The 57,671-nt window shown below is 52.8% G+C and carries 54 protein-coding genes (1 of these 54 only partly in view); 31 read left to right on the top strand and 23 right to left on the bottom strand.

Annotation, left to right across the window (positions count from 1 at the left end):
• Positions 1-22: the beginning of a sensor histidine kinase DpiB gene (gene dpiB, locus OGY37_RS02450; protein WP_126318852.1), read on the bottom strand. The gene continues 1,640 nt to the left of window position 1, outside the view; the window shows 22 of its 1,662 coding nt (coding positions 1-22); its start codon is at positions 20-22; its stop codon lies beyond the left edge, outside the window.
• A 391-nt stretch (positions 23-413) separates the two neighbouring features.
• Between dpiB and citC the strand changes: the two genes are divergently transcribed.
• The 8 genes from citC (at position 414) to rna (ending at position 8,068) form a co-directional block, all read left to right on the top strand.
• Positions 414-1,490, top strand: a complete 1,077-nt coding sequence (gene citC, locus OGY37_RS02445) for a [citrate (pro-3S)-lyase] ligase (protein WP_003831277.1) — start codon at positions 414-416, stop codon at positions 1,488-1,490.
• A complete protein-coding gene (gene citD / locus OGY37_RS02440) occupies positions 1,487-1,783 on the top strand; it encodes a citrate lyase acyl carrier protein (protein ID WP_003831276.1) in 297 nt (98 codons plus the stop codon). The genes citC and citD overlap by 4 nt, the downstream gene beginning before the upstream one ends.
• On the top strand, positions 1,780-2,688 hold the full coding sequence (locus OGY37_RS02435) for an aldolase/citrate lyase family protein (RefSeq protein WP_003831275.1): 909 nt from the start codon (positions 1,780-1,782) through the stop codon (positions 2,686-2,688). Before citD ends, OGY37_RS02435 begins: the two co-directional genes overlap by 4 nt.
• A 9-nt stretch (positions 2,689-2,697) precedes the next feature.
• Positions 2,698-4,230: a citrate lyase subunit alpha gene (gene citF / locus OGY37_RS02430; protein ID WP_286619984.1), complete on the top strand. Its 1,533-nt coding sequence runs from the start codon at positions 2,698-2,700 to the stop codon at positions 4,228-4,230.
• Positions 4,231-4,233: 3 nt separating this feature from the next.
• The gene (gene citX, locus OGY37_RS02425) at positions 4,234-4,788 is read left to right on the top strand and encodes a citrate lyase holo-[acyl-carrier protein] synthase (RefSeq protein WP_126318858.1); all 555 of its coding nucleotides are present in this window, start codon (positions 4,234-4,236) and stop codon (positions 4,786-4,788) included.
• Positions 4,757-5,662, top strand: a complete 906-nt coding sequence (gene citG / locus OGY37_RS02420) for a triphosphoribosyl-dephospho-CoA synthase CitG (RefSeq protein WP_003831272.1) — start codon at positions 4,757-4,759, stop codon at positions 5,660-5,662. Before citX ends, citG begins: the two co-directional genes overlap by 32 nt.
• A 25-nt stretch (positions 5,663-5,687) precedes the next feature.
• Positions 5,688-7,151 (top strand): citrate/succinate antiporter CitT, encoded by a 1,464-nt coding sequence (citT, locus tag OGY37_RS02415; protein WP_003831271.1) that lies wholly within the window; start codon positions 5,688-5,690, stop codon positions 7,149-7,151.
• 110 nt (positions 7,152-7,261) lie between these two features.
• Positions 7,262-8,068: a ribonuclease I gene (gene rna / locus OGY37_RS02410; protein WP_286619982.1), complete on the top strand. Its 807-nt coding sequence runs from the start codon at positions 7,262-7,264 to the stop codon at positions 8,066-8,068.
• Positions 8,069-8,109: 41 nt separating this feature from the next.
• On the opposite strand, the gene OGY37_RS02405 is transcribed toward rna, so the two are convergent.
• Both OGY37_RS02405 and OGY37_RS02400 read right to left on the bottom strand, forming a co-directional pair.
• Entirely contained in the window at positions 8,110-8,733 is a 624-nt protein-coding gene (locus OGY37_RS02405) for a flavin reductase family protein (protein WP_063940716.1), read from the bottom strand.
• Between the two features lie 96 nt (positions 8,734-8,829).
• Complete coding sequence (locus OGY37_RS02400) at positions 8,830-9,660, bottom strand: alpha/beta fold hydrolase (protein WP_286553654.1); 831 nt, start codon at positions 9,658-9,660, stop codon at positions 8,830-8,832.
• 275 nt (positions 9,661-9,935) lie between these two features.
• On the opposite strand from OGY37_RS02400, the gene rnk reads away from it, so the two are divergent.
• Positions 9,936-10,346, top strand: a complete 411-nt coding sequence (gene rnk / locus OGY37_RS02395) for a nucleoside diphosphate kinase regulator (RefSeq protein ID WP_003831264.1) — start codon at positions 9,936-9,938, stop codon at positions 10,344-10,346.
• A gap of 183 nt (positions 10,347-10,529) precedes the next feature.
• Positions 10,530-10,958, top strand: coding sequence for a universal stress protein UspG (gene uspG / locus OGY37_RS02390; RefSeq protein ID WP_003022101.1), 429 nt, complete (start codon positions 10,530-10,532; stop codon positions 10,956-10,958).
• An 82-nt stretch (positions 10,959-11,040) separates the two neighbouring features.
• On the opposite strand, the gene ahpF is transcribed toward uspG, so the two are convergent.
• Positions 11,041-12,606 carry an alkyl hydroperoxide reductase subunit F gene (ahpF, locus tag OGY37_RS02385; RefSeq protein WP_149281878.1) on the bottom strand — a complete coding sequence of 522 codons (1,566 nt, stop codon included), beginning with the start codon at positions 12,604-12,606 and terminating at the stop codon, positions 11,041-11,043.
• Between the two features lie 154 nt (positions 12,607-12,760).
• A complete protein-coding gene (ahpC, locus tag OGY37_RS02380) occupies positions 12,761-13,324 on the bottom strand; it encodes an alkyl hydroperoxide reductase subunit C (RefSeq protein WP_002894394.1) in 564 nt (187 codons plus the stop codon).
• 374 nt (positions 13,325-13,698) lie between these two features.
• Between ahpC and dsbG the strand changes: the two genes are divergently transcribed.
• The 4 genes from dsbG (at position 13,699) to OGY37_RS02360 (ending at position 17,531) form a co-directional block, all read left to right on the top strand.
• Entirely contained in the window at positions 13,699-14,445 is a 747-nt protein-coding gene (dsbG, locus tag OGY37_RS02375; RefSeq protein WP_126318861.1) for a thiol:disulfide interchange protein DsbG, read from the top strand.
• Positions 14,446-14,649: 204 nt separating this feature from the next.
• Complete coding sequence (gene citR, locus OGY37_RS02370) at positions 14,650-15,552, top strand: DNA-binding transcriptional repressor CitR (protein ID WP_148362274.1); 903 nt, start codon at positions 14,650-14,652, stop codon at positions 15,550-15,552.
• A gap of 153 nt (positions 15,553-15,705) precedes the next feature.
• Positions 15,706-16,929 (top strand): phosphoadenosine phosphosulfate reductase, encoded by a 1,224-nt coding sequence (locus OGY37_RS02365; protein ID WP_126318865.1) that lies wholly within the window; start codon positions 15,706-15,708, stop codon positions 16,927-16,929.
• Positions 16,914-17,531, top strand: coding sequence for an IbrB-like domain-containing protein (locus tag OGY37_RS02360; RefSeq protein WP_286546676.1), 618 nt, complete (start codon positions 16,914-16,916; stop codon positions 17,529-17,531). The genes OGY37_RS02365 and OGY37_RS02360 overlap by 16 nt, the downstream gene beginning before the upstream one ends.
• Here OGY37_RS02360 and OGY37_RS02355 read toward each other — a convergent pair whose 3' ends face one another.
• Positions 17,532-18,692 carry a pyridoxal phosphate-dependent aminotransferase gene (locus OGY37_RS02355; RefSeq protein ID WP_103284865.1) on the bottom strand — a complete coding sequence of 387 codons (1,161 nt, stop codon included), beginning with the start codon at positions 18,690-18,692 and terminating at the stop codon, positions 17,532-17,534.
• A 132-nt stretch (positions 18,693-18,824) separates the two neighbouring features.
• Between OGY37_RS02355 and OGY37_RS02350 the strand changes: the two genes are divergently transcribed.
• Positions 18,825-19,913 (top strand): oxidoreductase, encoded by a 1,089-nt coding sequence (locus OGY37_RS02350; RefSeq protein ID WP_286619978.1) that lies wholly within the window; start codon positions 18,825-18,827, stop codon positions 19,911-19,913.
• A gap of 98 nt (positions 19,914-20,011) precedes the next feature.
• On the opposite strand, the gene OGY37_RS02345 is transcribed toward OGY37_RS02350, so the two are convergent.
• The 7 genes from OGY37_RS02345 to entC form a co-directional block, all read right to left on the bottom strand.
• Positions 20,012-20,209 carry a YbdD/YjiX family protein gene (locus OGY37_RS02345; RefSeq protein WP_003022064.1) on the bottom strand — a complete coding sequence of 66 codons (198 nt, stop codon included), beginning with the start codon at positions 20,207-20,209 and terminating at the stop codon, positions 20,012-20,014.
• 63 nt (positions 20,210-20,272) lie between these two features.
• Positions 20,273-22,378 (bottom strand): pyruvate/proton symporter CstA, encoded by a 2,106-nt coding sequence (gene cstA, locus OGY37_RS02340; RefSeq protein WP_166465319.1) that lies wholly within the window; start codon positions 22,376-22,378, stop codon positions 20,273-20,275.
• 184 nt (positions 22,379-22,562) lie between these two features.
• Entirely contained in the window at positions 22,563-22,976 is a 414-nt protein-coding gene (gene entH, locus OGY37_RS02335; protein ID WP_003022055.1) for a proofreading thioesterase EntH, read from the bottom strand.
• Between the two features lie 2 nt (positions 22,977-22,978).
• Positions 22,979-23,734, bottom strand: a complete 756-nt coding sequence (gene entA, locus OGY37_RS02330) for a 2,3-dihydro-2,3-dihydroxybenzoate dehydrogenase EntA (protein WP_286619976.1) — start codon at positions 23,732-23,734, stop codon at positions 22,979-22,981.
• Complete coding sequence (locus OGY37_RS02325; protein ID WP_003831197.1) at positions 23,734-24,591, bottom strand: isochorismatase; 858 nt, start codon at positions 24,589-24,591, stop codon at positions 23,734-23,736. The genes entA and OGY37_RS02325 overlap by 1 nt, the downstream gene beginning before the upstream one ends.
• 13 nt (positions 24,592-24,604) lie before the next feature.
• Positions 24,605-26,215: a (2,3-dihydroxybenzoyl)adenylate synthase EntE gene (entE, locus tag OGY37_RS02320; protein WP_286619974.1), complete on the bottom strand. Its 1,611-nt coding sequence runs from the start codon at positions 26,213-26,215 to the stop codon at positions 24,605-24,607.
• A 31-nt stretch (positions 26,216-26,246) separates the two neighbouring features.
• Complete coding sequence (entC, locus tag OGY37_RS02315) at positions 26,247-27,422, bottom strand: isochorismate synthase EntC (protein ID WP_048235908.1); 1,176 nt, start codon at positions 27,420-27,422, stop codon at positions 26,247-26,249.
• A gap of 187 nt (positions 27,423-27,609) precedes the next feature.
• Between entC and fepB the strand changes: the two genes are divergently transcribed.
• Positions 27,610-28,566: a Fe2+-enterobactin ABC transporter substrate-binding protein gene (fepB, locus tag OGY37_RS02310; RefSeq protein WP_148362279.1), complete on the top strand. Its 957-nt coding sequence runs from the start codon at positions 27,610-27,612 to the stop codon at positions 28,564-28,566.
• 60 nt (positions 28,567-28,626) lie between these two features.
• On the opposite strand, the gene entS is transcribed toward fepB, so the two are convergent.
• Positions 28,627-29,862: an enterobactin transporter EntS gene (entS, locus tag OGY37_RS02305; protein WP_003831193.1), complete on the bottom strand. Its 1,236-nt coding sequence runs from the start codon at positions 29,860-29,862 to the stop codon at positions 28,627-28,629.
• A gap of 109 nt (positions 29,863-29,971) precedes the next feature.
• Here entS and fepD point away from each other — a divergent pair, with 109 nt between their 5' ends.
• Genes fepD through fepC form a run of 3 tightly spaced genes read left to right on the top strand, consistent with a single transcriptional unit; the run spans position 29,972 to position 32,762 of the window.
• On the top strand, positions 29,972-30,979 hold the full coding sequence (gene fepD, locus OGY37_RS02300; protein ID WP_003831192.1) for a Fe(3+)-siderophore ABC transporter permease: 1,008 nt from the start codon (positions 29,972-29,974) through the stop codon (positions 30,977-30,979).
• A complete protein-coding gene (fepG, locus tag OGY37_RS02295) occupies positions 30,976-31,968 on the top strand; it encodes an iron-enterobactin ABC transporter permease (RefSeq protein WP_166465318.1) in 993 nt (330 codons plus the stop codon). The genes fepD and fepG overlap by 4 nt, the downstream gene beginning before the upstream one ends.
• The gene (gene fepC, locus OGY37_RS02290; RefSeq protein WP_003831189.1) at positions 31,965-32,762 is read left to right on the top strand and encodes an iron-enterobactin ABC transporter ATP-binding protein; all 798 of its coding nucleotides are present in this window, start codon (positions 31,965-31,967) and stop codon (positions 32,760-32,762) included. Before fepG ends, fepC begins: the two co-directional genes overlap by 4 nt.
• A gap of 46 nt (positions 32,763-32,808) precedes the next feature.
• On the opposite strand, the gene wzz(fepE) is transcribed toward fepC, so the two are convergent.
• The 4 genes from wzz(fepE) to fes all read right to left on the bottom strand — a co-directional run bounded on the left by wzz(fepE) (position 32,809) and on the right by fes (position 39,525).
• Complete coding sequence (wzz(fepE), locus tag OGY37_RS02285) at positions 32,809-33,942, bottom strand: LPS O-antigen length regulator Wzz(fepE) (RefSeq protein ID WP_286614787.1); 1,134 nt, start codon at positions 33,940-33,942, stop codon at positions 32,809-32,811.
• Positions 33,943-34,171: 229 nt separating this feature from the next.
• Positions 34,172-38,062, bottom strand: a complete 3,891-nt coding sequence (gene entF, locus OGY37_RS02280) for an enterobactin non-ribosomal peptide synthetase EntF (protein ID WP_286619972.1) — start codon at positions 38,060-38,062, stop codon at positions 34,172-34,174.
• Positions 38,059-38,277 carry an MbtH family protein gene (locus OGY37_RS02275; protein ID WP_032941816.1) on the bottom strand — a complete coding sequence of 73 codons (219 nt, stop codon included), beginning with the start codon at positions 38,275-38,277 and terminating at the stop codon, positions 38,059-38,061. The genes entF and OGY37_RS02275 overlap by 4 nt, the downstream gene beginning before the upstream one ends.
• Positions 38,278-38,307: 30 nt before the next feature.
• Positions 38,308-39,525: an enterochelin esterase gene (gene fes, locus OGY37_RS02270; protein WP_286619969.1), complete on the bottom strand. Its 1,218-nt coding sequence runs from the start codon at positions 39,523-39,525 to the stop codon at positions 38,308-38,310.
• A 253-nt stretch (positions 39,526-39,778) separates the two neighbouring features.
• Between fes and OGY37_RS02265 the strand changes: the two genes are divergently transcribed.
• Positions 39,779-42,073 carry a TonB-dependent siderophore receptor gene (locus OGY37_RS02265; protein WP_003022009.1) on the top strand — a complete coding sequence of 765 codons (2,295 nt, stop codon included), beginning with the start codon at positions 39,779-39,781 and terminating at the stop codon, positions 42,071-42,073.
• Positions 42,074-42,121: 48 nt separating this feature from the next.
• Positions 42,122-42,745 carry an enterobactin synthase subunit EntD gene (entD, locus tag OGY37_RS02260; protein WP_148362688.1) on the top strand — a complete coding sequence of 208 codons (624 nt, stop codon included), beginning with the start codon at positions 42,122-42,124 and terminating at the stop codon, positions 42,743-42,745.
• A gap of 3 nt (positions 42,746-42,748) precedes the next feature.
• On the opposite strand, the gene OGY37_RS02255 is transcribed toward entD, so the two are convergent.
• Together OGY37_RS02255 and OGY37_RS02250 are read right to left on the bottom strand one after the other, a co-directional pair.
• Positions 42,749-43,684 (bottom strand): transketolase family protein, encoded by a 936-nt coding sequence (locus OGY37_RS02255; protein WP_149281871.1) that lies wholly within the window; start codon positions 43,682-43,684, stop codon positions 42,749-42,751.
• Positions 43,677-44,507, bottom strand: coding sequence for a transketolase (locus tag OGY37_RS02250; protein ID WP_003831177.1), 831 nt, complete (start codon positions 44,505-44,507; stop codon positions 43,677-43,679). Before OGY37_RS02250 ends, OGY37_RS02255 begins: the two co-directional genes overlap by 8 nt.
• 361 nt (positions 44,508-44,868) lie before the next feature.
• Between OGY37_RS02250 and OGY37_RS02245 the strand changes: the two genes are divergently transcribed.
• The 8 genes from OGY37_RS02245 to OGY37_RS02210 all read left to right on the top strand — a co-directional run bounded on the left by OGY37_RS02245 (position 44,869) and on the right by OGY37_RS02210 (position 53,705).
• Positions 44,869-45,819, top strand: a complete 951-nt coding sequence (locus tag OGY37_RS02245) for a sugar-binding transcriptional regulator (protein ID WP_003831176.1) — start codon at positions 44,869-44,871, stop codon at positions 45,817-45,819.
• A gap of 337 nt (positions 45,820-46,156) precedes the next feature.
• A complete protein-coding gene (locus tag OGY37_RS02240) occupies positions 46,157-47,677 on the top strand; it encodes an FGGY family carbohydrate kinase (RefSeq protein WP_286619965.1) in 1,521 nt (506 codons plus the stop codon).
• 125 nt (positions 47,678-47,802) lie between these two features.
• Positions 47,803-48,738: a D-ribose ABC transporter substrate-binding protein gene (locus OGY37_RS02235; RefSeq protein WP_003831174.1), complete on the top strand. Its 936-nt coding sequence runs from the start codon at positions 47,803-47,805 to the stop codon at positions 48,736-48,738.
• A 43-nt stretch (positions 48,739-48,781) separates the two neighbouring features.
• Complete coding sequence (locus OGY37_RS02230; protein ID WP_286619963.1) at positions 48,782-49,402, top strand: DUF2291 family protein; 621 nt, start codon at positions 48,782-48,784, stop codon at positions 49,400-49,402.
• Between the two features lies 1 nt (position 49,403).
• Positions 49,404-50,948 (top strand): sugar ABC transporter ATP-binding protein, encoded by a 1,545-nt coding sequence (locus OGY37_RS02225; protein ID WP_286619961.1) that lies wholly within the window; start codon positions 49,404-49,406, stop codon positions 50,946-50,948.
• A 17-nt stretch (positions 50,949-50,965) separates the two neighbouring features.
• A complete protein-coding gene (locus OGY37_RS02220) occupies positions 50,966-52,033 on the top strand; it encodes an ABC transporter permease (RefSeq protein WP_003831171.1) in 1,068 nt (355 codons plus the stop codon).
• Positions 52,034-52,086: 53 nt separating this feature from the next.
• Positions 52,087-52,884, top strand: a complete 798-nt coding sequence (locus OGY37_RS02215; RefSeq protein ID WP_003831170.1) for an SDR family oxidoreductase — start codon at positions 52,087-52,089, stop codon at positions 52,882-52,884.
• A gap of 35 nt (positions 52,885-52,919) precedes the next feature.
• The gene (locus OGY37_RS02210; protein ID WP_003831169.1) at positions 52,920-53,705 is read left to right on the top strand and encodes an SDR family oxidoreductase; all 786 of its coding nucleotides are present in this window, start codon (positions 52,920-52,922) and stop codon (positions 53,703-53,705) included.
• Positions 53,706-53,747: 42 nt separating this feature from the next.
• Here the strand turns inward: OGY37_RS02210 and OGY37_RS02205 are convergent, their stop codons facing one another.
• Positions 53,748-54,452 (bottom strand): GNAT family N-acetyltransferase, encoded by a 705-nt coding sequence (locus OGY37_RS02205; protein ID WP_003831168.1) that lies wholly within the window; start codon positions 54,450-54,452, stop codon positions 53,748-53,750.
• 142 nt (positions 54,453-54,594) lie between these two features.
• Here OGY37_RS02205 and OGY37_RS02200 point away from each other — a divergent pair, with 142 nt between their 5' ends.
• Positions 54,595-55,713 (top strand): YbdK family carboxylate-amine ligase, encoded by a 1,119-nt coding sequence (locus OGY37_RS02200; protein ID WP_286619958.1) that lies wholly within the window; start codon positions 54,595-54,597, stop codon positions 55,711-55,713.
• Positions 55,714-55,780: 67 nt separating this feature from the next.
• Positions 55,781-56,029 (top strand): DUF1158 domain-containing protein, encoded by a 249-nt coding sequence (locus OGY37_RS02195; RefSeq protein WP_008784044.1) that lies wholly within the window; start codon positions 55,781-55,783, stop codon positions 56,027-56,029.
• A 22-nt stretch (positions 56,030-56,051) separates the two neighbouring features.
• Here OGY37_RS02195 and OGY37_RS02190 read toward each other — a convergent pair whose 3' ends face one another.
• Positions 56,052-56,393: a RamA family antibiotic efflux transcriptional regulator gene (locus tag OGY37_RS02190; RefSeq protein WP_003021996.1), complete on the bottom strand. Its 342-nt coding sequence runs from the start codon at positions 56,391-56,393 to the stop codon at positions 56,052-56,054.
• A 17-nt stretch (positions 56,394-56,410) separates the two neighbouring features.
• Positions 56,411-57,523 carry an MBL fold metallo-hydrolase gene (locus OGY37_RS02185; RefSeq protein WP_008784042.1) on the bottom strand — a complete coding sequence of 371 codons (1,113 nt, stop codon included), beginning with the start codon at positions 57,521-57,523 and terminating at the stop codon, positions 56,411-56,413.
• Between the last annotated feature and the right edge of the window lie 148 nt (positions 57,524-57,671).

Below are 57,671 nucleotides of genomic sequence, written 5' to 3'. Positions count from 1 at the left end.
TTTTATTTTTCTGTTCTGTCATCACATTTTTCCTCACCGACGTTAACTAAAACTAATTTCTCATTGTAGTTGTAATTAAAATGTTCTATTTACACGTTATGGTATAAAACATGATCGTTGCAGATTCCCCACCTTAAATCAATTAAACAAATTAAAACCACACCTTATTTTAGGGTTAAATTAATTAAAAAACTTAAAACCATAAAACACATTAAAACCTTCTAACTTATTGTGAAATAAATCAAAAATTACCTCCAAAATACCCCTTACGATGTATGCAGCAGGGAAAAAAAGAAATACTCCGTAATAAAAAACCATTCCCTTCAATTGCAAACAAAACGTTATCAGGTTGCTAAACAGAGCAACAAAAACAGAAACCCAGTAACAAATATAGCATCGGGGCTCTATTCACTATGTTCGGTAATAATATATTCACGCAAGTTAAACGCTCAGAAAATAAAAAGATGGCGGCTATCGCGCAATTTCTGAAAGAGAATGATTTGAGCGTAGATACGACCGTCGAAGTATTTATCACCGTCACCCGTGACGACCGTCTGATTGCCTGCGGTGGTATCGCTGGGAATATTATTAAGTGTGTCGCAATCTGTGAATCTGTCCGCGGCGAGGGTTTAGCGCTAACGCTGGCGACCGAGTTAATCAACCTTGCCTATGAACGCCATTGTACGCACCTCTTCATCTATACCAAAACCGAGTACGAATCGCTGTTTAAACAGTGCGGTTTTTCTACGCTCACCAGCGTTCCCGGCATTATGGTATTGATGGAAAACAGCACCACACGTCTGAAACGCTACGCCGAATCACTGGCAAAACAGCGTCATGATGGGAAAAAAATTGGCTGTATCGTCATGAACGCCAACCCCTTCACCAACGGACACCGTTTTCTGATCCAACAGGCAGCCGCGCAATGTGACTGGCTGCATCTGTTTTTGGTGAAAGAAGATACCTCACGTTTTCCGTATGAAGACCGCCTGGATCTGGTGCTTAAAGGAACAAAAGACATTCCACGTTTAACCGTGCATCGCGGTTCGGAGTACATCATTTCCCGCGCCACGTTCCCGTGTTACTTCATCAAAGAGCAGAGCGTTATTAACCACTGCTACACCGAAATAGACCTGAAAATCTTCCGCCAGTATCTGGCTCCGGCTCTCGGCGTCACGCACCGCTTCGTCGGTACTGAGCCGTATTGCACTGTCACCTCCCAGTATAACAACGATATGCGTTACTGGCTGGAGACCCCAACGCTTCCCGCCCCGCCGATTGAACTGGTGGAAATTGAGCGGCTGTGTTTCCAGGAGATGCCGATTTCCGCCTCCTGGGTGCGCAAGCTGCTGGTTAAAAAAGATCTCACGGCTATCGCATCCCTGGTCCCTGACGCCACGCTGCAGTATCTGCAAAGCATGGTTGAACGAGCCTCATCGGGTGCGGCAGTCCGCCAAAATACCCCCGCATTAGCAACAGGTGAAAAATGAAAATAAACCAGGCAGCCGTCGCAGGCACACTCGAGTCCGGTGATGTGATGATTCGCATCGCCCCACTCGATTCGCAGGATATTGACCTGCAGGTTAACAGTAGCGTCGAAAAGCAGTTCGGTGATGCCATACGGGCCACCATTCTGGACGTTCTGTCCCGCTACAACGTACGCGGCGTGCAATTGAATGTTGATGATAAAGGCGCACTGGACTGCATTTTACGTGCGCGACTGGAAGCACTACTGGCCCGCGCTGGCGGTATTCCGGCACTGCCATGGGAGGATTGCCAGTGATTTCCGAATCTTTGCAACAACGTAAAACCCGTACTCGCCGCAGCATGTTGTTCGTACCGGGCGCCAATGCCGCCATGGTCAGCAACTCGTTCATCTACCCGGCAGATGCGCTGATGTTCGACCTGGAAGACTCCGTCGCGTTGCGTGAAAAAGATACCGCTCGCCGCATGGTGTACCACGCGCTGCAGCATCCGCTGTATCACGACGTTGAAACCATCGTGCGTGTAAACGCCCTCGACTCCGAATGGGGAATCAACGACCTTGAAGCTGTGGTACGCGGCGGTGCTGACATCGTACGTTTACCGAAGACCGATACCGCGCAGGATGTCATCGACATCGAAAGCGAAATTCTACGTATCGAAAATGCCTGTGGCCGTGAGCCAGGCAGCACCGGTCTGTTGGCTGCCATCGAATCGCCGTTAGGCATTACCCGCGCGGTAGAAATTGCCCATGCTTCCGAACGTCTGATCGGTATTGCCCTGGGTGCGGAAGACTATGTACGTAACCTGCGCACTGAGCGCTCACCGGAAGGTACTGAACTGCTGTTTGCCCGCTGCTCTATTTTGCAGGCTGCACGTTCTGCCGGTATTCAGGCGTTCGACACCGTGTATTCCGATGCCAACAACGAAGCGGGTTTCCTGCACGAAGCCGCACACATCAAGCAACTGGGTTTTGACGGCAAATCGCTCATCAACCCGCGCCAGATCGAACTCCTGCATAACCTGTACGCCCCAACGCGCAAAGAGCTGGCTCACGCCCGTCTGGTTGTGGAAGCCGCTGAAGCCGCTGCTCGCGAAGGTCGTGGCGTAGTTTCCCTGAACGGCAAAATGGTCGACAGCCCGGTTATCGAGCGCGCCCTTCTGGTTATCTCCCGTGCAGAACTTTCCGGCATTCGCGAAGAATAAGGCAAAAAAATGACGCAGAAAATCGAACAGTCTCAACGCCAGGATCGCGTGGCGACCTGGAGCCGTCATGCAGAAAGTGAGCTTTCCGCTTATCAGAGCACCGCAAAAACAGAATTGCAGGCGCAAAAACCGCGCGACAAAAAGCTGTGCGCTAACCTGGAAGACGCCATTCGTCGTTCTGGTTTACAGGATGGTATGACCATCTCTTTCCATCACGCTTTTCGCGGTGGCGATCTGACGATCAACCTGGTGATGGACGCCATCGCCAGTATGGGCTTTAAAAATCTGACGCTGGCCTCCAGCTCTCTGAGCGACTGCCATGCTCCACTGGTTGAGCACATCCGTCAGGGCGTGGTTAGCCGCATTTATACCTCCGGTCTACGTGGCCCGCTGGCGGAAGAAATCTCACGTGGCCTGTTGGCCGAACCGGTACAAATTCACTCCCACGGTGGCCGCGTGCACCTGGTGCAAAGTGGCGAACTCAGCATTGATGTGGCGTTCCTCGGCGTGCCGTCCTGCGACCAGTTTGGCAACGCCAACGGTTATACCGGTAAAGCGTGCTGCGGCTCACTGGGCTATGCCCGCGTAGACGCCGAAAACGCGAAACAGGTTGTCCTGCTGACTGAACAGCTGCTGACCTATCCGCATAACCCGGCCAGCATTACGCAGGATCAGGTAGATCTGATCGTGCAGATCGATCAGGTTGGCGATGCTGACAAAATTGGTGCCGATGCGACCCGCATGACCACCAACCCACGTGAACTGTTAATCGCCCGTAGCGCGGCTGAGGTCATTGCTAATTCCGGCTACTTCAACGAAGGCTTCTCACTGCAGACAGGAACCGGCGGCGCCTCTCTGGCCGTTACGCGTTTCCTGGAAGACAAAATGCGCAGCCGCGATATCCGTGCCGACTTCGCGCTGGGCGGCATTACCGCTACCATCGTTGACCTGCACGAAAAAGGCCTGATTCGCAAACTGCTGGACGTTCAGAGCTTTGACCGTAACGCCGCGGAATCGCTGGCCCGCAATCCAAACCATATCGAAATCAGTGCCAACCAGTATGCCAACTGGAGCTCAAAAGGCGCATCCGTCGATCGTCTGGACGTCGTGGTGCTCAGCGCGCTGGAAGTTGATACCAGCTTCAACGTGAACGTACTAACCGGTTCTGACGGCGTACTGCGCGGCGCATCCGGCGGTCACTGCGATACCGCGGTTGCCGCTGCGTTGTCTATCATCGTCGCGCCGCTGGTTCGCGGACGCATCCCGACCCTGGTTGATAACGTGCTGACCTGTGTAACCCCAGGCTCCAGCGTTGACATTCTGGTCACTGACCACGGTATCGCCGTCAACCCTGCACGTCCGGAACTGGCAGAACGTCTGAAAGAAGCCGGTATGAAAGTGGTGTCCATTGAATGGCTGCGCGAACGTGCACAGCAGCTCACCGGTCAGCCACGCGCTATCGAATTCACTGACCGCGTGATTGCCGTTGTGCGTTACCGCGATGGTTCAGTGATTGACGTTGTGCATCAGGTGAAGGAATAAACCATGCACCTGCTCCCTGAATACGCCACCCGACACGCGGTTTCCATTCCCGAGCTGCTCGCCAGCCGCGATGAGAGACAGGCAAGGCAACAGGAGTGGCTGACACGCCACTCTGCGCCGCTGGTCTCGTTTACCGTCGTCGCACCGGGACCGATTAAAGACAGCGAATTAACCCGTCATATCTTTAATCACGGCGTAACCGCCTTGCTCGCGTTGGCGGAACAATCCACCTGGATTGTCAGGGAGCAAACAGCGCTGGTTTCTGCCAGCGGTCCAGAAGGTCTTTTGTCTATTGAGGCTCCGGCCCACGACCTCAAGCTCGCCACAATTGAACTTGAGCATTCACACCCGCTGGGACGGCTATGGGACATCGATGTCCTGACTCCTGAAGGGGAAATTCTGTCCCGGCGTCATTTCGCACTCCCTGCCCGCCGCTGTCTGCTGTGCGAGCAAAGTGCTGCCGACTGTGCGCGGGGTAAAACCCACGCGCTTTCCGACTTACTCACTCAGATGGAGGCACTGCTGCATGATGCCGATTCCCGCAACATCAACCAATAACGCAGTCCTCCCTCTGGATCTGCCTGATGCTTACGCAACGCTTGCGTGGCGCGCCATGTTGACTGAGGTCAACCTGTCGCCCAAACCCGGTCTGGTAGATCGTATTAACAACGGCGCGCATAAAGATATGGCGCTGGAAGATTTTCATCGCAGCGCTGAAGCGATTCAGTCATGGCTGCCACGTTTTATTGAATATGGGGCGTTTAGCGCACAGCTGTCGCCTGAGGATGTATTGAAAGGACTGCGCCCGCTGGGCATGGCCTGCGAAGCCGATATGTTCCGCGCCACCGCCGGGGTGAACACCCATAAAGGGAGCATCTTTTCACTGGGACTGCTGTGCGCCGCCATTGGCCGCCTGCACCAGCTCCAACTCACTGTTACCGCTGAAACCATTTGCTCTACGGCAGCAACATTTTGCCGTGGCCTGACCGAGCGCGAACTGCGCCAGAACAATCAACAACTCACGGCTGGCCAACGTCTTTATCAGCAACTGGGATTAACCGGCGCACGAGGCGAAGCCGAAGCGGGATATCCGCTAGTCATCCAGCATGCCCTGCCGCACTACCGCGCACTGCTGACTCAGGGCCGCGACCCTGAACTGGCGTTACTCGACACATTATTGCTGCTGATGTCTATCAACGGCGACACCAACGTGGCTTCACGTGGCGGTGCAGAAGGTCTGCGTTGGCTACAGCAGCAGGCCACCGCCCTGATGCAGCAAGGGGGGATTCGTACCCCTGCCGATCTCGAATATCTACACCAGTTCGACCAACAGTGCATTGAACGCAACCTCAGTCCCGGAGGCTGCGCCGATCTGCTGATCGTCACCTGGTTTTTAGCTCAGATTTCACAAGTTCATCATTATCACAATTAAAGATCCTTTCCGGAGAATCACACACATGTCTTTAGCAAAAGATAAAATATGGAAGTTACTGGCCCCATTGGTCGTCATGGGTGTCATGTTTCTTATCCCCGTCCCTGATGGAATGCCTCCACAGGCCTGGCACTACTTTGCCGTATTCGTGGCAATGATTGTCGGTATGATCCTTGAGCCAATCCCGGCAACAGCGATCAGCTTTATCGCCGTAACGATCTGCGTTATCGGCAGCAACTATCTGCTGTTTGATGCTTCAGAACTGGCCGACCCGGCGTTTAAAGCGGGCAAGCAAGCGCTGAAATGGGGTCTGGCTGGCTTCTCCAGCACCACCGTGTGGTTGGTGTTTGGTGCGTTTATCTTCGCACTGGGTTATGAAGTCACCGGTCTGGGCCGTCGTATCGCGCTGTTCCTGGTGAAATTCATGGGTAAACGTACCCTGACGCTTGGCTATGCGATTGTTATCATCGACATTCTGCTGGCACCGTTTACTCCATCTAACACCGCGCGTACCGGTGGCACCGTATTCCCGGTAATCAAAAACCTGCCGCCGTTGTTTAAATCATTCCCGAACGATCCTTCCGCGCGCCGTATCGGTGGATATTTGATGTGGATGATGGTCATCAGTACCAGCCTGAGCTCCTCAATGTTCGTGACCGGCGCTGCACCTAACGTACTGGGTCTGGAATTCGTCAACAAAATTGCCGGTATTCAAATCAGCTGGTTGCAGTGGTTCCTTAGCTTCCTGCCGGTCGGTATTATTTTGCTGATCGTTGCTCCGTGGCTGTCATACGTTCTGTACAAACCAGAAGTTACTCACAGTGCTGAAGTTGCCGCTTGGGCCGGTGATGAACTGAAAGGCATGGGTAAACTGACCCGTAAAGAGATAACGCTGATCGGTCTGGTATTGCTCAGTCTGGGTCTGTGGGTCTTCGGTGGTAAACTGATTGATGCAACCGCAGTGGGCCTGCTGGCTGTTTCCCTGATGCTGGCGCTGCACGTTGTACCGTGGAAAGACATTACCCGTTATAACAGCGCATGGAACACTCTGGTTAACCTCGCCACGCTGGTCGTTATGGCGAATGGTTTAACCCGTTCAGGCTTCATCGACTGGTTCGCCAACACTATGAGCACGCACCTGGAAGGCTTCTCGCCTAACGCGACCGTGATCGTTCTGGTACTGGTGTTCTACTTTGCGCACTACCTGTTTGCCAGCCTTTCTGCTCACACCGCCACCATGCTGCCGGTTATTCTGGCTGTCGGTAAAGGTATCCCGGGCGTTCCGATGGAACATCTGTGTATCCTGCTGGTACTGTCCATCGGTATCATGGGCTGCCTGACTCCATATGCAACAGGCCCTGGTGTTATCATCTACGGCTGTGGTTATGTGAAGTCCAAAGACTACTGGCGCCTGGGTGCTATCTTCGGCGTTATCTACATCGCTATGCTTCTGCTGGTCGGCTGGCCGATTCTGGCAATGTGGAGCTAATCATCCCGGTTCACGCCTGATGAAAATGATGCCAGTCAGCTAAACCTGACTGGCATTTTTTATGATTAAATAGATGATATTCAGAATTTATATAAGTATCCGAAATCATCATGACATCGACATGGCGTTATTCTTCATTACTGGCTGCACTCCTGCTGCCAGTTTCTGCGGCTCAGGCCGATCAACTTCAGGCAAAACAGTACGCTGATTTTGACAGCTACGTGCTGGCCCTCTCCTGGCAAACCGGATTTTGCCAAAGCCAACACGAGCGTAATCGTCAGGAGCCTGACGAATGTCGTTTGCAAAAAGAGAGCGCAGACAAAGCGGATTTCCTGACCGTTCACGGTTTATGGCCCAGCCTGCCTAAATCCATTGCCGCCCGTGGAGTAGACAATCGCCGTTGGATGCGTTTTGGCTGCGCGACTCGCCCCATTCCCAACCTGCCTGAAGCCCGCGCAAGCCGTAAATGCGCGGCCCCCGAAACCGGACTGTCGCTGGAAAGCGCGGCAAAACTCAGCGCTGTAATGCCCGGTGCTGGAGGGAGATCCTGTCTGGAACGTTACGAATATGCCAAACATGGCGCGTGTTTCGGTTTTGATCCCGACACATACTTCGGCACTATGGTACGGCTGAATAATGAGGTTAAGAACAGCGAGGTGGGCAAATTCCTGGCGGAAAACTACGGCAAAACCGTCAGCCGTAACGCATTTGACGCCGCCGTTGCCAAAAGCTGGGGCAAAGAGAACGTCAAAGCTGTGAAGCTAAGCTGCCACGGTAATCCAGCGTATCTCACTGAGATCCAGTTATCCCTGAAAGCCGACAACATCAACCAGACGTTATCTGCCCAGTCATTCTTACCGCAACCGCATCCGGGTAACTGCGGTAAACAGTTTATTATCGACAAAGTCGGATACTGAAACTTGCGACCGACGCTGCGAGCTGGCGTCGGTCCGTAAACTTAGCGTTTTGCACGGGCGTCCGGGCGAACTAAATCAAAACGGTGTGTTTCACTGATCGAATAATACGCCGTTGGCCCACCTGCACGCAGCACCGGCTTCGCTTTCGCCGTCTGATAGATGCCGTCTTCCAGGAGCGTTTCATCTATGTGAATGCCTACCACTTCCCCCAACACCAGCCAGGTATCAACCGGTGAGCCATCAGCAGTAGTTAGTTGCAGAGTTTGCGATAAACGACACTCAAAATTGACCGGGCTTTGCGCCACGCGCGGCACGTTGACTATCCGGCTATCTGCCTTGCTAAGCCCGGCGGCAAAAAACTCGTCCTCACCGTGCGGCAAGCTGGCTGACGTTTCGTTCATCGCAGTGGCCAGCTCAAGAGTCGTCAGGTTCCAGACAAATTCACCGGTTTCGATAATATTCTGCACGCTGTCTTTCCAGCCGCTGCTGGCGAAACCGATAATCGGCGGGTGATAGTTGAAACAGTTAAAGAAACTGTATGGTGCCAGATTGTGCCGACCGTTGCTGTCACGCGACGCAATCCAGCCAATCGGGCGCGGTCCAATGATGGCATTTAGCGGATCATGCGGTAAGCCGTGTCCCTGTGACGGTTGATAGAAATACATAGCGTTCCCTGTTGAAGTTAACGTCAGCGCAGCACAAATTATGCTTCGCTCATCCCCCTGGAAAAAGAAGATCAGCGTAGAACAATCTGCCAACGATTACGACTGAATAAAGTTGAGCAGGTCACCGTTGATCTGTTGCTTATGGGTGGTGCAAATGCCATGCGAGCCGCCGACATATACCTTCAATTGCGAGTCCGGCAGTATTTCCGCCGCGACCTTTCCGCAGGTTTCAAACGGGACAATCTGATCGTCATCACCGTGGATCACCAGCGTCGGGATGGTCATCTTTTTGAGGTCTTCACGCATATCTGTTTCCGAAAACGCGTGTATACAGTCGTACAATGCTTTGATGGAACCTTGTAAACCTTGTTCAACAAAGCTTTCGCGAACGGCTTTCGACTCTTTTGCGCCAGGACGATTGTAGCCATAGAATGCAGCGGTCAGCTCATAGAAAAAGGCGGCGCGATCGTTCACAACCCCCTCACGGATGCCATCGAATACCTCTTTCGGCACGCCATTTGGGTTAAAGTCAGTCTTGATCATGATGGGCGTCACTGCGCCAATTAACACCGCTTTTGCCACCCGCTGCGTCCCATGCCGGCCAATATAACGAGCCACTTCCCCACCGCCGGTAGAGTGTCCAACATGTACGGCATCTTTAAGATTGAGATGCGCGGTAAGTTCAGCCAGGTCATCAGCATACTGATCCATATGATGACCATCCCAGGGTTGGGCCGAACGCCCATGTCCACGCCTGTCATGGGCGATCACACGAAATCCTTTCGATCCAAGGAACAGCATCTGATCTTCAAACGCGTCTGCCGTCAGCGGCCAACCGTGACTGAACACAATAGGTTGTCCACTTCCCCAGTCTTTAAAATGCAAATAGCTGCCGTCTTTCAAGGTAAGTTTGTCGTACTGGCTCATGAGATCTCCTGTCGCGGAACACTGAGTTGTTTGACGCGCCCGCAGCGAGCGCTTAAAAAGCATAATGCAAATTGGAGAACGATCACGTTTTTCGGCTAAAATCACACCATATGCGACAATATTGATGATTTACCTGAATGTGAACTAAATCACTTCAAACATGGGGTAAGTCTCAGTATCATCATAAAAGCTAAACCCTTGCCGCCTGACGGTGAGGGTTTTCTTTTGGGATTATTTACCTGCGCACCCGCAGTATCGACGACATGGAGTAATAAATGTCCAGACCGACTATCATCATTAACGACCTCGATGCAGAACGCATTGACCGCCTGTTGGAGCAACCTGCGTTTGCTGGTTTACCGATTGCCGACGCCCTTAACGCCGAGCTGGATCGTGCCCAAATGTGTTCTCCAGAAACCATGCCGCACGACGTCGTGACCATGAACAGCCGCGTGAAATTCCGCAATCTGAGTGATGGCGAAGTCCGTGTGCGTACCCTGGTGTATCCGGCCACTATGACTGACAGCAACACACAGCTTTCGGTAATGGCACCTGTCGGCGCTGCACTTCTGGGGCTGCGCGTTGGTGATACCATTCACTGGGAACTGCCAGGCGGGACCTCAACGCACCTCGAAGTTATCGAGCTTGAGTACCAGCCTGAAGCTGCAGGCGACTACCTGCGCTAACTCTGTCTTATCAAAGCCACTCGCTTTATCTTACAGGGGATGCATCCGCATCCTCTTTCCGGTTAGATCTCCCTGCTCCTCGCTTTCTTTCCTGTTCGCAAAACATAAATCTGTGTCGTGACTGACAGAATCGTTTTTAATACTATGCTGTTATGTGTTCATGTAATGACAAGGAGAATGTTTATGTACAACACAATCATAATGCCTGTTGATGTATTCGAAATGGAACTGAGCGACAAGGCTATTCGCCATGCAGAATTTCTGGCCCAGGATAAAGGGGTTATCCATCTGCTGCATGTGCTGCCAGGCTCAGCGAGCTTAAGCCTGCACCGCTTTGCAGCCGATGTCCGTCGTTTTGAAGAACATCTGCAACACGAAGCGGAAACCCGTCTGCAAACGATGGTCGGTCACTTCAGCATCGATCCTTCCCGTATTAAACAACATGTCCGCTTTGGCAGCGTACGTGACGTGGTCAACGAGTTGGGTGAAGAGTTGAATGCGGATGTCGTTGTCATTGGGTCGCGTAACCCATCAATCAGCACCCATCTGCTCGGCTCAAACGCTTCCAGCGTTGTCCGTCACGCGACTTTGCCAGTGCTGGTTGTTCGTTAACAGCCACTGATTTGATAAAGAAAACCCCTGCCAGGTTAACGCCTGACAGGGGTTTTTATAGTGCAGGTGAGTCTTACTTTTTTTATGCTACTGTCGTGCGAATCAGATAATCAAACGAACTTAACGAAGCCTTCGCGCCTTCACCTGTCGCGATGATAATCTGCTTATACGGTACGGTTGTGCAGTCGCCGGCAGCGAAAACGCCTTTCACGCTGGTTTCGCACTTGGCATCGATGATGATTTCACCCATACGGTTACGTTCAACGGCACCTTCCAGCCAGTTGGTGTTCGGCAGCAGACCAATCTGAACAAAGATACCTGCCAGTTCCACATTGTGAACATCGCCGCTCACACGGTCACGATACTCCAGGCCAGTAACTTTGCTGCCATCGCCTTTCACTTCTGTCGTTTGCGCATTCAGAATGATGTCGACGTTTTTCAGACTGCGAAGCTTATTTTGCAGCACCTGGTCGGCCTTCATTTCAGGAGCAAATTCCAGCAGCGTCACATGTTCAACAATACCTGCCAGGTCGATAGCCGCTTCAACGCCGGAGTTACCGCCGCCAATCACCGCAACACGCTTGCCTTTAAACAGCGGACCATCACAGTGCGGGCAGTAGGTTACGCCTTTGGTGCGATACTGATCTTCGCCCGGAACGTTCATGTTGCGCCATTTCGCGCCGGTCGCGATGATAATGCTGCGCGCTTTCAACACCGCGCCGGATGCCGTTTCAATCTGATGCAAACCGCCTTCCTGCGCCGCCGGAACCAGCTTGCTGGCACTCTGGCTATCGATAACATCAACATCATAGTCATCAACATGCGCTTTCAGCGCGCCCGCCAGTTTCTGACCTTCGGTTTTCGGTACCGAAATGTAGTTTTCAATATCAACGGTATCAAGAACCTGACCGCCAAAGCGTTCACCCATCAGACCAGTACGGATACCTTTACGTGCAGAGTACACCGCTGCCGCCGCACCTGCAGGACCAGAGCCGACAATCAACACGTCATAAGCATCGCGCTTATTCAGCTCTTCAGCCGCACGTTTCTCTGCGCCGGTATCCACTTTCGCCACGATCTCAGTCAGCGTCATGCGGCCCTGACCGAATTCTTTACCGTTCATAAAGACCGCAGGAACGCCCATCACGTTGCGATCGGTGATTTCATTCTGGAAAGTACCGCCATCAATCGCCGTGTGCTTGATGCGTGGATTCAATACCGACATCAGGTTCAGCGCCTGTACCACGTCCGGACAGTTATGGCAGGAGAGCGAATAATAGGTTTCGAACTCAAAATCACCGTCGAGATCGCGGATTTGCTCCAGCAACGCCTGCGCCTCTTTCGACGGATGACCGCCGGTCCACAGCAGCGCCAGCACCAGAGAGGTAAACTCATGGCCCAGCGGAGAACCGGCAAAGCGCGGCCCCTGGTGAGAACCGGGATTGGTAATCAGGAACGATGGCTTACGCACCGCCAGAGTATTGTCTTCTTTGAAGGTGACTTTTTCTGACAGTTCAGCAATTTCAGTCAGCAGTTCCTTAATTTCTGCCGATTTAGCGCTGTCATCCAGCGTCGCAATCAGCTCAACAGGTTTGGTCAGTTTCTCAAGGTAAGCCCTGAGCTGGGTTTTCATATTTGTGTCGAGCATTCTTCTTCCCTCTCTGAAAACATCATCATGCAAGCCGATTTTGCGGGACTGCATTAATGCAACTTGCGTCATGGTGCTGGAATGAAACAGGCGCAAATTTGCGCCTGTGGAATGCCGGATGCACTACGTTTATCCGGCCTACAAACTACGCGACTTAGATTTTACCAACCAGGTCCAGAGATGGCGCTAAGGTTGCTTCACCTTCTTTCCATTTCGCCGGGCAAACTTCACCTGGGTGGGAAGCGACGTACTGTGCGGCTTTGATTTTACGCAGCAGGTCAGACGCATCACGGCCGATACCTTCAGCAGTAACTTCGATTGCCTGGATGATACCCTGCGGGTCAACAACGAAGGTTGCGCGGTCAGCCAGACCTTCATCTTCACGCATGTTGTCGAAGTTACGGGTCAGGGCGCCAGTCGGGTCGCCGATCATCGCGTATTTGATTTTTGCGATGGTTTCAGAGCTGCTGTGCCATGCTTTGTGGGTGAAGTGGGTGTCGGTAGAAACGGAATACACATCTACGCCCAGTTTCTGCAGTTCTTCGTAATGGTCTGCAACGTCACCCAGCTCGGTCGGGCATACGAAAGTAAAGTCAGCCGGGTAGAAGAAGAAGACGCTCCAGCGACCTTCGGTATCTTTCTCGGTTACTTCGATGAACTCACCGTTTTTGAACGCCTGGTTTTTGAAAGGTTTAATTTTGGTATTAATCAAAGACATCTGTACTTCCTCCGTGTTTTCGTTGAGAGATAAGTTAACGAAAATCTCTTCGCAGGGCTAATGCGTTTCCTTTATCAAATCAATAAGCGTTAACTAACAACCCACTCAAACTCATGTTGTGAACCTAAAGATAAAAGTAAAAAAGGCCCCCTTTGCAGGGAGCCTCATTACCCGAGCTACCCGCAGGTAACGTCAGTGCCAGCAGGGCTGGCTATGTGTTGCGCTCTACATTACCTTAACAAAGGTCGTAACAGCGATGGGGATTACATCACCCAACTAAAGAAAGGGCAATCGACAGACCGTCGATCTTACCTATGGCTGTGATAGGTTTTGCAATCAAGCCCCCTTTCCTGCTGATTTTATAAGGAAAATCAATGTTTAAACGCACCTTACTCTTAACTCTTCTCCCCGCTATCGTGCACGCAGAGGAGCTCCCTGCCCCAGTTAAAGCCATTGAGAAACAGGGAATTACCATCCTGAAGCCCTTCGACGCGCCGGGAGGAATGAAAGGCTATCTGGGAAAATACCAGGACATGGGGGTCACTATCTATGTCACACCTGACGGTAAACATGCCATCTCCGGCTACATGTATAATGAAAAAGGCGAAAACCTCAGTAATGCGCTCATAGAAAAAGAGATCTATGCCCCTGCCGGACGTGAGATGTGGCAGCGAATGGAAAAAGCGTCCTGGATTCTTGACGGAAAAAAAGAGGCCCCGGTCATTGTCTACGTGTTTGCCGATCCTTTCTGCCCCTATTGCAAACAGTTCTGGCAGCAGGCGCGTCCGTGGGTAGATTCCGGGAAAGTTCAGCTACGTACACTGCTGGTTGGCGTGATCAAACCCGAAAGTCCAGCAACTGCTGCAGCGATCCTCGCAACTAAAGATCCGGCTAAAACCTGGCATGACTATGAAGCCTCCGGCGGGAAAATGAAGCTGGAAATCCCAACTTCGGTCCATCCTGAACAGATGAAGGTACTGAATATCAACCAAAAACTCATGGATGATTTAGGTGCTAACGTGACGCCTGCTATCTACTACATGAGTAAAGACGATACGTTACAACAGGAAGTGGGATTACCCGATAAAGATAAATTAAATATTATTATGGGAAATAAATAAAGGTAACAGAATGAGTGATTGTTATGGTTCTCATTTCAATCACTCTTTTAAATGTATTTTTATCGTAACCATCACGCAATCTGTGTTATTTTAGTTTAAGTTAATTATTCATTAAGTACACAAGCATAAATTTTAAGAATGATTAGAATTTAAATTATTCAATAATTGAATTATTCAACATATTACCATCACGGGAAGGTATGCATGGCTAACCTCTATGACCTCAAAAAATTCGATCTTAACCTGTTGGTAATTTTTGAATGTATTTATCAACATTTGAGCATCAGTAAAGCTGCGGCCACACTGTATATCACCCCTTCAGCCGTCAGCCAGTCATTACAGCGACTGCGGACACAGTTTAACGACCCCTTGTTTATTCGCTCCGGCAAAGGCATTACGCCCACGGTCACAGGGGTAAATCTTCATCTTCACCTTGAAAAGAATCTTAATAATCTGGAACAAACCATCAATATCATGCACGGTTCCAGCCTGAAAAATAAATTTGTAATCTACAGTCCGCAAATTACAACCAATCTGAATGTGACATCTTTAATTAATAACCTCAGAGAAAACTCAGATATTGAAATTGAGCATCATGATATATTGATGTCAGCAGAATCGGCTGAAAATATCCTTGCCTATCGTAAAGCCGATCTGGTTATTTCAATAACACCGATCCACAATCGGTCTATTGTATGCACTCAGTTCAAGACCATTGAGTGTGTTTTAGTATGCAGCGGCAACCACCCCAGAATAAATGAAGCGAGTACGCTCAAACAAATTCAGCAAGAGCAATTTACATATTTTTCCTCTGAAGATCAGGGTATTAAAGATTATCGTTCCCGTGCCAGTGAATCGATGGCATTCCATAAAGTGGGGTTTAGTAGCGACTCCTTACTCTCAATTGCTAACGTTATCGCCACTACGGATATTATTGGTGTAATCCCCAAACAAATTTATGAACTCTATCAACCAGCATTGAAATTTAAAGAAATTAAAACCGATTTTGAATTGCCAAAAATCAAATTATTCATCATGTATAACCGCGCATCACTGAATAATAAAGCCTTTGCAGATTACATAAACAAACTGTCTTTAGATAGTTAATGATAACGCATTTAAATTCACATGAATTATACAACAGCACAATAGCATACAAATAATTAATACATTTAAATATTGCATGCCGCAAGAAAAAGCCTATTTTATTACGGACATTTATTATGGTTGCAAATAATAAAAATTCGATATAGGTTTTGTATGTCTGTTTATAAAATACCGCTGGATAAAAATGTTCTGCAAGCTGCGCAGGAACGTATCGCATGGACACTTGAAACCTTGCCGCGTGTCTGCGTTTCTTTCTCTGGGGGTAAAGATTCAGGGCTAATGTTGCATCTGACCAGCGCCATTGCCCGTCAGTTACAGAAAAAAATAAACGTCTTATTTATCGACTGGGAGGCTCAGTTTTCCTGCACTATCGACTATGTCCAGGCGCTACGCGAGAGTTATTCCGATGTCATCGAAGAATTTTATTGGGTTGCATTGCCGCTGACGACGCAAAATTCACTGTCACAATTTCAGCCTGAATGGCAATGCTGGGAACCAGGCACTCAATGGGTGCGCCAACCGCCCGCAGATGCCATAACCGATCCCGAATATTTCTCTTTCTACCAACCCGGTATGACTTTCGAGCAATTTGTTCGTGAGTTCGCTGACTGGTTTTCGCAGAAACGACCGGCAGCCATGATGGTCGGGATCCGCGCCGACGAGTCATATAATCGTTTCGTCGCCATTGCGAACTCGAAAAAACAGCGTTTTGCCGATGATAAACCCTGGACCACCAGCGCCCCCGGCGGGCATACCTGGTATATTTATCCGATTTATGACTGGAAAACTGCAGACATCTGGACGTGGTTTGCGAAGTCAAGACTCCCTTGTAATCCCCTGTACAACCTGATGTATCAGGCGGGTGTTCCCACACGATATATGCGCATCTGCGAACCCTTTGGACCAGAACAACGCCAGGGACTGTGGCTTTACCATGTTATTGAGCCTGAACGCTGGGCGATGATGTGCTCCCGCGTCAGCGGGGTAAAAAGTGGCGGGATATATGCTGGTCAGGACAACCATTTTTACGGTCACCGCAAAATATTAAAACCCGAACATTTAAGCTGGCAGGAATACGCCATGCTGTTATTGAAGAGTATGCCGGAAACGACCGCTGAACATTACCGCAATAAAATCGCCGTCTATTTACAGTGGTATAAGAAAAAAGGCATGGAGAATATCCCACAAACCCAGGAAAGAGATATTGGTTCAGTGGATATTCCGTCGTGGCGGCGTATCTGCAAGGTCCTGCTGAATAACGACTATTGGTGCCGGGCACTCTCATTTAGTCCAACGAAACCCAAAAACTATCAACGTTACAATGAGCGCATGAAAACAAAACGCCAGGAATGGGGACTCTTATGCAACAACGATTAACTCAGGAACTCCTCGGCTTTCTTTCTGGTTTATCAGAACCAGAGAGAATTGAAGCCATAAATGAATTCAGAAAAGCAATACACAGCGTCAGTCCCTTCCGCGAGGAGCCCGTAGATTGCGTACTTTGGGTTAAAAATGATCATATTTCACCCAATGACTACAACCCCAATAACGTTGCGCCACCGGAGAAAAAGCTGCTGCTGAAGTCCCTCGAGGCTGACGGGTTTACGCAGCCCATTGTAGTGGTTCACTCAACGGCTGAAGAATACGAAATTGTCGACGGTTTCCACCGCCACGAGTTAGGTAAAGCCAAAGCCTCACTGAGGCCCAGGCTGAAAGGATATCTGCCGGTTGCCTGTTTAGAACGCGAACGCCATGAGCGAATGGCGGCAACCATTCGCCACAACCGCGCCCGTGGGCGTCATCAAATCCACGCCATGTCCGAGATTGTCCGCGAGCTATCACAACTGGGATGGAGTGAAGAAAGAATTGGCAAGGATCTTGGTATGGACAACGACGAGGTGTTACGCCTGAAACAAATTAACGGCCTGCAAGCGTTGTTTGCCGACCGTCGATTCTCCAAAGCCTGGACCGTGAAATAGCTACAGCGAAACCAGACGCTCGGCTGCCGCTAACAGCGTCGATTCTTGCTTGGCAAAACAGAGGCGAATCAGTTTATGCGGGAAAGGATCGGCGCAGAACACCGACAGCGGGATTGCCGCAACGCCCACTTCAGTGGTCAGCCACTGGCAAAACTCCACGTCGTTAAGCGAGGAAACGGCGCTGTAATCGACCAGTAAAAAATACGTACCTTCACACGGCAGAATTTCCAGCCGGCTGTCACGCAGTGCATTCACCAACACGTCGCGTTTTTTCTGATAAAAGGCTGGCAGCTCGCGATAGTGTGCAGGATCTTCTCGTAGCATATCCGCCAGTGCGAGCTGAGCCGGCGTGTTGACGGAAAACGTCAGATACTGGTGTACCTTACGCAACTCAGCGCTAATGGCAGCTGGCGCAACGCAGTAGCCGACCTTCCAGCCGGTCATATGATAAGTCTTACCAAACGATGAAACGGCAACGGCGCGTTCCCGCAGCTCTGAATGTGCCAGCACGCTGGCATGCCCTTGTTTGGCGAAACAGATATGCTCATAAACTTCGTCGCTGATGACAAAGATCTCACGTTCTTTAATCGCCTGCCACAGGGCATCAAAATCGGCGTGATGCCACACGGTGGCAGAAGGATTATGTGGCGTGTTCAGGATAACCAGTCGGGTACGGTCGCTGAGTAAGGCACCAAACGCCTGCCAGTCGACGCGAAAAGACGGTGGTTGCAGGGCGATACGTTTAACCACACCGCCGGATAATTCAACCGCAGGCGCATAGCTGTCGTAGCTCGGGTCAAAACAAATCACCTCATCACCAGGGCGCACCAGCGCAGTGATCGCGGCATACAATGCTTCTGTGGCTCCCGCCGTGATGGTCACTTCACTATTCGCGTCAGGTTTATAGCCGTACAGGTCTGCCGTTTTATCCGCGATAGCTTCGCGCAGCGGCTGCACGCCCGTCATCGGCGCATACTGGTTTGCGCCATGCGCGACGTGATACGCCAGACGCTCTTGCAAAAAGAGTGGACCGTCAAAATCAGGAAACCCCTGCGAGAGGTTAATGGCCTGATGCTGCTGCGCCAGCGCACTCATTTGCGTGAAGATAGTAGTGCCCAGATTAGGCAGTTTGCTTTGCGGAATCAGCGGGTTATTACTCATTATTGTTATCCCAGCGTGTGATGTTGTGGTTGAAGCCACTATAGCACGATGCTAGTATTTGGCAATCAAGACGTTCAGACGTCTATATAAAAATAACCTGCCTGGACAGGACAGCCAAAAGGACAACACAACATGAGTAATACCGAAATTCGCGTCGTCACCGGCCCGGCCAACTATTTTTCCCATCCCGGCAGCCTGTTAAGACTCAACGATTTTTTCTCTGCCGACCAACTTTCACGCGCCGTGTGGGTTTATGGTGAACGCGCCATCGATGCAGCCCGCCCTTACCTGCCAGAGGCTTTTCATCTTGCCGAGGCTAAACGCCTGCTGTTTACGGGACATTGCAGCGAAACCGATGTTGCTCAACTGGCAAAAGAGTCGGGAGAGGATCGCAGTGTGGTGATTGGCGTGGGAGGCGGTACATTGCTCGACACCGCTAAAGCGTTGGCCCGTCGTCTGGATCTGCCGTTTGTCGGTATTCCTACTATCGCGGCGACCTGCGCTGCCTGGACGCCGCTCTCCGTCTGGTATAACGATGCGGGCCAGGCGCTGCATTTTGAAATTTTCCCTGACGCCAATTTCCTCGTGCTGGTCGAGCCAGAGATCGTTCTCAATGCGCCAGAAGAATACTTACTGGCGGGGATCGGCGATACGCTGGCGAAGTGGTACGAGGCCGTCGTGCTCGCACCTCAGCCGGAAACACTGCCATTGACAGTACGTCTGGGTATTCAAGCCGCGCAGACCATCCGCGACGTCCTGCTGGAAAGCAGCGAGCAGGCGCTGGCAGACAAACAACAAGGCACGCTAAGCCGCACGTTTTGCGATGTGGTAGATGCGATTATTGCCGGAGGCGGCATGGTTGGTGGTCTGGGGGAGCGCTACACCCGCGTGGCTGCGGCGCATTCTGTTCACAATGGCCTGACAGTCCTCCCACAAACCGAGAAGTTTTTACATGGCACCAAAGTGGCGTACGGCATCCTGGTACAGAGCGCGCTGCTGGGACAAGATGATGTGCTGGCGCAGTTAATTACCGCTTATCAGCGATTCAACCTGCCAACCCGATTAGCTCAACTGGAAGTGGACATCAATAACCGCGCCGAAATCGACAAAGTGATTGCGCACACTCTGCGCCCGGTGGAGTCCATTCACGCGCTGCCGGTAACGTTAACGCCAGAGGCCCTGCGCGCAGCATTCGAAAAGGTAGAGTCGTTTACGGTGTGACTAGGGTGCAGGTTGCCTGATGGCGGCTTCGCCTTATCAGGCCTACGGTCAAAGCATTGTGGTAGGCCGGATAAGCGTCAGCGCCATCCGGCAAAAAATCAACAGCACTTCGCGCCACCTTTCCCGCCATATCGTGCATCCTGGCGCTCACGGAAAAATTCTTCGTAGGTCATTGGCGTCTGGTCCGGATGCGTGACGCGCATATGTTCAACATAGTTGTCGTAATCCGGCACACCTATCATTAATCGGGCGGTTTGACCTAAATACTTCCCGGCTTTGGCGAGTGTTTCAAACATAGTGATTCCCTGTCGTACAAACGCCCTCCCCGCTGCGGAGAGGGCTCGTTGGTTAAGAGAATATTAGTGCGCACCTTTCGCCTGCGCCACGATCTCTTCGACATTCTCAGGCATCGGCTCGTACGGTGTCTCTTTCGAAGTTGGTTTGTCCTCTTTCAATGCTGCCATCGCAGTTTTGATGGAGAACAGACCCAACACCACAACGACGACCATGAAGAAGATGGTGAGACCCGCATCCAGGCGGTTGTTAAACACCAGTTGCGTCAGCTGCGACTGGGTGTACTGCGCCGGAATGTTACCGCTGTCGATCATCGCCTGGAACTTGTTGGCGATAGCCAGGAAGCCGATTTTCGCATCCGGGCTAAACGCTTTCTGCCAGCCAGCGGTCAGGGTACAAATCAGCAGCCAGGCCGTTGGCACCAGCGCCACCCATGCGTAGCGCTGGCGTTTCATCTTGAACAGCACCACAGCACAGAGCATCAACGCCATACCGGCCAGCATCTGGTTAGCGATACCAAACAGCGGCCACAGGGTATTGATACCTCCCAGAGGATCCACCACGCCCTGGTGTAAGAAGTAACCCCAGGCCAGCACGCACAGCGCCGTCGCCAGCAGGTTTGCAGGCAGCGAATCGGTACGTTTCAGCCCCGGTGACACCACACCCAGCAAGTCCTGCAGCATAAAGCGCGCGGCCCGTGTACCGGCATCGACCGCCGTCAGAATAAACAACGCTTCAAACAGGATGGCGAAGTGATACCAGAACGCCACATCCATCATGCCGCCCAGCGCGCCGTGCAGAATGTACGCCATGCCTACCGCCAGCGTCGGCGCACCGCCTGCGCGGGAGATAATGGATTGTTCGCCGACATCATTCGCGATCTGATGCAGCGTATCAGGCGTGATCACAAAGCCCCAACTGCTCACTACCTGTGCCGCTGATGCAACCACATCGGTAGTTCCTGCTGGTGCCAGTACTGCCATTGGGCTGTTCATCGCAAAGTACACGCCCGGGTCGATAACACAGGCAGCCACCAGCGCCATAATGGCGACAAAGGATTCCATCAGCATCCCGCCGTAGCCGATAAAGCAGGCCTGACCTTCATTCGCCAGCATCTTCGGCGTGGTACCGGAGGCAATCAGCGCGTGGAAACCAGAAACTGCACCACAGGCAATGGTAATAAACAGGAACGGGAACAGGTTGCCGCTCCAGACCGGACCCGTACCGTCAACAAACTTGGTCAGTGCAGGCATGGTCAGCGTCGGGCGCATGATCAAAATCCCTACCGCCAGACCCACAATGGTGCCGATTTTCAGGAAGGTAGAGAGGTAATCACGCGGGGCCAGCAGCAGCCACACCGGCAGCACGGCAGCGACAAAACCGTAACCCACCAGCATCCACGTCAGCTGTACGCCGGTAAAGTCAAAGTACGGTGCCCAGGTCGGGCTTTCAGCCACCCAGCCGCCGGAAATAATGGCAAACACCAGGAACACCAGACCGATGACCGACACTTCGCCAATGCGGCCCGGGCGCAGATAGCGCAGATAAATCCCCATGAAGATCGCCAGCGGGATGGTGAACGCCACGGTGTAGGTTCCCCACGGACTGTGGGTCAGCGCTTTCACGACGATCATCGCCAGTACCGCGAGAATAATCACCATGATCATAAAACAGGCCACCAGCGCAATAACGCCCGCCGTTGGGCCCATCTCTTCTTTCACCAGTTCGCCAAGGGAACGACCATCGCGACGGGTAGAAACAAACAGCACCATGAAGTCCTGCACCGCACCCGCCAGTACCACCCCGGCGAGCAGCCAGATCATCCCCGGCAGATAGCCCATTTGCGCCGCCAGCACCGGTCCAACTAACGGACCTGCTCCGGCAATCGCCGCAAAATGGTGACCAAACAGCACTTTTTTATCGGTGGGAACATAATCCAGACCGTCGTTATGGCGCACGGCTGGCGTCATACGCGTCGGGTCAAGCGCCAGTACATTTTTCGCGATGTACAGGCCGTAGAAACGGTAAGCGATAAGGTAGACACAGACCGACGCCACGACTATCCACAACGCGTTGATCTGTTCACCACGATTTAATGCGATATAGCCGAGGGCAAATGCTCCCATAACGGAGAGCACTGTCCAGACGAGGTACTTCCCTGATTTGTTCATAGTTGTTATCCGTTGTCCGATCCAGAGAGATGTTACATTTTGTTTCTATAACATCTTTTCTGAATTTAACAACCTGACAACCATACAAACCCGAAGTATCACTGAGTATTTACATTGCATTGTTAACTAGATCACTTCATTCACCTGTTAACTCTGCAATTTCATTTTACTTTGCCGGGTGATCTCACCCCATCACCGCAGTGCCTAAACGGCAGGTGCAGCAGCGTCGTCCCTGCTCATCAAAGATGACGATTTCCCAGCTTTGATTTTGACGCCCAAGGTGCAGCGGCTGGCAAACGCCGCGCACTTTCCCTTGCGATACCGCCCGATGATGCGTGGCGTTGAGTTCCGTCCCCACTACGCATTGCCCGTCGCGGGTCATCAGATAACCCGCCATTGAACCCAGCGTTTCCGCCAGGGCCGCGGATGCGCCGCCGTGCAGCAGGCCAAATGGCTGATGCGTACGGCTATCCACTGGCATTTCGGCTTCCAGCACATCATCACCCAGCCGGGTATAGACCATGCCTAAATGCGCCACCATCGTGTTCTGACTGGTGGCATTGAGTTCATCCAGCGTTAAATGACGCTTCCAGATCATCGTCATGCCCCCAGCGTGGAACCGCCGTCCACCACGATATCCTGTAACGTAATGTGGCTGGCCAGATCGGAGGCGAGGAATAAAATAGTGTTGGTGATCTCTTGCGGCCGGGCGATTTTCCCCAGCGGAATCCCGAGCTTAAACTGCTCGCCAAATCCACGAATACGCTGTTGCTCCGCGTCATCGCTAACCCACAGCGTGCGCTGCATATCGGTGTCGGTCGAGCCTGGCGACACCACATTACAGCGCACACCGCTACCCGCCAATTCAAGTCCGACGGTCAGCGCCAGACTTTTCAACGCGGCCTTTGAAGCACCGTAAGCACTCATGCCGATACGCGGCGTGTGTGCCGCATCCGACGCGACTGTCACGATCGCCCCGCCCTGCTGGCGACGAAACTGCGCCATCGTCTGCTGAAACAGATTGAACGCCCCACCAACGTTAACCGCAAACGTCTGCTGCCACTCCTCAACGCTCAACGCATCGGTGGCCCCCATACGCAAAATACCTGCGGCATTGACCAACACATCCAAACGCTCGCGCGCTTTGAGGACGCGCTGGCACACTTCAGCTACCTGTCCGGCATTCGCCACATCCAGCACTTCGGTCGCAAACGGGTAGTTATCCTGAGGAAATTCGCGATCGAATCCTGTCACCTCAGCACCAGCCTTCGCAAATGCCAACGCCGTGGTGTAGCCAATCCCTTTACCCGCGCCGGTTACCCAGACGGTTTTCCCGGCAAAATCAAATCCAGCCATTACTTCACCTCGCGGGAGAGCAGCGCCCACCATGCGTCAATGGTCGGTTTTTTCGCCAGCATCACGAAATCAATGTCACCATGAACCTTACGCCAGCGCGCCGCCAGCGCCATCATGCGCACGGAATCCAGCCCGTAGTCGATCAGGTTTTCGTCATCCATCGGCTCTTCAGACTCATCCAGCAACGGCAGAATAACGCTGCGCAACGCATCTTTACTGGTCGGGACCGGTGTCGGCAATAATTCCTGGGTCATTACCACACGCCCGGAACGTCCCGCCACGTATTTCAGCGACATCAGGTGTTCGTCACGGCTAAAGTCCGCCAGCGCATCGGCAACCATAAACGGCTTGATATCACGCATGAAGGCGTCCGTTGCGGTGGTCATACAGCCAATATGTGCATACACCCCGGTAATGATCAGTTGATTACGTCCAGTTTCCTTGAGCATCTGTTCCAGCGGGGAGCGATGAAATGCGCTATAACGCCATTTCACCAGAATGGTATCCGCTTCATCCGGCGCCAGCGCCTCAACGATCTTTTGTTGTTCCGGCGAACGCGTCAGGCCCGGTCCCCACATATCATTGAGCAGAGCACGATCTTCATCACTCTGTTCTTTCGGCTGAGCGGTGTAATACACCGGAATGTTATGCTCTTTGCAGTACTGGCGCAGCGCGGCGATGTTCGCGACGACCTGCTCCATCATCGGGCAGTTATCGCCCCAAAAGCCGATAAAATAATCCTGCATGTCGTGGATCAGCAGCGCGGCGCGTTCAGGGTCAAATGCCCAGTCGACTTTGTTCACCGGAACATCGAGCGCCGTTGGTAGCGCATAAGCCTGCAGTTTAGGAATTGCCATTTCTATTTCTCCTTCAGGCCAGTGAACGTGATGCCAGCCACTGACGTAATTGTTTTTTATCTACCTTCCCCACTGGAGTCAGCGGTAATGACTCAACGCACTCAACACGATCGGGTAATTTGAATTCCGCTATGCCCTGTTCGCGTAGAAAACGGCGCACCTGCACCGCGCGCAGCGGCTCTTTCACCACCAGCCAGGCACAGCTTTTCTCGCCCATCAGTTCGTCATCCATACTGACCAGCGCGGCATGGATCACCATTGGATGGCGCAGTAGTAGGTTTTCAATCTCTTCAGCGGCGATCTTCTCCCCGCCGCGATTGATCTGATCCTTTTCACGCCCCTGAACGGTGATGTAACCATCCGGATCGATAGCGATCAGATCGCCGGAACAGTAAAAGCCGTTGGCGTCAAAGGCGCTGGCATTATGCTCAGGACTTTTGAAATAACCGCGGAAGGTGTACGGACCACGCGTCATCAGGCGTCCGGTCTCTCCCTGGGCTAAGGGGTTGCCGTCAGCGTCTGCTACCCAGACTTCATCATCGGGACACATCGGGCGACCCTGGGTATTGATGATGCGCTCAGGACTGTCGTCCAGACGGGTGTAGTTCACCAGCCCTTCCGCCATGCCGAAGACCTGCTGCAACTGGCAGCCAATCTCGGCTGGAATACGTGCCGCAAGCGTGGCGGAAAGTCTCGCGCCACCGACCTGAAGCAATTTCAGCGAAGCCAGTTGCGCATTGCTGCCCCACTCCGCAATCGCCTGCAACCACAGGCTCACCGCAGGTGGCACCAGCGCCGTGACGTTAACCTGATGCTGCTCAATCAGCGGGAAACACAGGGTAGCGCTCGGGTCAGCCGCCAGTACCACGGTGCCGCCGGCCAGGAACACGCCCAGCGCGCCAGGTGAGCTCATGGCGTAGTTATGCGCCGCCGGGATCGCGCACAAATAACGCGTTTCCCCGGTGAAGCGGCAAATCTCATTGCTACGACGCACGCTGTAGTAGTAATCGTTATGAGTGCGAGGGATCAGTTTTGGCGTCCCGGTCGTCCCGCCGGAAAGCTGGAAGTATGCCACCTCATCAGCGGGCGAAGGTGTAGCAGTAAAATCAGTCGCAGGCTGGCTTATCGCCGTTTGAAGATTGTGTTCACCTTCATCATTGCGCAGTTGCACCACGCGCACTGAATTGTGTTCGGCCACAAAAGCGTTAAGAAAATCGTCGCCGCTAAACAGCGTATGCTGGCGATCGGCAATCAGCAGTGCCGGCTCAATCTGTTTGGCGTAGGCGTTGAGTTCGTTACGCTGATGGCTGAACAGCGCCAGCACTGGAGCTACGCCCAGCTTGAGCAGCGCAAAGAAGGTGATATACAGCTCAGCCACATTGCCCAGTTGTACCAGCGCGGTTTCGCCGGGTTTGATCCCCTGGCGACGCAAGCTGCAGGCAAGATTGTCAGCGGCCTGATTCAGTTGGCGATAGCTCAGATGGCGTTCACCATCAATTACCGCCGTATGCTCGCTGTCGGCGTGACGGGTCAGAATGTCGGTCAGCGGCAAATCCTGCCAGTAACCTTTTTCACGATAGCGGCGGGCAAACTCTTCCGGCCAGCGGGTGAAAGGAATACTCATTATTGCTCCTTAAAACCAGTCCACAAGGCTCTTAGTGCAGTCCAAAAACATTCAACATCGTGGAGAGCTTAGCCCCCGTTTCGCGCCATTCCGCAACCGGGGAAGAGGCTGGAACAATTCCTGCTCCGGCAAAGAAACGTACCTGATTGCGCAGCAGCTTCGCACAGCGGATCGTCACTACCCACTCACCGTTACCTTCGGCATCACACCAGCCAACAATGCCACCGAACAATTCGCGATCGAACGGCTCCAGCTCGGCGATAAGCTTGCGCGCAACCTGATGTGGGAAGCCGCTCAGCGCAGGCGTCGGATGCAGCAGGCACGCCAGCGTCAGGGCGTTTTCCTGCGGGTTAGCTTTACCTTCAAACGGCGTGCCGAGGTGCCAGAGCGTCGGCGTGGTAACCAGCTGCGGAGAAGAAGGCAGTTGTAGTTCACGGCTGCGATCGCGCAATACCGTTTTCATCGCTTGCGTCACCAGTTCGTGCTCATGGCGGTCCTTCTCAGATGCCAGCAGGCGGATCCCTGCTTCGCGATCCAGCACATCATCAGGCTGACGACGTGCAGAGCCCGCCAGCGGCAGAGAACTGAAACGATCGCCTTCTTTGCGCAGTAACAGTTCCGGGCTGGCACCAATCAATACGCCGCCGTCTTCAATCGGTACATGGAAGTTGTAGCTCGCCGGGTTTTGCGCCACCAGACGCTCCAGCAGCGCACCGCTGTCAATGTTGGCATCGGCGGTGATATCGATCAGGCGTGACAACACCACTTTGTCGACTTCCGGAGTAGACGTCAGCGCAGCTGCCCGGGCGACCATATCTTCAAAAAAGTCCTGTTCCGGGATCGATTTACGTTCAACGACGTTCAGCGACTGATGCGCGGTAAAGTAACGTGATGATTGCTGCTTCGCCGTACGAGAAAAGCTCTGCCATGATTGGGGAATAAACAGCGATGATGGCTGGCGGGTATCAAAGGGAATCGCTCCGACCATGACAGGGTTCGCGATGCCCTGAGATTTGGCATCAGCAAACAGTGCGTTCATTTTTTGTTGGAAAGGGCTGTCTGGCGAATCGCCATCAATTGCCGGTTCCGCATAGCGGGCGAAGCATCCTGACGTCGTAAAACTACGGTACGGCGACATAAAGAAAAAACTGTCGGGAGCGAGCGTCGGCATAGTCTGCGTTTTTTCCTCGGCCAGTGACGTATCCATATCATCCTCCAAAAATGATAAAGGCTCTAATAATGATTATCATTTATATTTTCGGTCGCTAACCTAAAAGTAAAGCGGCGGTATGTCAACTCTTGTGGTAGCACAATGTGCGACTTTGGCTTGCATCCTTGCTCGCTAACAATGAAAATGAGAAGCATTACTCATACTGATAACAGGAAGCCGATTCGTGAGTCTCCCCTCTTTTTGCCGCACCGTGCTCTTACTGGCAGGTTTATCTCTTTCAGGAATTTCTTCAGGTCACGCCGCCGACTGGCCGCGTCAGGTTACTGACAGCCGCGGCACGCATACGCTTGAGCATAAGCCGCAACGCATTGTATCCACCAGCGTGACCCTCACCGGCTCGCTGCTGGCGATTGATGCCCCGGTCATTGCCAGCGGTGCCACTACCCCGAACAATCGCATCGGCGATGCGCAGGGCTTTTTACGCCAGTGGAGCGAAGTGGCAAAAGAACGCAAACTGAGCCGCCTGTATATCGGCGAACCGAGCGCCGAAGCCGTCGCAGCTCAAATGCCGGATCTGATTCTGGTTAGCGCCACTGGGGGAGATTCTGCCCTCGCGCTATACGATCAGCTGTCCACCATTGCGCCAACGCTCATCATTAATTACGACGATAAAAGCTGGCAGTCGCTGCTGACCCAGTTAGGTGAAATTACCGGTCAGGAGCAACAGGCAGTTGCGCGAATTGCCGAGTTTGATAAGCAACTTCAGGCGGTTAAGCAACATATTACCCTGCCACCACAGCCGGTCAGCGCGCTGGTATATACCGCCGCGGCGCACAGCGCCAACCTGTGGACGCCTGAGTCAGCGCAAGGCAAGCTGATGGAGCAGTTAGGGTTCACGCTGGCAACGCTGCCTGACAACTTGCACACCAGCCAGAGTCAGGGCAAACGCCACGATATCATCCAGCTTGGCGGTGAGAACCTGGCGGCAGGCCTGAACGGTGAAGCGCTGTTCCTGTTTGCTGGCGACAGCAAAGATGCCGACGCTATTTACGCCAATCCGCTTCTGGCGCATCTGCCTGCCGTGCAGAATAAACGCGTTTACGCCCTGGGTACGGAAACCTTCCGTCTCGACTACTACAGCGCCACGCTGCTGCTGCAACGTCTGTCGGCTCTCTTTTAATTGTCAGCGCCGGATGCGGCTCACGCCTTATCCGGCCTACAACCGTAGAGCACAACGCGATCAGACATTCACAGGGACTTGCCGGAATCGGCGCACTTCTCCCAACAACAGCAGCAGTAGCAGACCGACAATCACCAGCCCAAACCCACTCACGCTTGCCGAAGCAACCGGCGTCATCATCGCGCCCAGACCACCTAACAACGCCGCGCCAATCGCATCGCCGGTGACGTTCTGTGCGGTCCACAAACCATTAATTCGCCCGAGCATCGCTTCCGGTGTCTGCGTCTGTAACAGGGTGTACTGCAACAAAGAGCTGACCGCACTCAACCAGCCGAACAGCGCCAGACAAACCACACCAAGCTGCCAGACGGGCATCAAACCAAACAAGCCGATAGCCAGAAATGAAGCCACGGTCGATGCCAGCATAATCAGTCCCGGGCGAACGCTGTGCGCCAGTTGTCCGCTAGTCAATGCGCCCACGGCTGCCCCTAGCGGAATAGCCGCATACAAAAGGCCAATTTGCGCACTCGACATGTGCCAGTTAATCGCCAACGCCGGATACAGCACACGCACGGCGCTCGCCATGGTTAACAGACCACCAAGCAGCGCAATGCCGCCAATCAGCGGACTGGCAAGCAGAAAGCGGAATGCTGCCAGCAGCGATTTCAGCGGATGCTCGCGCGGCTGCGGCGGAGGCGGCAACGCAGGAAGGCTCAGCAACGGTAGTAAGGTAATGAAGGTTCCCGCCGCCGCCAGTCCGTAGTTCCAGGCCACGCCGCCAGTCGCGAGCAGCACCCCGCCAAGCATCGGTGAAATTACCGATCCCAGACGCACCGTCAGCATGGTAATCGCCCCAGCCTGCATCAAATTCTCGCGCCCAACCAGCGCTGGCGTCGCAGCCAGCAATGCGGTCACGCCCAGAGAGGCAAAGAAACCGTCCCATAAGCCAAGCAGATAAATCGCCAGCAACGACGGTTCGGGCAGCAGCGCATTCAGACACAGGCCAATAAAGCCAATACCACAGGTTCCACGCGCCAGCAGGATCACTTTTTTACGCTCATAGCGGTCGGCCAGCACTCCGCCCACCATCAGGCCAATAAACATTGCGCTACCGGTCAACGTCACCGACAACCCCACCTGCCAGGTCGACTGGGTCATCATCTGGATCTGTACCGGAACCGCCACGCCGAGTAGCCCCAGAGAGACAATGGAAATAAAACGGGCGAGGAAGACAGCGCGAAATGCTGGGTGGGTCTTTAACAGGCTGAGATTGAGCAGCCAGGATTGTCGATTCATTACAGAGCCTTACCAGGTACTTTTTCAATATCCATTCGATGGCTGCACATGCTAACATATCCAAATAAGATCGATAACGATAATTACTATCATTATCAGGGAAGTTGATATGTCATGCTCTGTTTCCGCGACACGTGCCTTCGCCGTGCCCGGACTATTGTTGTTACTTGTTCTCACCACGGTATTAAGTCTGGTTATTGGCGCCAAGTCGCTACCTGCCTCCGTGGTGCTGGATGCGCTCACCGGCAGTTGTCAAAGTGCTGATTGCACCATCGTGCTGGACGCGCGCCTGCCGCGCACGCTGGCGGGGCTGCTCGCCGGTGGCGCGCTGGGCCTGGCTGGCGCACTTATGCAAACGCTCACGCGTAACCCTCTCGCCGATCCCGGCATTCTGGGTGTCAACTCCGGCGCCAGCTTCGCTATTGTGCTGGGGGCCGCGCTGTTCGGCTTTTCCTCTGCGCAAGAGCAGCTGCTGATGGCCTTTTGCGGTGCGCTGGCTGCGTCGCTGATCGTAGCTTTTACCGGCAGTCAGGGCGGCGGGCAGTTAAGCCCGGTACGTCTGACGCTGGCGGGCGTTGCGCTGGGCGCGGTGCTGGAAGGATTATCCACCGGCATCGCCCTGCTCAACCCGGACGTTTACGATCAGCTGCGTTTCTGGCAAGCCGGCTCACTGGATATCCGCAGCCTGCAAACGCTGAAGGTTGTGCTGGTACCGGTACTGATTGCCGCGGCTGTCGCACTGTTCCTCAGTCGCGCCCTGAATAGCCTGAGCCTCGGCAGCGACACCGCTACCGCGCTTGGCAGTAAAGTCGCTCGCACGCAGTTTATTGGCCTGCTGGTTATTACCGTACTGTGCGGCAGTGCGACCGCGATTGTCGGTCCTATCGCCTTTATCGGCCTGATGATGCCGCACATGGCACGCTGGCTGGTGGGGGCGGATCACCGCTGGTCACTGCCCGTAACCCTACTGGCAACGCCTTCTCTGTTACTGATTGCCGATATAATCGGTCGCCTGATTGTCCCCGGCGAGCTGCGCGTGTCGGTAGTCAGTGCGTTTATCGGTGCACCGGTGCTTATCTTTCTGGTACGCCGTAAATCGCGCGGAGGTGGCGCATGATGCACCTCTCCCGCCGCCTGATAATCAGCAGCCTGCTGCTGGTTGCAGGTTGTCTCGTCATGGGTTTGTGGAGCCTGCGTAGCGGCGTTGTTACGCTGGAAACCCAGCAAATTATTGCCGCCCTGCTCGGCGATGCGCCGCGCAGTATTACGCTGGTGGTGACCGAATGGCGTTTGCCACGCGTGCTCATGGCGCTATTGATTGGCGCAGCGCTCGGCGTGAGCGGCGCAATATTCCAGTCGCTGATGCGCAACCCGCTGGGCAGCCCGGATGTGATGGGTTTCAATACCGGGGCCTGGAGCGGTGTGCTGGTGGCAATGGTGCTGTTCGGACAGCATCTCACCGCTATCGCGCTGGCAGCCATGCTGGGTGGGATCCTGACTTCTCTGGTGGTCTGGGCGCTCGCCTGGCGCAATGGTATCGACACCTTCCGGCTGATTATTATCGGTATCGGCATTCGCGCCATGCTGGTGGCGTTCAACACCTGGCTGCTGCTGAAAGCATCATTAGAAACCGCGCTGACGGCTGGGCTGTGGAACGCCGGATCGCTCAATGGCCTGACCTGGGCCAAAACCTGGCCGTCTGCCCCGCTGATTATCATCATGCTGGTATGCGCCGCGCTGCTGGTACGCCGGATGCGCTTACTGGAAATGGGTGATGACAGCGCCTGTGCGCTTGGCGTCAGCGTTGAGCGTTCACGTCTAATGATGATGCTGGTTGCGGTGGTACTAACCGCTGCCGCAACCGCGCTGGCCGGTCCTATCTCGTTTATTGCTCTTGTCGCGCCGCATATCGCGCGACGTATAAGCGGTACATCGCGCTGGGGATTAACCCTGTCGGCGCTGTGCGGCGCGTTGCTGTTGCTGATGGCGGATTTATGCGCCCAACAGCTGTTTATGCCTTATCAGCTTCCGGTGGGCGTTGTCACCGTAAGCCTCGGCGGTATTTATCTTATCGTCTTGTTAATTCAGGAGTCCCGCAAAAAATGATCGAATCAGTAGCCCGTTTGCGTGGCGACCAGTTAACGCTGGGTTATGGCAAATTTACCGTGGCGGAAAACCTCAATGTGTCGATTCCCAACGGCCATTTCACCGCGATTATCGGGCCAAACGGCTGCGGGAAATCAACATTACTGCGCACGCTGAGTCGTCTGATGACGCCCGCGCACGGCAAGGTCTGGCTCGACGGCGAGCATATTCAGCACTATGCCAGCAAAGAAGTCGCCCGTAGAATAGGTTTGCTGGCGCAAAACGCCACCACGCCGGGGGATATTACGGTACAGGAGCTGGTTGCCCGCGGACGCTACCCGCACCAGCCGCTGTTTACCCGCTGGCGGCAAGAGGATGAAATTGCGGTCTCAAACGCCATGCAGGCGACGGGTATCACCCACCTGGCATCACAAAGTGTGGATACCCTTTCCGGCGGACAACGTCAGCGTGCATGGATTGCGATGGTGCTGGCGCAGGAAACGTCGATTATGCTGCTCGATGAACCCACCACCTGGCTGGATATCAGCCATCAGATCGATCTGCTGGAACTGCTGAGTGAGCTAAATCGGGAAAAAGGCTACACGCTGGCCGCCGTTTTGCACGACCTGAATCAGGCCTGTCGTTATGCAACACATCTGATCGCGCTGCGTGACGGAAAAATTATTGCCGAGGGTGCACCGAAGGAGATCGTCACCGCGCAGCTTATTGAAAAAATCTATGGACTGCGCTGTATGATTATCGACGATCCGGTTGCCGGAACGCCGTTGGTGGTGCCGCTTGGACGCAACAAATAACACGCGTTACAGTATGGCGGCCAGCTTGCCGCCATACGACAATTCATCACACCATTTGCTGATCAATAAACGTCATTTTTTGCTTACGCGACATCATGGCATGGTTCAACAGAACACCACCACACGCCACCATTCCCCCCAGTAATGCGGCCAGAATAACGATCATTGATTTAGCCGGACCATCTTTTTTCACCGGCAGCGAAGGTGAAAGTTGATATTTAAACGGTGTGAATTTTACGTCGCTCACATTCATCGCTAACAGCTGCTCAACGTGATATTGGCGATTACGTAATTCCCCGTTAATTTCAGCAACATCCGTTACTGATTTTTCTATTTCTAATTTACGTTCGATGCCGTCAGCACCCAGTGAAATAGAGAAATCGGGGTCATCCTTCACCGCCTGGCCATTACTATAAACCGGTTTTTTAATCCCGGCAGCATTGGCGATCTCCAGCGAGTAGTTCAGTCGCTGGATATTTGCTTCCAGCTGGTTTTTGAGCCTGACGCGATCCATCTCCAGTCTCTCTTTTTCATAACTGGTTTTGATGGACAATTTATTGCGAATATCTTCCAACGTTTCCTTCACCACAAGGGCAGAAATATACTGGATATATCCCTTCAGCACTGACTGGGCTTCTTCGGCCTGAGGTGCGGTAAAACTCAGCGTCCATGAGGTATACAGCGAAGTTTCGTTCTTCTTACCCAGGTTAGTATCAACCGCTTTCATTTTCTCACTGAGCCTGACAATTGCCTGATGCAACTCCATTTCGTCGATATCAGCACCTTTCAATTGATCCATTACGTAAGGCGAAGAGCGCAGATATTCTTCTAACAATGAAGGCGACTGGAATTTTTTGATAAACAGGTTAAACACATCACCACTGCTAACGCTAATATCCATATCCAGCACGCGCAATTTGGTCAGCGTATTCTCTAATCCCTGCCATTGAACCGCTTCAGCTGGCGTCACGATGGCCTGACTGGTCCATTTTTGTGGCAGCAGAAAAGAGACCAGAATACCCACACAGGCAAAGGCGAAAACGGTCGCTATAATTTTCGTTCTTGCGTGCCATAAGGTTTCGATTAGATTCACTAAATCGATTTCATTTGCGTTTGCCGTTGGCTGAGGATACCCAGTAAATTCCGAAACGTTATCTTGCTTTATATTTAATGATGACATGTTGCGTGACCTGAAAACTTTCCTAAAAGAAAAACATTCCTGTGGGAGAAGTCTACCAGCTAGTCAGAATTATCCGAAACATTCTTTGTGCTTGTTGCCCTACCAAAAATTATATTCGGAATTTATTCACCCCTTTCATCACCTTGCACTGCACAAAAAAGAACAATTCCATAACATATTTTTTACATTATGGAATTGTTCGATCACCGCGATAGCAATATTCGTCTTGTTACACAGATTTATTAATCAGTGTATTTATTACAGGTCCTATCACCTCAAATGCGGTGGGGGAAATAATATCAACATGCGCGCAATCCTGGCGGTAAACATCCAGACTGGATATCCACGGCGACCAACTGCGCTCAGGGCTCACACCCGGTACTAACGTGCGCTCAGCGACGAAAAGCGTGGCGTGACCTGCAAACGGCACGCTGTGCGCCGTGGTAAGCAGGCGAACCGCATCGGCGTAGTTGCCTTCGATTGCGTTAAATAAAGCCTCTGACGCATTCCCCTGCTGCGCCGCCAGAAACGCTTCGCGTTCACGCTCGATCTCCGCCAGTACCGCTGGATCCAACCCATTAGCCTCTTTTTCTTGCCAGTTTTGCGTTTCCGGCGGCCAGGTATCCAACAGCCCGAGGAATGCAACCGTCTCTCCTCTGGCATGTAAGCGCGCGGCGATCCCCTGTGCCAGCGTGCCGCCCAGCGAATAACCTAATAAATAGTAAGGTCCGTGAGGCTGTTGACTGAGCAACGTTGCCAGATGATGTTCGCATACCGCGTCGAGGTTTTCCGCCGTCTGCATAGGCCCATCCGGTCGTGGCGACTGAATACCTATAATCGACCACTGCGGGCTGAGATATCGCGACAGCACGCTAAACTGCCAGGCAAAACCCGACGCCGGATGAAAACAGAACAGCGTTGGGCCGTGACTTTCACGCAGCGGCAGCAGTGCCTCAAATCCCAGACGCTGCGACTGTTCATCATCAGTGCTCTCCAACAGAGCGCTCAGTTGTTCAACGGTAGAGGCCACCATAATCTGCCCCGGCGTCACCTGACGCTCAAAAACCCGGCTCAACTGTGCTGCCAACTTCATCGCCAGCAACGAATGTCCGCCAAGCGCAAAGAAGTCTGCCGCCACGTCATTCACCTCGCAATTCAGCAAAGCCGCAAAAGACTGCGCGATGGTGGTTTCAGTCCCTGCTCGCGGTGCGCGCCCGGAAACACGCGACGTCAACTGAGGCATCGGCAGCGCTTTGCGATCCAGTTTACCGTTCGCGCTAAGCGGCAGCTCCGCCAGTTGCAACAATACTGTCGGCACCATATGCGCAGGCAGTTTTTCACGCAGCTTTTCCCGCAACGCGGACGTATCCAGCGGTAAACCCGATTGTGACACCAGATACCCCACCAGTTGACGCGCATCGCCGCCTGTCGCCGCCGCCTGGTTGAATACGCAGGCGTGGGCAACGGCATGCTCGACATCTGGCAATTGCTGCATCACCCGGTCAATCTCGCCGAGCTCAATGCGTTGTCCGCGAATTTTAAGTTGGTCATCGCTGCGCCCAAGGTATTCCACCGCGCCATTTTCCAGCCAGCGAGCCACATCCCCGGTACGGTACATGCGTTCGCCAGCGTTAAACGGATCGGCGATAAAGCGGCTTGCGGTCAGATCCGGACGGCCCAGATAACCTTGCGCCAGTTGGATCCCCGTCAGATATAAGTCACCAGCCACGCCGAAAGGCACCGGGCGCATCATGGCATCCAGAATACGTAAACCGGTATTCCATACCGGATAGCCAATCGGCACGCTGTTGCCGGTTACATCAGCAAGGTCTTCCCCCCAGGCCGGATACCAGCTCACATCAACCGCCGCTTCCGTTGGTCCGTACAAATTGTGCAGTGGCGCATGAGTTAACTGTTCCCACTCACGGCATAAATCTGCAGGCAAGGCTTCGCCGCTGCAAAATACCCGTTTCAGCGAGGCACAACTCTCCCGCGCGGTTTCCGGCGTCAGTGAAGCGACAAAAGCGGCCAACATAGAGGGAACAAAGTGCGTGGTCGTCACCCCATATTGGGCAAAGAACTGCTGCATCGCCAGCGGGTCGCGGTGCGCCTCAGGCTCTGCCATTACCAGCTTTGCCCCGGCAATAAACGGCCAGAAAAACTCCCATACCGAGACGTCAAAACTGCACGGTGTTTTTTGCGCCACCACATCATCCGCGGTCAGCGGATAGTGATTTTGCATCCACAGCAGACGGTTAACGATGGCGGTTTGCCCAACCATCACCCCTTTTGGTCTACCGGTAGAACCGGAAGTAAAAATGATATAGGCAGTATGATTGGGCTGAGATAGTGCCAGCGGAGCAGCATCTTCTGCTGGCAGGGGTGAGTCATAGCACAGACTTTCCAGCCCAGGAATATCGCTAAAGCGCGCCAGTTGCTCATTGGTCGCGATCAACAATTTTGGCTTCGCGTCTTCGAGCATCATCCGCAGGCGATCGTTCGGGTATCCGGTATCCAACGGCAGCCAGGCTGCACCGGCTTCAACAATACCGTGCAGCGCCAGCGTCAGGAACACGGAACGCGGTAATGCCACGGCGACGCTGTCGCCAGGCTTGACGCCGCGTGCACGCAAAAGGCTCGCCAGCGCCACGACCTGCTGGCGCATTTCGCGATAGCTAAACTGATAACGGGCATCGGCCAGCGCCGGGGCATCCGGCGTTTTATCGGCCTGCTGTGCCACCAGCGCGCTCAGCGTAGTGGACGGGATCTCCACGGTCGTGTCGTTAATTTTCGCCAGCCGCTCATGTTCTGTTGGCAACAGCATCCCGGCGTCACCGCAGCATAGCGCCGGATTGTCGGCAAACTGCTCGATAAGACCGATTAAACGCGAGGCATGCTGCGCCAGCATTTCTGCATCGTAGCGCTGTTTATTGGCCAGAATTTCAATACTCAGCCCACCGTTTTCATCCGGGAATAACGCCAGCTCAAGATCGTTCACCGGCCCTGTCGCCAGCGTGTGGGTTTGTGCCTGAACACCGGGAATATTCAGCTGATAGTCGAATATTTTCACGTTCAGCACCGGGCCAAACAGCGGCTCGGCACCGGCTGCACGCCCGCTGTCGCGAACGATTTGTTCGGCATCATAACGTTGATGCCGACGCATTTTCTTCAACTGTCCGGCCAGTCGTTGTGCAAGTGCAGGCAAGCTTTCTGCCGCATCCAGCCTCACACCAAATGGCAGTACGTTTAAAACCGGTCCAGTGGAGGTCAACGCCACCGACCCCATACGCCGCATAAAGATAAACCCGGCGGCATAATCCATTCGGCTGCATAAACGTCCCAGCCACAATGCCACCAGCGCGAGGGCCAGATCCGCACGCTGAACGTCAGGCATACGTGCCGCAAGCCGACGAAACGCCCCTTCAGGCGCGGTTAACTTCATACGAATAATATCCGCGCTGGCCGATCGTCCCGGCAACGGATTGTTCGACAGCGAGGCAGGAGGCGGGAGTTGCTTTCGCTGCTCGCTCCAGAAAGCGCCGTCGCGTTGCCAGGCATCGCTTTGACGGTACTGTTGATACTCTTCCACCACCTCGGCGAACGGCGTAAAAGGCGAGTCAGGCGTAGGCTCGCCGTGTAGCCATGCGCGATAAATTGCGGCTATCTGGCGGGTAATGGCTGGAAAACTGAAGCCATCGACCAGCAAATGATGGTAACGCTGATACCAATACCAACGCTTTTCTCCCACCTGTATAAGCAGGTGAAAAACCAGCGGCTTATTGCCATCAGCACGTATGTCCTGCTGCAGGTCTGCCTGCATCAATGCACGCGCCGCCTCATGTGGATTGGCTTTTTCGCGCAGGTCGATAATTTCAGGTTGCGCAAAGGCGAGCGCAGAATCCACCCATTGCCAGATCTCACCGTTATCTTCGCTAAACCGCATCCGCAGGGTATCGGCCTGCTCCAGGCCCGCCACAACGGCTTTCGCCAGCAACGACGCGTCCAGTTCGCCAGTTAACTCTACGTAGTGCGCCACGCTCCACGCCGAGGGCAATGTGGAGAGTTTTTCGGCCATCCAGATCCCCGGCTGAGCCGCCACTAACGGTAAACGCTGAGTCATGGAGCCTCCTGCACATCGACGTAGTTCGCGGTCGTAAGCGTGGTCCAGTTTGCTTCCAGCCATTGCTGGCAGGCTTCCTGGGATTGGGGTTCGCAAGCAATTTGCCAGCCAGCAGGAAGCGAGCACTGCTGCGGCCAAAGGCTAAACTGACGTTGGGGATTTTGCAGAATGTAAAACTGGCCCTGCGGATTATCGAAGGGGTTACTGAATTCCATACTCAACTCCTGTCGTGGAACATCGTCCGGTTAAATCGTGTCGGTAAGCGGTTGCCAGAGCGTCATTAGCCCTTGCATCAGACCGCCGCGCCAGCAAAGCGCATCGTGTCCGCCATCAACCTGACGCCAGAAAATAGACTGTGGTGCAGAAGGTAACTGGGCATATAACGCCTGATTAGCGCGATAAATAATGGGCTCGCGGATCCCCGCTTCCAGGACAATACGCAGCCCCTGAGCGCTGACGGTCCCGGTCTTCAGTTGCTCGACGATCGCCCCGTCCTGATAACCACCACGATGCGGCCACCAGTAAGAGCCCGACTGGCTAAGCACACAGCCAAAGCGCGCGGGCCAGTTCAGCCCGGCATACAGCGATGACAACCCGCCAAAACTTTGCCCAGCCACCACGGTGCGCTGCGGATCGTCACTAAACGCGGTCGTTGTCTTCACCAGTGGTAATAGCTCCTCCTGCACCGCCAACCAAAAATCCGCATTACACGGTAGCTCATGGCTGCGGTGAGCCGTATCAATGGCATCAATCAGGAGATAAACGGCAGAAGGAAGGTGTCCGCGATGCGTGAGTGAAGTCAACGCAGGCCAGACCGGCATACTCTGTGCCCAAAACTGTCCGTCCAGCAGGATAGCCAACGGACGCGTTTCGGGTTGAGCATCACCGGTGGTAAACACCCATACGCGACGCGTATTGCCGAGCCTGGCGCTATGCCATTGCAGGCAAACTGCGGGTGAATCTGGGTTTTCAGGTCGATCCCATCCTGGCTGTACGGGTGCCTCCGGCATTTCCAGCGCAGACACCGCGTGGCCACGACCGCCCCGCCAGCTCTGCGGATTAAGGGGATCGGCAATGGCCTGCGGCAGCAATTGCCGCCAGCCTTCACGCAGGATGCTTCGGTCAGGCGCAGCGTCCGCCGCCAGCGAGGAGAAGATATCGTTTCGTGCTGTTGGGATAAAACAGTAGCTGCCACGCCAGTTGGCGCTGAGGGAAACACTCCAGCACCAAACATTTGTTCCATCAATGCGTCGCATCGACTGAGGGATGGCATTTTGATGGTGGTCGGTGACGCCGGTGATATAAACCCAAACGCGATGAATGGCTGACTCTTTTTCCGTTCCCCGTGGGTCACGCCACCAGAAGGTTACCCGATAATTTCCGTTGTCTTCACGCTCCCACTCCGGGCCTTTTTTCGACTGCCACCACGCCTCGCTTCCCATCTTTAACGTCGTCACAGCCATAACCCCATGTTTATTGTGAAATTTTATGATCTAGCGTGAAATATATTGATAATATTATTGATAACTATTTGCATTTGCAATAGCGTATTGTCGCGCTGTGGGAAGCGCGTACAGTTTTTCACCACTTATAAACCGACCTGGCGCTGCGTACTTTTTCTGGAATGGATAGTTTACGCAGATGCGGGCGACATCAGGCCAAATGCCGCACCACGGCACATTGGTACTCGTGGCTAAAAGAACAGCAGGACATACAATGAACAACAAGATTCATTCACTGGCCTTATTGGTCAATTTAGGGATTTACGGGGTAGCCCTGCCAGCAATGGCAGAAGATCAAACCGATAGCGTCGCTGTCTCTCATGAAGACACCATCGTCGTTACCGCCGCCCAGCAGAACCTGCAGGCGCCGGGTGTTTCAACCATTACCGCTGATGAAATTCGTAAAAACCCTCCCGCTCGCGACGTGTCGGAAATCATCCGTACCATGCCTGGCGTTAACCTGACCGGTAACTCAACCAGCGGTCAGCGCGGCAACAACCGCCAGATCGATATTCGCGGCATGGGGCCAGAAAACACCCTGATTTTGATCGACGGTAAACCGGTTACCAGCCGTAACTCCGTACGCCAGGGCTGGCGCGGCGAGCGTGATACCCGCGGCGATACCGCCTGGGTTGCTCCGGAAATGATTGAACGTATTGAAGTGCTGCGCGGTCCTGCCGCAGCACGCTATGGCAATGGCGCAGCTGGCGGTGTGGTGAATATCATCACCAAGAAAGGCGGCGATGAGTGGCATGGTTCCTGGAATACCTATTTCAACGCCCCGGAACACAAAGAGGAAGGTTCAACCAAGCGTACCAACTTTAGTCTGAATGGACCGCTGGGCGGAGATTTCAGCTTCCGCCTGAACGGTAACCTCGACAAAACCCAGGCCGATGCCTGGGACATTAACGACGGTCACCAGTCAGCACGTACAGGGTCATATGCCGATACGATGCCTGCGGGTCGTGAAGGGGTAAAAAACAAAGATATCAACGGCCTGCTGCGTTGGGATTTTGCCCCAATGCAATCGCTGGAGTTTGAAGCTGGCTACAGCCGTCAGGGCAACCTGTATGCGGGTGACACTCAAAACACCAACAACGATAACAAAACTAACGGGCTGGTAAAAAAATACTACGGTAAAGAAACCAACCGTATGTACCGCCAGAACTATGCGCTGACGTGGAACGGCGGCTGGGACAACGGCATTACCACCAGCAACTGGGCGCAATACGAACACACCCGTAACTCCCGTTTGGGTGAAGGTCTGGCAGGTGGCCTTGAAGGGTTATTTAACAGTAATCAATTTACCGACACTGACCTGGCGGATGTCACCCTGCACAGCGAAATTAGCATTCCATTCGACCTGTTAGTTAACCAGAACCTGACGCTCGGTACCGAATGGAACCAGCAGCGTATGAAAGACATGAGTTCCAATACCCAGACCTTTATGGGCGGGAACATACCTGGTGCCAGCAGCACCGATCGTAGCCCATATTCACAGGCTGAAATTTTCTCCCTGTTTGCTGAAAATAACATGGAGCTGACCGACAGCACCATGTTGACGCCGGGTCTGCGCTTCGACCACCACAGCGTCGTTGGCGACAACTGGAGCCCGTCCCTGAACCTGTCCCAAGGTCTGGGCGACGACTTTACGCTGAAAATGGGTATCGCACGGGCCTATAAAGCACCTAGCCTGTACCAGACTAACCCGAACTATATTCTGTACAGCAAAGGCCAGGGCTGCTATGCCACCGGATCTGCGACGGGCATTGGTTGCTACATGATGGGCAACGATGACCTGAAGGCCGAAACCAGTATCAACAAAGAGATTGGTCTGGAGTTCAAACGTGACGGTTGGCTGGCCGGCGTCACCTGGTTCCGCAACGATTACCGTAACAAGATCGAAGCGGGGACTGTACCGCTAAGCAGAACGTCAATTACCCAGAAAAACCCGACTACGGGTAAAGAAACAACAACCTACACCGATATCTATCAGTGGGAAAACGTACCTAAAGCGGTGGTGGAAGGCCTGGAAGGGACGTTAAACGTACCGGTTAGCGAAACCGTTACCTGGACCAACAACATCACTTACATGCTGCAAAGTAAGAATAAAGAGACCGGCGAACGCTTGTCGATTATTCCTGAATACACGCTGAACTCAACGCTGAGCTGGCAGGCGCGTGAGGATTTGTCACTGCAATCCACCTTTACCTGGTACGGCAAACAGCAGCCGAAGAAATATGATTACCAGGGTAAACCAGTGACCGGCAGTTCAGCCCAGGAAGTGAGTCCGTACAGCATCGTCGGCCTGAGCGCGACCTGGGATGTGACGAAAAACGTCAGCCTGACCGGCGGCGTGGATAACGTCTTCGACAAACGTCTGTGGCGTGAAGGTAATGCCCAAACAACCAGTGATATCAAAACTGGCGACTATATGGCGGGCGCTGGCGCGTACACCTATAATGAACCGGGCCGGACGTGGTTCATGAGCGTTAACACACACTTCTGATAACGCTTTCCCTCTCCTCGCTGCGGGGAGAGGGAAATCATAACTATGATGCACACCACGCACACACCGCTCACTTTCGCAGACCACACGCTGCACATTGTCGAGTTCGATCCCGACAGCTTCCATGAGCACGACCTGCTCTGGCTCCCCCACCACTCTCAGCTTCAATCCTGTGGACGTAAGCGTAAAGCTGAGCACTTAGCAGGGCGTATTGCCGCAGTACATGCATTACGCGAATACGGTATCAAAACCGTACCCGGCATCGGTACACAACGCCAACCGGTATGGCCGCAGGGGCTGTTTGGCAGTATCAGCCATAGCGCATCAACTGCGCTGGCGGTGGTATCAAGACAGCCGGTGGGTATTGACATAGAAGCCATTTTTACGCCACAAACGGCAACCGAACTGGCAAGTAGCATTGTCACTCATGCTGAGAAAGAATTGTTGGCAAACAGCGGCTTGTCTATTGAACAGGCGCTCACCCTGGCGTTTTCCGCCAAAGAGAGCGCTTTTAAAGCAACCCGGACATCAAGACAAGCAGACGCCGGGTTTACGCAATATCAAATCGTGGTGTTACAGCGTAACCAGATGATCCTCCGCGCGCACCACCAAACGTATCGTGTGCAATGGCGTTTTTCGGACAACGCTGTAATCACACTGGCAACAGTATAGAATTCAAAGCAGTTCGCGGGCCAGAGCCGCGATGGCTGCGGCGTCAAAGCCATGGTGCTGGCGTAACCAGCCTCGATCCGCCGCCGCCGCGTACTCCCCATCCGGGATGCCTAAACGCTTCAAAATTGCCCCCATTCCGGCCTCTGCCAGCACTTCGGCCACCAGGCTTCCCAACCCGCCATTAATATTATGCTCTTCCACGGTAATCACCGCTTTACAGCCTTGTAACGCAGATAACAGGGCTTTGGTATCGCAGGGGCGAATTGAAGGCACACTGACCACCTTCGCCTGAATTCCCGCGTCAGCCAACAGCGCGGCGGCATCAACAATTTCATGAACTGTCGAGCCCGTTGCCACCAGCGCCACATGCTCCCCCTCACGCAGCGTCAACACCGCCCCCGGAACAAAACGGTAACTCTCGTCATGAACTTCCGGCAGAGCTTTTCCATCAAGACGAATATATACCGGTCCCTGATAGCCAATCGCATAATCGATAATCTGTCGGCACTCTCGTGGCGAAGATGGGGCGAAAATCTGGATATTGCCGAAGCCTCGCATAATGGCAATATCATCAATCGAATGGTGAGTGCTCGCCAGCGGACCATAGCTGGCACCGGCATTAAGACCGAATAGCTTCACATTGGTATTGTTGTAGCAAACATCGACTTTAATTTGCTCATTGGCACGGGAGATAAGAAATGGCGCAGCGTTACAGGTGACCGCTACCTTACCGCCAAGTGCAAGTCCTGCCGCCGTTCCAACCATGCTTTGTTCGGCAATACCTACGTTGACCAGGCGACCGGGAAACTGCTTTATAAAAGGAGCAATTTTCGCGGTTGATGTCGAGTCCGCTACGACCGGCACCAGGTCAACACCTTGTTCCACTGCATCAATGAACGCCTGAACCATGACGTTCGCGAGGTGTTCTGCATTACTCATCTTTTAATTCCTCCAGAGCCAGTTCGATCTCTTCACCTTTTGGCACCCGATGGTGCCATTCAGGGCGCCCCTGGATAAAAGATATACCCGCGCCTTTCGTGGTATTGGCAATGATGACGTTAGGTTTGCCATCCTGCTTAAGTCCTTCCAGCGTGGCGACAACCGACGCCATATCATTCCCCTGACACTCAGTCACCGTCATACCAAATGCCTGCCATTTTGCGGCAAGCGGATCGGTATTCATGATTTCGCGAGTCGGTCCGGCTAATTGAAGATTGTTCTTGTCATTAATAATGATCAGGTTATCGAGGCCATAATGAGCAGCAGCCAGCGCCGCTTCCCAGTTACTTCCTTCGGCCAGTTCGCCATCGCCTGTGATTAAAAAGATGCGGCGTGAACTGTTACTTTTCTTCGCAGCCAGAGCCAGTCCCACCGCAACAGGTAAACCGTGGCCCAGAGCACCGGTATTCAGCTCAATACCCGGCGTTTTCTGGCGCACCGGGTGTCCGGGAAGATGGGAATTGGCATGTTGATAGGTTTCCAGCCAGTCAACGGGAAAAAAACCCGCCTCCGCCAGAACGCAGTAGTAACAGCCTACCGCGTGACCTTTAGACTGGATGTAGATATCCCGAGCCTCATCAGCGATACGCTCCGGAGCGACATTGAGTATACGAAAATAGAGTGCCGTCAACAGCTCAACTTGAGACAAGTCCGCACCAGTATGCCCACCCGCAGGGCTGTTAGCATTTAATCTAACAATGTGACGGCGAACCGCCCGCGCTTTGCGCTCAAGAGTCTGGATATCATAGTTCCAGGGATTCATTTAGCACCTCTGAATTTATTTTCAATATGGAATATTTATTCCGCATGGGACTAAAAAAACCAGAATTTCCCATACGTCACATCTTCAGGCTTACGCCGTTGTATCATACTCAGGAACATTCTGCCTCCTTACCGCGACCACACTGACGCTGGTAATAATAAGTTGACCTGTAACCACCATGAATATATATTCACAAATGATTCTTTATTCAATTATGCAACCTAATTTTCGTATTTGTCCATAGCTGTTTTGGAGGATTGGTTAAAGTTAGAGCTTTATCACACTTACCTGTCTTCAATTTTCGCGTATGATAAAACGCATTAAGATAATGGCGGTACGTAAATGATTTTCGAGGAAATATATGGCTAAGCAGGACGAACAACGGCTATTGGTTAAAATCGCTACCCTTTACTATCTTGAAGGACGCAAACAGTCCGATATTGCTCAACTTCTCTCGCTTTCTCAGTCGTTTATCTCCCGCGCCATCACCCGCTGTCAGAAAGAAGGGGTGGTGAAAATCAGCGTTGTCCAGCCCTCAAATATCTTCCTGAATCTTGAAAAAGGGATCGAGGAACGTTACGGCATTAAGCAGGCCATTGTGGTTGATACCGAAGAGGATGCCAGCGACCACACCATCAAACGCGCCATTGGTTCTGCCGCAGCCCACTATCTGGAAACCAGGCTGCGCCCCAAAGATCTGGTGGGCGTTTCCTCATGGAGTTCGACTATCCGAGCGATGGTGGATGAAGTCCATACGCAGAACCTGAAGGCCGGCGGCGTAATTCAATTGTTGGGCGGCGTGGGTCCCAACGGCAACGTACAGGCCACAATTCTGACGCAGACGCTGGCACAACATCTGAATTGTGAAGCCTGGCTGCTTCCTTCGCAGAGTATCGAAGGCTCGGTTGAAGAGAAAAACCGTCTCGTTGCCAGCAAAGATGTCGCCGATGTGATTTCACGCTTTGATAATGTAGACATCGCCATTGTTGGCGTCGGGATCCTCGAACCGTCCCAATTGCTGAAAACATCAGGCAACTACTACCACGAAGATATGTTGCAGGTACTGGCAGATCGCGGCGCGGTCGGAGACATTTGCCTGCATTACTACGACAACAAGGGCCAGCCGGTATTGCAAGATGACGAAGATCCAGTGATTGGCATGGCCCTGGACAAGGTAAAAAAATGCCCGAATGTCGTGGCGCTTGCTGGCGGTACAGACAAAGTCGCGGCAATTAAAGGGGCGTTGAACGGAGGTTATATCGACGTGCTCATTACCGACTATCCTACGGCCCGCATGCTGGTCACCTCCTGATCCTCAATTCGCTGATAGCCTTTGCACGAAAGATAAAAAGCAAAGGCTGTGACTAAAATCCATATATTTCAATAGACTGAAAGGTTTCACCTCGCCTTAATTTACTCTTCTTTCTGTTATTGTCCCGTCTGTGTAAGTGTGATTCTCAGCACAATTGATGATTTTTTCTGTAGCCCAACGGAAAGATTGTGGCTAAGGTATTAAATAAATAATCACTACCGAATATATATTCAATAATTAAAAAGCGATGTCACAGCCAGGCCTGATGTAGTAATGACGCGACAATGAGGGGCTTTATCCTCCAAACCGGGACGCAATGTGACTCAGGAGATAATCTATGTGTGCAGCGAAGAAAGAGTTCATCATTGCGCTGGATGAAGGCACAACTAACGCCAAAGCGGTTGCACTTGATGCACAGGGCAATGTGGTGGCAAAGTTTTCTCAGCCACTGGCGATTCAGACCCCTCGGGATGGCTGGGTTGAACAATCTGGCGAGGTGTTGATTGATGCTTCTATTGATGTCATTGCCAAAGCTGTGAATCATGTTGGTGCTGAAAACGTCGCAGCACTGGCTATCAGTAATCAGCGTGAAACCGCCATAGGCTGGTATCGCCAGACTGGCAGACCGCTAAATTCCGCAATCACCTGGCAATGTACGCGCAGTGCGGCTTACTGCGAGGAACTGCGGCATGAAAATAAAGAACAACTAATAAAATCAACCACTGGTCTGCCAATCGCACCACTTTTCTCCGCATCAAAAATGCGCTGGCTACTGGAATCCGTGACCGATGGCCCAAAGCTGGCTGCGCAGGGACAAATTTGCCTGGGAACGATCGACAGTTGGTTGCTATGGAATTTAACCGCTGGTGAAGCCTTCTGCTGTGACTATTCCAACGCCGCCCGCACACAGTTGCTAAACCTGCACTCTGGAGAGTGGGATGAAGCCATGCTGGCACTCTTCCACATTCCGCGCGCCGCCTTACCGGAAATAAAACCCTCCAGTGGATTATTTGGTCATACTCGTGGACTCAATGGCATCCCAGACGGCATTCCTGTGATGTCGATGGTAGGTGACTCACATGCCGCTCTGTTTGGCCATGCTCTTGGCGAAATGGGATGCGTTAAAGCAACTTACGGTACCGGTTCATCGGTGATGGCGCCGGTCAAATCAGCCCAATGCGATATTGACGCACTGGCTACAACCATCGCCTGGCACGATGGAAATAGCATCATATACGGTCTGGAAGGCAATATCCCGCACACGGGTGATGCGGTGGCATGGATGGCGGACAGTACTGGTCTGAGCGAACTTTCGGATGCCGAACTGGCCTACGAACTCAACACCCTTCCCGCCTCCGTTGATTCGACCCTCGGCGTTTATTTTGTGCCAGCACTGACCGGGCTTGGCGCACCGTGGTGGGATGACAGTGCCCGTGGAGTCATCTGCGGACTCAGTCGGGGAGTTAAACGAGCACATCTCATTCGTGCCGCACTTGAGTCGATTACCTATCAAATCGCCGATGTTGTAGTTGCCATGCAGCAGCACGATGATTTCAAGTTAACTGCATTAATGGTTGACGGTGGCCCCACCAAAAACGACTGGCTAATGCAATATCAGGCAGACTTGCTTGGTTATCCGGTTATGCGTAGCGATGTGCCAGAACTTTCCGCCATTGGCGCGGCATTACTGGCGCGTAAAGCGCTTTACCCTGGCTCACTGACTGATTTAAAAGCTTTTTTAACCGTACATAGCACATTTCAACCCGACATGGATCGCCACCATCGGTTGCAAAAAAGATGGCAGGAATGGCGCCATGCGGTAAACAGAACATTATGGAAACCGGCCCCGTCCGCCTGATGCCTCACCTGGGAAAACGCGCGACGTTATTTACCACATATACAGGAGGACACCGGACCATAAGAAATTCAAGCTTTACGTTGTTTCACCGTACCCGACAATAACAACACAGAGAGAACATTGTCATGAAATTACGTTTAACGCTGTTAACTGCTGCAACCCTGACTGCTTTGTCTTTTACTGCTCATGCAGCGGAAAAAGGGACAATCATGATTATGGTGAATTCACTGGATAACCCGTATTACGCCTCAGAAGCAAAAGGTGCCAGTGAAAAAGCCAAGGAACTGGGCTACAAAACCACAATTTTGTCGCACAGTGAAGATGTGAAAAAACAGAATGAATTGATTGATACGGCAATCGGCAAAAAAGTCCAGGGTATCGTTCTGGATAATGCAGATTCAACGGCCAGCGTCGCGGCAATTGAAAAAGCGAAAAAAGCTGGAATTCCCGTCATATTAATCAACCGTGAAATTCCCGTTGATGATGTTGCACTGGTGCAAATTACCCACAATAACTTCCAGGCGGGTTCCGAAGTTGCAAATATTTTCGTCGAGAAGATGGGCGAAAAAGGTAAATATGCTGAACTGACGTGTAACCTTGCGGATAATAATTGTGTTACGCGCTCCAAATCCTTCCACCAGGTTATTGATCAGTTCCCGGATATGGTTAGTGTCGCCAGACAGGATGCCAAAGGTACGCTTATCGACGGTAAACGTATTATGGACAGCATCCTACAGGCCCACCCGGACGTGAAAGGTATCATCTGCGGTAACGGTCCTGTTGCACTGGGCGCTATTGCTGCATTAAAAGCGGCGAACCGCAGCGACGTGGTAGTGGTCGGTATCGACGGCAGCAACGACGAACGTGATGCGGTGAAAGCAGGCACTCTACAGGCAACCGTCATGCTCCAGGCTCAGGCTATCGCAGCACAAGGGGTTACCGATCTGGATAACTACCTGCAAAAAGGCATAAAACCCGAAAAGCAACGCGTCATGTTCCGCGGAATTCTTATCACTAAAGAAAACGCAGATAAAGTGCAGGATTTCAATATCAAGTCCTGATCCCGGGTTGTTGCGCCTCTCAGGAGGCGCAGAGGAGAACATTATGTCTAAAAAAGCCTGGCTTGCGCTGGCCTTGTTGACCGTGGGCGGATGCCGCATCGTCTCGCAGCAGGAACTTGCGGACCTCAAGTCGCCACCGAATCCACACATGGCTAATATTGATCAAACGTGGCAAAACAAAATTGTTCCGCAAATTGTCGGGCAGGCTCGTCCGGTGGCCGATTTATTAATGGCCTTGCATGCTGAAAAAGATTTTGATAGCGCCTGTAAAAATCTCGGCTACCGTTCTCAGGAAGAGAATCCCTGCATCTTTTACGTACAAGTAGAGGGAAAAATTAGCAATCTTGATACCGCCTCTCGTAGTGGAAAAATGACTATCGCCGATAAAAACGGCAACAGCATTATTGTGCAGATTGGTCCGACGCTGCGCGGCACACAATTACGCGATGCCTTTAAAGGCACAAGTTATAGTGATTTCAATGACCAGGTATTATTTGGTGAATATGGTCGAGGAATTAACGAACAAGCAATAAAGATGATCCAATCTGCGCAGCTTAAAACCGGAGAATCAGTACACGTTTATGGTGTTTTTTCTGAGTGGGAGATACCAAAATCCATCCCGGTTATTACACCAGCGAAAATTGAATCTGTAGGAGGACAATAACATGCAGCAGCAAGATATCGTCACTCCTCATTCCGTCGAATCTGAAGTTATTATCGAAACACACGATTTATCGCGTGTTTACCCTGGGGTAGTGGCATTAGATAGCGTCAACTACCGGGTATATCGGAATAAAGTAAACGTGCTGATCGGAGAAAATGGTGCGGGTAAGTCCACCATGATGAAAATGCTTGCTGGTGTCGAAAGTCCCTCTTCTGGACAAATTATTATGGATGGCATACCCGTCACATTAAATTCGACCCATCAGGCCGAAAAACTGGGTATCAGCATTATTTTTCAGGAGTTGAATTTATTCCCAAACATGAATGTCATGGATAATATTTTCATGGCTAACGAGTTCTTTCAAAAAGGGAAAATCAACGAAAAATACCAATACGCACTAGCAAAATCCTTACTGGAAAGACTCGAGCTGGATGTTGATCCGTATACACCTCTGGAGGAACTAGGGATCGGTCATCAGCAACTGGTCGAAATTGCTCGTGCGCTCTCCAAAGATACCCGCGTTTTAATCATGGATGAACCGACCTCCGCACTCAGCCAGTCTGAGGTGAAAGTGTTGTTTAACGTCATTGAGCAACTCAAACGACGCGGCGTCACCATCATCTATATATCCCACCGTCTGGAAGAGTTGATGGAAATTGGTGATTACATCACGATTTTCCGCGACGGTCGTTTTATCAACGAACGCCCAGTCAATGATGCCAGTATTCCGTGGATCATTGAACAAATGGTGGGTGACAAGAAAAAACATTTTGATTATCAACCCGCACCAAAAGGTGAAACGGTTCTATCCGTACAGGGTCTCACAGCCCTTCATCCGAGCGGCGGCTATAAGCTTAATGACGTGACGTTTAGCCTCAGTAAAGGCGAAGTCATCGGAATCTATGGTCTGCTGGGCGCTGGACGCACGGAACTGTTCAAAGGTCTGGTGGGACTTATGCCCTGCCAGAGTGGGAGCGTGCAGCTTAACGGCGAATGCATTGATAAAGCCCATTTTCAGTCACGTCTTAAAAAGGGGCTGGCGTTGGTGCCTGAAGACAGACAGGGCGAAGGCGTTGTTCAGATGATGTCGATTCAGTCCAACATGACGCTGTCTGACTTCAGCCTGCAAGGCTTTCGCCGTGCCTGGAAATGGCTGAATCCGCACAAAGAGCAGACCAGTGTGAAGGCAATGATCCAGCAGCTGGCTATCAAAGTGAGCGATCCCGAACTGCCTATCACCTCATTAAGCGGCGGTAATCAGCAAAAAGTGGTGCTGGGTAAGGCATTGATGACGCAACCGCAGGTGGTTTTCCTTGATGAGCCCACCCGAGGCATTGATGTGGGTGCGAAAACCGACGTGTATCACCTTATTGGCAAAATGGCGCAGCAAGGGCTGGCGGTGATGTTCTCTTCATCAGAGCTGGACGAAGTGATGGCGCTGGCGGACCGCATTCTGGTGATGGCCGATGGCCGAATCACCGCTGATGTCCCCCGTCATGCGGTTACCCGCGAGACATTAATCGCGGCTTCTACACCTCAAGATTAATCAGGCTGGAATCCATCATGAACCAGAAATATATGATTTATATGTACCTCCTGAAGGCCAGAACGTTTATCGCACTGCTGCTGGTTATCGCATTCTTTAGCGTGATGGTACCTAATTTCCTGACCACCTCTAACCTGTTGATCATGACCCAGCACGTCGCCATCACGGGCTTACTGGCAATTGGTATGACGCTGGTGATACTCACTGGCGGTATCGATCTGTCCGTCGGGGCGGTAGCGGGTATTTGCGGCATGGTTGCAGGCGCCTTGCTTACCAACGGTCTGCCCATCTGGGGTGGCAACATCATCTTCTTCAACGTACCAGAGGTCATAATCTGTGTTGCCCTCTTCGGCGTTGTCGTTGGTTTTGTCAACGGTGCCGTCATCACGCGTTTCGGCGTTGCGCCGTTTATCTGTACGCTCGGCATGATGTACGTTGCCAGAGGATCTGCTCTTCTGTTTAACGACGGCAGCACTTACCCAAATCTTAACGGCATGGACGCGCTGGGCAATACCGGTTTTGCCACGCTGGGTTCAGGTACTTTGTTGGGGATTTATCTCCCTATCTGGCTGATGATTGCCTTCCTGCTGCTGGGCTACTGGGTAACCACCAAAACCCCACTTGGCCGCTATATCTACGCGATTGGAGGGAACGAGTCCGCCGCACGTCTGGCGGGTGTCCCTATCGTAAAAGCGAAGATCTTTGTGTACGCCTTTTCCGGCCTGTGTGCCGCTTTTGTTGGGCTGATTGTGGCTTCACAACTGCAAACCGCACATCCGATGACCGGTAACATGTTTGAGATGGATGCCATTGGCGCAACTGTGCTGGGCGGAACTGCGCTCGCGGGAGGACGCGGACGCGTCTCCGGCTCCATTATCGGTGCCTTCGTAATTGTCTTCCTCGCCGATGGCATGGTGATGATGGGCGTCAGCGACTTCTGGCAGATGGTCATCAAAGGTGTGGTTATCGTCACCGCCGTTGTTGTCGATCAGTTCCAGCAAAAGCTGCAGAACAAAGTCATTCTGATGCGTCGCCATGAAGAAAAGCTGGCGGCAGCACCTTCAGTAAATACCGTATCCAGTTAAGCAGCAACATTCCGCCGGGCATCTTTTGCCCGGCCTATACAGGGGATAAAAATATGCAACGTGATTTTCATGGTAAGACAATTGTCATCACTGGTGCTTGTCGAGGGATTGGCGCAGGTATCGCCGAACGTTTTGCCCGCGACGGCGCAAACCTGGTGATGGTATCTAATGCAGAGCGCGTCCACGAAACAGCGGAACAGCTTCGTCAGCGCTATCAGGCAGATATTTTATCTTTGCAGGTGGATGTCACCAATGAGGCGCAGGTGCAATCTCTGTACGAGCAGGCCGCAGCGCGCTTCGGCACCATTGATGTCTCGATTCAAAACGCGGGTGTTATCACCATCGACTATTTCGACCGCATGCCGAAAGCCGATTTCGAAAAAGTCCTCGCCGTAAATACCACTGGCGTATGGCTCTGCTGTCGGGAAGCAGCAAAATATATGGTTAAGCAAAACCAGGGCTGTCTGATTAATACCTCTTCCGGTCAGGGACGCCAGGGTTTCATCTATACCCCACACTACGCCGCCAGCAAGATGGGCGTAATTGGTATTACGCAAAGCCTGGCGCATGAGTTGGCACCGTGGAATATCACCGTCAACGCCTTTTGCCCAGGGATAATCGAAAGCGAAATGTGGGATTACAACGATCGTGTCTGGGGCGAAATTCTCAGCACAGATGAAAAACGCTATGGCAAAGGTGAACTGATGGCGGAATGGGTTAAAGGCATCCCCATGAAACGCGCGGGCAAACCTGAGGATGTCGCCGGACTGGTCGCTTTTCTCGCCTCTGACGATGCGCGTTATCTCACCGGACAAACCATCAACATCGATGGCGGCCTGATTATGTCTTAATGCCCACCAGGGTATCTGTTAAGAGAGTCATCACTATGATTACAAAAGATTTTGCTCAACAACTGTTTAATCTTGAGGGGCGCGTCGCTTTCGTTACTGGCGCAGGTAGCGGCATCGGTCAGACTATCGCCTGCGCACTTGCCAGCGCGGGCGCGCACGTGATCTGTTTTGATTTGCGCGAAGACGGCGGGCTGAACGCGACCGTTGATGCTATCACCGCTATTGGCGCCCAGGCTGCGCTCTATACGGGCGATGTCCGCCAGCTTAGCGACCTTCGCGCCGCGGTAGCCCTGGCGAAGGAACGCTTTGGTCGTCTGGATATTGCGGTCAATGCCGCAGGCATTGCCAACGCCAACCCTGCGCTGGAAATGGAAAGCGAGCAGTGGCAGCGCGTTATCGACATTAACCTCACTGGCGTGTGGAATTCCTGTAAAGCCGAAGCCGAGCTGATGCTGGAATCCGGTGGTGGCTCGATTATTAACATCGCATCCATGTCCGGGATTATTGTTAACCGAGGCCTTGAACAAGCCCATTACAATAGCGCTAAGGCGGGGGTGATTCATCTGTCGAAAAGCCTGGCGATGGAGTGGATTGGAAAAGGAATACGCGTGAACTCCATCAGCCCGGGATATACCGCCACGCCGATGAATACTCGACCGGAAATGGTTCATCAGACGCGGGAGTTTGAAAGCCAGACGCCAATTCAGCGCATGGCAAAAGTGGAAGAGATGGCGGGCCCGGCACTCTTTCTGGCCAGCGATGCCGCTTCATTTTGCACCGGTGTAGACCTGGTTGTAGATGGCGGATTTATCTGTTGGTAAACAGCAATACGCCCGCAGCCATTGTTAGCTGCGGGCGTTAATTTATTCGCGGCTACAGGCAGCCAGCGTTTTTCGTTGCCGCCCGTGTTCATCAAAGTTCTCCGCGGCCAGCCAGCGCTGTAAAACGGCATCACACTGGGGCCATTCGCTATCAATCATTGATAACCAGTCGCTGTCGCGATTACGCCCCTTGCGCACAATCTTCTGGCGAAAGCGACCTTCGAAGATAAACCCAAGGCGTTCCGCTGCCCGTCGAGAAGCGGTGTTCAGAGAATCGCATTTCCACTCCACGCGACGATAGCCCAACGCAAATGCCTGGCGTAACAGCAGCCAGATGCTTTCGGTGCCGAGAACCGTATTTTTCATACGCGGTGACCAGGTCACATGACCAATTTCGACCGAACCGTGCTCTCGTTCAATCGCCATAAAGCACACCAGTCCGACAGCTCGTCCTGAACGCTGTTCAATGACGGCATAGGGAACCAGAGATGCATCAGTAACTTTCCCCTGCACCCAGCAAGCTGCGGCCTCAACGCTTGTGGGGCGAGAGCTTGCAAGCCAGGTCCAGTCGCGATCGTCCAGCGCCTGCGCGTAGGCATCAAACAGATCGGCAGCATGGCTGTCGGCATCCAGGGGAACCAGTCGACAATATTGCCCTATCAGCGTTTCCCGTGGCAGTACGGCAGCGCCATTCCAGTCCGGCACGACATCGCCGACGGTCTGCCCATAAAGATTTATTTCCGGCACGATTCAACCCCAGTAGCGAAGTAAAAAATAGTTATAACACCGGCCATTACACCTTCAAAGCGTCGCAAGGGTGATTTTGACGACGAACAGAAAATCAGCAGTCCTTCTATACTGATTAAAAATCAACGCGGAAGAGAGCCTTATGCCACTACCCGATTTTCATGTTTCCGACCCTTTTACGTTAGGCATTGAACTGGAAATGCAGGTGGTCAATCCGCCAGGTTACGACCTGAGTCAGGACTCCTCCCGGCTGATTGATGCCGTCACACCGCAGCTCTCCGCCGGAGAAGTGAAGCACGATATCACCGAAAGTATGCTGGAGATGGCGACCGGAGTTTGCCGAAATATCGACCATGCTGATGCTGAATTGTCCGCTATGCAGCAGATAATTATGCGAGTTGCTGCAGAGCATCACCTCGCCATTTGTGGCGGTGGCACACATCCATTTCAAAAATGGCAACGTCAGGAAGTCTGCGATGACGAACGCTATCGGCGCAACCTGGAAAATTTTGGCTATCTTATCCAGCAAGCGACGGTATTCGGCCAACATGTGCATATCGGCTGCGCAAACGGCGATGATGCCATTTACCTGCTACACGGCCTGTCGCGATTTGTTCCCCATTTTATTGCGCTCTCTGCCGCTTCACCTTATATGCAGACGTCCGACACGCGGTTTGCCTGCGCGCGCCTGAATATTTTCTCCGGATTTCCCGATAATGGCCCGATGCCATGGGTGAATAACTGGCAGGAATTCGAGGGGCTATTCCGTCGACTGGCTTACACCAGCATGATTGATAGCATTAAAGATTTACACTGGGATATCCGCCCCAGCCCGCACTTTGGCACGGTAGAGGTTCGGGTAATGGATACGCCGCTGACCCTTGATCATGCGGTCAATATGGCAGGACTTATTCAGGCTACCGCCCACTGGTTACTCACCAAACGTCCGTTCAAGCACCAGGAGCGTGATTACCTGTTGTATAAATTCAATCGTTTTCAGGCCTGTCGCTTTGGTATGGCGGGAATCGTCACCGACGTCAATACCGGCGACGGCTGCCGCCTGTCAGAAGACACATTGCGATTACTGGAGAATATCGCTACCTCTGCGGGTAAAGTGGGCGCAACCAGCGCGATTGAAGCTATACATCTGCAGGTTAAAAATGGTCATGATGAAGCACAAAACATGCGTGACTTTGTCGCCGAAGGCGGGTCACTGAGTGGCCTGGTGAAAAAACATTGTGAGATTTGGGCGGGGTTGTAAGCGTGGGTATTTGCGTTGCCCGCTGAGATCCCGGACAATAGCTTTTTAACTCAAGTTTAACAATGTCATGAAACACCCACTTGAATCACTGATGACTGTCGCAGGGATCCTGCTACTGGCTTTTTTGTCTTGCCTGCTGCTGCCCGCCCCCTCGCTTGGCCTGGTGCTGGCGCAAAAACTCGTCGCCATTTTTCATCTGATGGATCTCAATCAGTTTTATACTTTGCTGTTTTGCCTGTGGTTTTTACTGCTGGGCGTGATTGAATATTTGGTGCTGCGCTTCATCTGGCGGCGCTGGTTCTCGCTGGCGGATTAGCGCCCGCGAGAACCCTATGCTGTTAATGCGTTCGGCTATGATTTTCTTTGCGATAAGCGCCCGGTGGCTGGCTGAACGTACGGGTGAAAATACGCGTAAAGGTCTGCTGCGAATCGAATCCGTATTTCAAACAGATGTCGTACACTTTCTGGTCGGTATCGCGTAGATCGCGCGCCGCCAGCAGCAGCTTGCGCTCGCGGATGTAACGCCCAAGACTTTCGCCTTTGTACTGCATAAAAAGACGCTGCAGGTGCCATTTGGAATATCCCGCATGGCGTGCAATATCATCAATGCGCAATGGCTGATTCAAATTATCATCAATCCATTCAACAATCGTATCAATTACCTGAGCAGAAATCGTCATCATGCTCTCCCCTGTATTCATTGAGTCACCTGTTGCCACCAGGCCGTAAACGGTTGGTCCGGTTCGGACAGTATTACCGGTTCACCCAGCATTGGCGTCAGCAGTCGGTAATCCTGATGACGGCTGGCAAGCGCCAGTCGTTTGTATGGATCATCCCAGGTATGTTTCGCCAGAACGAAACGGCCGGCATGCCCTGGCAACACAGCCTTCGCATGTAGATCTGCCGCAGCCTGCGCCGTCTCTTCCGGCATCATGTGAATAAACTTCCAGTCCTGGTCATACTGACCGTTCTCCATAATCGCCAAATCGACAGAGCCAAACTGCTCGCCGATGGCTTTAAAATGCGGTCCATAGCCGGAATCGCCGCTGTAATAAACGTTCTGCTCCGGCGTTTCGAACATGAAGCTCGCCCATAGCGTTTGGTTGCGTTTGATACCGCGTCCCGAGAAATGACGAGCAGGCAGCACATGAACGATCAGCGAATCCGTCACTCTGACGGACTGATTCCAGTCCCGTTCTTCGATTATCTCGCTGCGCATTCCCCAGTAACGCAGATGCGACCCGACGCCAAGCGGTGTAATCACCCGCTTAATTTTCGGCATTAACGCCTTGATAGTGGCGAGATCCAGATGGTCATAGTGATCGTGGGAGATGATGAGCAAATCAATCTCCGGCATCGTCTGCGCAGTCCATGGATAATCACCGGCAAAGGCCTTGTTCAGGAACGAGAACGGTGCGGCATAATTGCTGAACACCGGATCAATCAGGATACGTTGACCCGCCAGCTGTAAATACCACGAAGAGTGGCCCAGCCAGACCAGGGTATCCTGCTGCGGCGAAAGCCCGGCGAGATCGGTCGCGACCATAGGTAACGGCTGCGCTGGACGTGCATTTTCACGCTTAGCGACCAGAAACTCCCACCAGGCCGCCAGCATACCTTTGTTGCCGGTATAGCCCGGTGTCGGCACCTGGTTATGAAACTGTCCATCACGATAGTGCGGTGACTGTTCAACCTGACTCAGCTGTGCCCCTTGCGGTGCCTGACCAAACCCGGCATTGAGTACAAACGGTAAACTTGCAGCTGCGGCAATAAGCATAATAACAACCACACAAACTGTGAGACGCTTCATATCCTGACCTTAAACGCGCCCCCTTTCCGCTGGTTTGCGCGACTGACTCTTGATTATGAGTGAGTAAGCACTCATTATAGAAATCGAAAGTTCTCCGTCAAGATGATTTTCAATCTTTGACATTCGCCGTTGCGGCGCAGCAATCGCC

The organism is Citrobacter sp. Cpo030 (assembly GCF_030333005.1).
GTDB classification, from domain to species: Bacteria; Pseudomonadota; Gammaproteobacteria; order Enterobacterales; family Enterobacteriaceae; genus Citrobacter; species Citrobacter portucalensis.
Note: the sequence above shows the minus strand (reverse complement) of the source record. Positions and strands in the feature narration are given on the sequence as shown.

Coding starts and splice junctions, on each gene's coding strand:
- citC (WP_003831277.1), top strand. CDS start 414: ATGTTCGGTAATAATATATTCACGCAAGTTAAACGCTCAGAAAATAAA.
- citD (WP_003831276.1), top strand. CDS start 1,487: ATGAAAATAAACCAGGCAGCCGTCGCAGGCACACTCGAGTCCGGTGAT.
- citF (WP_286619984.1), top strand. CDS start 2,698: ATGACGCAGAAAATCGAACAGTCTCAACGCCAGGATCGCGTGGCGACC.
- citX (WP_126318858.1), top strand. CDS start 4,234: ATGCACCTGCTCCCTGAATACGCCACCCGACACGCGGTTTCCATTCCC.
- citG (WP_003831272.1), top strand. CDS start 4,757: ATGATGCCGATTCCCGCAACATCAACCAATAACGCAGTCCTCCCTCTG.
- citT (WP_003831271.1), top strand. CDS start 5,688: ATGTCTTTAGCAAAAGATAAAATATGGAAGTTACTGGCCCCATTGGTC.
- rna (WP_286619982.1), top strand. CDS start 7,262: ATGACATCGACATGGCGTTATTCTTCATTACTGGCTGCACTCCTGCTG.
- OGY37_RS02405 (WP_063940716.1), bottom strand. CDS start 8,733: ATGTATTTCTATCAACCGTCACAGGGACACGGCTTACCGCATGATCCG.
- OGY37_RS02400 (WP_286553654.1), bottom strand. CDS start 9,660: ATGAGCCAGTACGACAAACTTACCTTGAAAGACGGCAGCTATTTGCAT.
- rnk (WP_003831264.1), top strand. CDS start 9,936: ATGTCCAGACCGACTATCATCATTAACGACCTCGATGCAGAACGCATT.
- uspG (WP_003022101.1), top strand. CDS start 10,530: ATGTACAACACAATCATAATGCCTGTTGATGTATTCGAAATGGAACTG.
- ahpF (WP_149281878.1), bottom strand. CDS start 12,606: ATGCTCGACACAAATATGAAAACCCAGCTCAGGGCTTACCTTGAGAAA.
- ahpC (WP_002894394.1), bottom strand. CDS start 13,324: ATGTCTTTGATTAATACCAAAATTAAACCTTTCAAAAACCAGGCGTTC.
- dsbG (WP_126318861.1), top strand. CDS start 13,699: ATGTTTAAACGCACCTTACTCTTAACTCTTCTCCCCGCTATCGTGCAC.
- citR (WP_148362274.1), top strand. CDS start 14,650: ATGGCTAACCTCTATGACCTCAAAAAATTCGATCTTAACCTGTTGGTA.
- OGY37_RS02365 (WP_126318865.1), top strand. CDS start 15,706: ATGTCTGTTTATAAAATACCGCTGGATAAAAATGTTCTGCAAGCTGCG.
- OGY37_RS02360 (WP_286546676.1), top strand. CDS start 16,914: ATGCAACAACGATTAACTCAGGAACTCCTCGGCTTTCTTTCTGGTTTA.
- OGY37_RS02355 (WP_103284865.1), bottom strand. CDS start 18,692: ATGAGTAATAACCCGCTGATTCCGCAAAGCAAACTGCCTAATCTGGGC.
- OGY37_RS02350 (WP_286619978.1), top strand. CDS start 18,825: ATGAGTAATACCGAAATTCGCGTCGTCACCGGCCCGGCCAACTATTTT.
- OGY37_RS02345 (WP_003022064.1), bottom strand. CDS start 20,209: ATGTTTGAAACACTCGCCAAAGCCGGGAAGTATTTAGGTCAAACCGCC.
- cstA (WP_166465319.1), bottom strand. CDS start 22,378: ATGAACAAATCAGGGAAGTACCTCGTCTGGACAGTGCTCTCCGTTATG.
- entH (WP_003022055.1), bottom strand. CDS start 22,976: ATGATCTGGAAGCGTCATTTAACGCTGGATGAACTCAATGCCACCAGT.
- entA (WP_286619976.1), bottom strand. CDS start 23,734: ATGGCTGGATTTGATTTTGCCGGGAAAACCGTCTGGGTAACCGGCGCG.
- OGY37_RS02325 (WP_003831197.1), bottom strand. CDS start 24,591: ATGGCAATTCCTAAACTGCAGGCTTATGCGCTACCAACGGCGCTCGAT.
- entE (WP_286619974.1), bottom strand. CDS start 26,215: ATGAGTATTCCTTTCACCCGCTGGCCGGAAGAGTTTGCCCGCCGCTAT.
- entC (WP_048235908.1), bottom strand. CDS start 27,422: ATGGATACGTCACTGGCCGAGGAAAAAACGCAGACTATGCCGACGCTC.
- entS (WP_003831193.1), bottom strand. CDS start 29,862: ATGAATCGACAATCCTGGCTGCTCAATCTCAGCCTGTTAAAGACCCAC.
- fepD (WP_003831192.1), top strand. CDS start 29,972: ATGTCATGCTCTGTTTCCGCGACACGTGCCTTCGCCGTGCCCGGACTA.
- fepG (WP_166465318.1), top strand. CDS start 30,976: ATGATGCACCTCTCCCGCCGCCTGATAATCAGCAGCCTGCTGCTGGTT.
- fepC (WP_003831189.1), top strand. CDS start 31,965: ATGATCGAATCAGTAGCCCGTTTGCGTGGCGACCAGTTAACGCTGGGT.
- entF (WP_286619972.1), bottom strand. CDS start 38,062: ATGACTCAGCGTTTACCGTTAGTGGCGGCTCAGCCGGGGATCTGGATG.
- OGY37_RS02275 (WP_032941816.1), bottom strand. CDS start 38,277: ATGGAATTCAGTAACCCCTTCGATAATCCGCAGGGCCAGTTTTACATT.
- fes (WP_286619969.1), bottom strand. CDS start 39,525: ATGGCTGTGACGACGTTAAAGATGGGAAGCGAGGCGTGGTGGCAGTCG.
- OGY37_RS02265 (WP_003022009.1), top strand. CDS start 39,779: ATGAACAACAAGATTCATTCACTGGCCTTATTGGTCAATTTAGGGATT.
- entD (WP_148362688.1), top strand. CDS start 42,122: ATGCACACCACGCACACACCGCTCACTTTCGCAGACCACACGCTGCAC.
- OGY37_RS02255 (WP_149281871.1), bottom strand. CDS start 43,684: ATGAGTAATGCAGAACACCTCGCGAACGTCATGGTTCAGGCGTTCATT.
- OGY37_RS02250 (WP_003831177.1), bottom strand. CDS start 44,507: ATGAATCCCTGGAACTATGATATCCAGACTCTTGAGCGCAAAGCGCGG.
- OGY37_RS02245 (WP_003831176.1), top strand. CDS start 44,869: ATGGCTAAGCAGGACGAACAACGGCTATTGGTTAAAATCGCTACCCTT.
- OGY37_RS02240 (WP_286619965.1), top strand. CDS start 46,157: ATGTGTGCAGCGAAGAAAGAGTTCATCATTGCGCTGGATGAAGGCACA.
- OGY37_RS02235 (WP_003831174.1), top strand. CDS start 47,803: ATGAAATTACGTTTAACGCTGTTAACTGCTGCAACCCTGACTGCTTTG.
- OGY37_RS02230 (WP_286619963.1), top strand. CDS start 48,782: ATGTCTAAAAAAGCCTGGCTTGCGCTGGCCTTGTTGACCGTGGGCGGA.
- OGY37_RS02225 (WP_286619961.1), top strand. CDS start 49,404: ATGCAGCAGCAAGATATCGTCACTCCTCATTCCGTCGAATCTGAAGTT.
- OGY37_RS02220 (WP_003831171.1), top strand. CDS start 50,966: ATGAACCAGAAATATATGATTTATATGTACCTCCTGAAGGCCAGAACG.
- OGY37_RS02215 (WP_003831170.1), top strand. CDS start 52,087: ATGCAACGTGATTTTCATGGTAAGACAATTGTCATCACTGGTGCTTGT.
- OGY37_RS02210 (WP_003831169.1), top strand. CDS start 52,920: ATGATTACAAAAGATTTTGCTCAACAACTGTTTAATCTTGAGGGGCGC.
- OGY37_RS02200 (WP_286619958.1), top strand. CDS start 54,595: ATGCCACTACCCGATTTTCATGTTTCCGACCCTTTTACGTTAGGCATT.
- OGY37_RS02195 (WP_008784044.1), top strand. CDS start 55,781: ATGAAACACCCACTTGAATCACTGATGACTGTCGCAGGGATCCTGCTA.
- OGY37_RS02190 (WP_003021996.1), bottom strand. CDS start 56,393: ATGACGATTTCTGCTCAGGTAATTGATACGATTGTTGAATGGATTGAT.
- OGY37_RS02185 (WP_008784042.1), bottom strand. CDS start 57,523: ATGAAGCGTCTCACAGTTTGTGTGGTTGTTATTATGCTTATTGCCGCA.